The following is a 53,504-nucleotide window of genomic DNA, read 5'->3' as shown; positions in this document are numbered from 1 at the left end:
CTAAACCGTGGCAAGACCAAAGGGCATTTCGCGTCCTGATTGTCCGCTTTCGCGATCCCGATGCTAGAACCGTGCAGCTGCAGCAAACTTCCGCTTCCCGCCCATAATGATTACACCACATCGCCAGAGCATTGCAGCTCCATGCGACCATACCCTGCTTTACTTCGACTTAGTCGATAGTCGCATATCCTCAAAGGCGCGCTGATAGGCCGGCGTTAGTGCGTATGCGCTCACCTGTTTGCGGATTAAGCGCATGACGCGCCGCGCTCTTAGCTTTCTTACTGCTTTTAGCAAGCTGGGGTTGTACTCGGGTATAATGCGCCCGTGGTGTGTAAGGCCATCTAAGATATGGGCAGCTATATTGGGATCGTCGGTTGCGCCATTGATCTCGCGCAAAAGGTCATCTGGCAGGATATGACTGTGGCTAATGTCGCGCGTGCTTTTTATATACCCAAACAATTCGGTTAATCGGGTGGATGCCTCTAAAACCAAGCGATCCACTTTTGTAGTAATATCAGCTTCTGACGTGCATGTCCGTTTCCCGACTAGTTTTTCAATTGCCTTCTTGCCGAAAGATACCTCTACGCGAATGCGCTTGGTGGTTTTGGCGTACGCACGAACAATCATATCTTGTTCGAGTTCAAGTTGGATGGATTTGCTTTGACGCGAGATTTCGGTGTCAATGATGGCAACGCTACGAGTCCGGCTTTTATCCACGGCTGATACAAGTTGGGGTGTTAGTAACTCAACGGCAGAGAGTGGGCTTTTGCAAGCAAACTCCCAATAGACTTCTATACCGCGCATGCCAAATTGGAATGACGGTTCAACATTGACGCCGCTCCAGCGAACAGATTTGTTGAAGCCAGCGTGTATCGCTTCATAAACGGCCTTTACGTTGTCTATGAGGTGCATAGATGGGGGTTTTGATGCGGCATATGCATACCTGAAGTTGCTGCCCATTAGAATGTTTGTGGCAGGGATATACGCACTTTCATCGTTGCTTGCGTTTTCACTGGGGCAAATGGTTAAGCGATAGGGCCCTTTAATTTTAGGTTGCGGAGGCCTCACGCGTCCAATGAGTTGTTGAGCTTGAATGCCGCGAGTTACGTTTAGCTTGGCTACTAGCGTTAAGGTCTGTTTTGGCGCTGTTGGATTGGTCCCTGTGAGGGCTCCAGCAAAGATCAAATGTTGCTCGTCCGGCGAGCGTGGGTTTCCACGTGTTTCGATTATCACTCGTCTGGTTAGGCTAGACGGTGCTGCATCTCTAAAAATTTTTTGCTCTTCATCGGATTGGCAAGCCAGCATATCCTCTGCAGAATGTGCGATATAACTTCGGATGGCTTCAGGCTCACCGCGAATAACCCATTTACCAATCGTGCAGTCAACTTTATCAATGCAGGCCCTTTCTAGTGGAAATGACAAATCATTGCTAAACTCGTCTAAATAATTTTCTCGGGACATATGTACATCTTTTGGGGTTGATTAGTGGTGTATGAGGCATGTGTTATAGAGGTCTATATAGTTTATAGAGAAATAGCTGACAGTGATCTGTATCTTGAGGTAAGCCGATAGACTGAAGTGGGATGCCACCGAGCACCATTTGCAGTTAGAGATTGTGTGGTGTTGAGGTAATCCGAGATAGCGCGATAGCTCATGCCTTCGATTTCGTTGAGGTGTATAAGCCTTGGCCCAAATTCTAACGCAACTTTATCTGCAGTAGAGCGATTGCGACGAGCGAGGACTGAACCGTTAGCGCCAAGGCGGACCCCACGGGCTTTAGCTGCTGCAAGGGCAGCTTTCGTTCTTTCACTAATTCTGCGCCCTTCTTCTTCAGCCATCGCAGCGTAAACGTGCAACATGAACTTGTCGGCGTTCGGCATATCAACAGCAGTAAAGCGGACCCCACTTTCGAGGAGGCCAGATATGAAATGGACATTACGAGCCAGCCTGTCGAGTTTGGCAATGAGCAAAATTGCACCTTCTTTACGGCATGCCGCAATGGCTGCGGCTAGCTTTGGGCGCTTAGCACGCTTTCCGCTTTCTACCTCAGTAAATTCAGAAATGAGATCAGAAGGTGAGGTCGAAAGGAATGCGTTGGTTGCTGCGCGCTGGGCATCAAGACCCAAGCCGCTCTGGCCTTGTTGCTGTGTGGAAACGCGGTAGTAGGCGATGTAACGTGAACTCATTGTTATGGCTTTCTGCACAAGTTAATGTTCGTTTGCCTGTGAACACCTGATCAACGACCATCTTCCAGTAAAGCCAAGTATGGTATTGTGTTTCATCCGCTCTAAGCCGTTCTAATTAAGTCTCAGTTCGCCTGATATACTCGGGTACTAGGTCAAATACGGTTGGCGTGTTGGTAGGTTGAGGTGTGCCGCTTGTCTGTATGGGCTACTAAAACAGGTTTCCCTTTTTATATTCATCGAGTTAGCCGAAAGTTGGTGACAGAGAAAAGGCCTATAGGGATCAGGTGTGTGTAGGGGCGCACGAAAGGCATTCGACATTCTGCACATTTCGAAAAAACTGCCAAAATTTTTCACATCTAGGGATAGGAGGGGGGCTCTTTATTTTATTTTGTTGAAAGTTTTGTGCGGCGAAGGCGGCGCTTTTTCGAGGGCGCTTTAGGTTGTGTATTTTTTGAGGTCTCTTGATTGGGTTTGTCGATGAAGTTGAGCACGTCACTGGCCTTCCAGCGGGTGCATCCTCCAATCTTGGTTGGCGCTGGAAATTTTCCGTCAGAAACCCACCGCCAAATCGTTGATACGCCACAGTTGAGAATTTTACTTACATCGGACACGTTAAGTAGTTGTATATCATTATACATTCTTCATTCCTTAAGTTGATCTATAGGGCCATTGTAAGGTGATTCGCAGGAAGTGAAGAGTCTTTAATTTTTCGAGTATTTTACAAGTCAATTGTATTGTTTGGTTTGAGCGATAAAAAGCGCATAAAGTTTGCGCGAACTCTAGCGTGCAGCCGTCAAATACGCCGCAATTTGATCTTTTTCTTAGGTGGCGAAACAAACTGCGCCCAACTGTCCAATAGTGTTCGTCGCTGTTCCAAAAAATCTGTGCGGCGATATGCTTTAACCACCTTGCTACCCGTTGAGTGTGCCAGCAACGTTTCAGCCACCTCGTGTGGTGCGTCGGTTGTTTCGGCAACCCAAACGCGTAGGCTGGTGCGGAAGCCGTGAGGGCGTGCCTCCATCCCCCTACGCTCCATCAACCGCGCCATTGTTGCATCCGAAATTACACCTTTCTTAACGCTGGGGAATAAGTGGCCATCCCTAGAAAACTGCCGCGCTGCTTGAATGATCTGCAATGCTTGCGGTGAAAGCGGCACGCGAAAATCTTCAGCAACATCTTTGGCCCCCTTCATGTTTTCGCTAGGAATGGTCCATAGGTCTCCCTCAACTTGGTCCTCGTGTAAGAACCTCACGGAACCAGTGCGCATACCAGTCAAAATCAAAAAGCGCAGAGCAAGATGTGTTATACTGCCATCATTTAAGCTGGCGTAGAATTCGGGTACCTCCTGCCAAAGTAATGCTGGGATGTGTTGAGCTTTGTGGCGTGGTTTTCCGAGTAGTGCCTTAGCCTTTTCACAGGCCTGTATATCAACAGGTAAGCCTAGCGCTGCGGCATGCTTGATGCAGATCGCGAGGCGGCCAAGAGCTTTGCGTGCCGTTTCTGACTTCGTGTGCCAGATTGGGGATAGTGTGTCTCTAATATCAACTTGGTCGATTTCTGTGACGGGCATTTTTCCGAGCTTAGGGAGGACATGAAGTTCAAGCGGGCTAAACCACCTGCCAGACACTCCATCGCCCTTTAGTTGAGCCTTTCGTGTTTCGAAGGTATCATGTGCAATTTCAGAAAGTAGGTGGAGGTTACGAGCTGCGTTACGTTTTGATTTTTCGCGCTCTTTAATAGGGTCGATACCATTCCTAACTTGTTCGCGGGCATCGACTGCCTTGCGGCGCACTTCGGCCAAAGAGACAGCCGGATAAGCGCCAAAACCCATTTCTTTGCGCCCGCCATGAATAGTGTACCTAAAAAACCACTGTGCCCCGCCATCCTTGCGCTTATAAAACCATAGTCCCGCGCCATCATTGTATTTTCCTACCTTAGCCGCAGCAATCCCTTTTGCAGTCAATTTGTTCGTTGCACCCATAATACAGCTTCTCTCTATCCCCCCTTCAGTCCACCTAAAAGTGTAAGATAGACCGAGATTCGATGATAGGGGATAATACTCAGTGAGATACTTAGTTACTGTTTTTGTTTATTTAATAGACGTAATGAGATAATAAGATAGCAGGAAATAGTTCGGTTCCTTGCGCCCCGCCCGCACCACCTTCCATTGATTGGAATTGACCCAAAGCCCTCGTCGTTTACGTGAACATCCTGTCACTTTACCCAACTCTTTGTGTCAGGTGCGCATAAAAAAAGGGGAACCCAAAGGTTCCCCAAATGCTTGTATATTTGCGCGTAGTTTAGCCGATGATGGCGTTGAGCGTGGTTGACGGGCGCATGATCGCGGATGTTTTGGTGGCGTCTGCTTTATAGTAGCCATCCATGTCCGCAGGTGCGCCTTCGTCTTTTTTGAGCTCGCTCAAAATTGCCGCTTCGCCTGTTTCGAGCTTTTCAGCCACTTGTGCAAAGTGTGCTTTGAGCTCTGCATCGGTGTCTTGTGCTGCCAAGGCTTCGGCCCAGAAACGTGCAAACCAGTAGTGCGAAGAACGGTTGTCGTTTTGGCCGACTTTGCGCTCTGGCGATTTGTTTTCCAGCAAAAGTTTTACTGTGGCGTCTTCTACGGCTTGACCCAAAACGGCTGCTTTGGTTTTGCCTTTGGCTGTCGCCAAGAAGTTGAAGCTTTCGCCTAGCGCACAGAATTCGCCGAGGCTGTCCCAACGCAAGTGGTTTTCTTCGACCAGCTGTTCCACGTGTTTCGGCGCAGAACCACCAGCACCTGTTTCAAACAACCCGCCACCGTTCATCAGTTTCACGATGGAGAGCATTTTTGCAGATGTGCCAAGTTCCAAGATTGGGAACAGGTCGGTTAGGTAATCACGCAAAACGTTGCCAGAAATGGTCACAACGTCTTTGCCTTTGGTCATTTCAACCCATGAGAAACGCGTGGCTTCGCGAGGCGCCATGATCGGGATATCTTTGCCAGCAGCTTTAAGTGCTGCGTCGACGTATTTGATCAGCTCTGCGTCATGCGCGCGGTTGGCGTCTAGCCAGAAAGCGGCTGTGCCAACAGCGTCGAAACGTTCGATACCTGTTTTGATCCAGTCAAGGATAGGCGCTTTTTTCGCAGTGGAAGACCGCCAGATATCACCAGCCTCAACAGCGTGTGAATGCAGCACGCCGCCATTGTCGAGAACGATTTCAACTGTACCAGCAGAAGGCAGCTCAAACGTTGTTGGGTGCGAGCCGTATTCTTCGGCTTTTTGTGCCATCAAGCCAACGTTGGACACGGCACCACAAGAGGTGACGTCCAATGCGCCGTTTTCTTTGAAGAAATTGATGGTCTCGTCATAGATGCCAGCGTAGCAATTGTCTGGGATGCAGCATTTGGTGTCAGCGGCTTTGCCGTCTGGACCCCAACCGATGCCGCCCGCTTTGATGACAGCAGGCATGGACGCATCGATGATAACGTCTGAGGACACGTGCAGGTTGGTGATGCCCTTGTCAGAGTTCACCATGTACATGTCAGGTTTTCCCGCGAGAGCCGCTTTTAGGTCGGCTTCGAGTTCGGCATTGCCTTTGATACGATCTTCGAGATCGCCAAGACCAGCATTCGGGTTAAAGCCGAGCGCTTTGACTGTCTCACCATGTTTGGCCAAGAAGTCTTCGATGTATACAGACACGAAGTGACCAAAGAGGATCGGGTCAGAGACCTTCATCATGGTCGCTTTGAGGTGCACAGAAAACAGCACGCCGTCTTCCATGGAGGCGATTTCGGCTTTGATGAAGTCACGCAATGCGGCAACGGACATGAATGTCGCGTCAACGATTTCGCCCTCAAGGTATGTCAGACCGTCTTTAAGAACGGTTTCGGTGCCATCAGTTGCGGTGAAAACGATTTTCGCACCACCTGCTTGCGCGGCTGAGATGGTCGCGGATTTTTCATTGGCAAAAAAGTCATTGCCGGACATTGACGCAACATGTGTTTTGCTGTCGGCAGTCCATTCACCCATGCGGTGCGGGTTGGCCATCGCATAGGATTTCACAGCCTTTGCAGAACGGCGGTCAGAGTTGCCCTCGCGCAAAACAGGGTTCACGGCAGAGCCTTTGACCGTGTCGTATTTTGCACGGATCGCTTTTTCTGCGTCTGTTTCTGGCGCGGCTGGATAGTCAGGGATCGCATAGCCTTTGGATTGCAATTCTGTGATCGCGTCTGTCAGCTGTGGAACAGAGGCAGAAACGTTTGGCAATTTGATCACGTTGGCATCTGGTGTTTTCACCAATTTGCCAAGTTCTGCCAGATCGTCGGATACGCGTTGCTCGTCGGTCAATAGATCAGGGAAAAGCGCCAAGATACGGCCAGCCAATGAGATGTCGCGGGTTTCTACACTGATGTCGGCCGCTTTCGCAAAGTAGCGAATGATCGGCAACAGTGAGTGGCGCGCAAGCTCGGGGGCTTCGTCAACGATTGTGTAGATAATGTCTGGGGTTTGATTGGCCATGTTGTGGTCTCTTTCACGATATGATCGGACAAATACCTGCGTGGCAGAGGCTCGCAGGGCATCCACGTCCCCCAGTCCACGCTGTTGACTTCGAGGTAAATGAGACCGCCGTTTAAGTCAATGTGTGCAATGGTATACAAAGCGTAAATCTTTGCCAAAACACCAGTGAATCCTGCGTAAGTCACGAAGGGGGCGGATTTCTTGAACTTATCCGATGCCAATGGGCGTTTTCTGGCAAATCAAAGAATCGCCTCATGCCGTCGATATGGTGACGTAAGGGCATGGAATTTGAGGAAGATTATTTGTTGATTAAAACTTAGTCACATCTTGTTTTGGGGGGCTTTGGCGATCAGATCCTGTTGCAAGCCAAGATTTTCAGACCTAGCCTCACTCCATGAGTGAAAAAAATATCTTTGACGAAATGTTGGGCACTGAGGGGCAGCTTCGCGCACCTTATGCAGAATTTAACCACTGGTTTGAAGGCGAAGACCCCGCACGATTGCGAGCCAAGCAGCGCGAGGCCGAAGAAGTGTTTCGCCTGATGGGCATCACCTTTAACGTCTACGGGCGTACCGAGGCCGAAGAGCGGTTGATCCCATTTGATATCATTCCGCGTATTATTGCAGCCCGCGAATGGAAAAAGCTGTCCAAAGGTATTGAGCAACGGGTGCGGGCTATTAATGCCTTTTTGCATGATGTGTATAACAGGCAAGAGATCATCAAAGCAGGTCGTGTGCCGCGTGAAATGATCGCCAACAACGAAGCCTTTTTGCCGCAGATGTTGGGCATGACGCCCCCCGGTGGTATTTATACTCATATCGTGGGGGTCGACTTGGTCCGCACGGGGGACGATGATTTTTACGTGTTAGAAGACAACGCGCGCACCCCGTCAGGTGTGTCGTATATGTTGGAAAACCGCGAAACGATGCTGCAAATGTTCCCTGAACTCTTTGCGAAAAACAAAGTGCAGTCGATTCAAAACTATCCCACAGATTTGCGCCGTTCTTTGGCGGCTTGCGCACCGGCTGCCTGTGAGGGCACGCCGACGGTGGCTGTCTTGACGCCCGGTGTGTATAATTCCGCTTATTATGAACACGCGTTTTTGGCGGATCAGATGGGTGTGGAATTGGTCGAAGGTCATGATTTGCGTGTCGTGAATGGACGCGTCTGCATGCGCACGACCCGTGGTTATAAACCGATTGATGTGCTGTATCGCCGCATTGATGACGAATATTTAGATCCGCTTAGTTTCAACCCTGACAGTGCATTGGGCGTGCCGGGCATTATGGATGTTTACCGTGCGGGGGGCATTACCATCGCCAACGCGCCGGGCACTGGGATTGCGGACGATAAAGCGATCTATAGTTATATGCCGGATATCGTTGAATTCTATACGGGCGAAAAAGCGATCTTGAAAAACGTGCCGACATGGCGCTGCTCGGAAGCAGAACCTTTGGCCTATGTTCTTGATAACCTGTCGGATTTGGTCGTCAAAGAGGTGCACGGATCTGGCGGATATGGCATGTTAATTGGCCCTACAGCCAGTAAACGCGAAATCGAAGCCTTCCGTCGCAAACTCAAAGCGCGTCCCGGAAATTACATCGCGCAACCAACGCTTAGCCTGTCGACAGTGCCGATTTTCAATAAAGCCGGTTTGACCCCACGCCATGTGGATCTGCGACCTTATGTGCAATGCTCGCCAAAGGGCATCAACATCACGCCGGGTGGTTTGACCCGCGTGGCACTGAAAAAGGGATCGCTTGTGGTCAACTCCTCTCAAGGGGGCGGGACCAAAGACACATGGGTGCTGGAGGACTGATATGCTTGGAAAAACTGCAAATGGCCTCTACTGGATGTATCGTTATCTGGAACGGGCTGAGAACACATCGCGTTTGATCGAAACTGGTCAACGTATTGGTTTGACACGCACCGGCGCGGATGATGATGAATGGCGCTCTGTGATGAAAACTGCGGGCGTTGATCAAGGGTATCTTGCCACGCATGATGACATAAGCAAAGACGATGTGATTGACTGGATGCTGCGCTCGAAAGACAATCCGTCGTCAGTGCAGTCGGGCATCTCGACCGCACGCCAAAATGCGCGTTTGGTGCGCACGGCTTTGACCCATGAAGTGTGGGAGGCGATGAACGGCTGTTTCATGGCCGCACAAAAGACGTTGGCCCGTAAAGTGTCAGAGCGCGATTTGCCCACAGCTTTGGGGTTGGTACGCCAACGCACCGCGCTGGTGCGTGGGGCAACTCATGGCACGATGCTGCGCAATGACATGTATAACTTTGCCCGTATCGGAACGTTTTTAGAGCGTGCCAATGCAACAGCGCGCATTTTGGATGTGAAATACTACGTCTTGTTGCCTTCGGTCTTTTCCGTCGGATCATCGATTGATAACGTGCAATGGGAAACCATTTTACGGTCTGTATCGGGGCGTGGCGGCTATCGCATGGTGCATGGTAACAACACCAATCCACGTGATATTGCGCAGTTTTTGATCCTCGATAAACGTATGCCGCGCAGTTTGAATTTTTGTGCGCGCAAAGTGCTTGATAACCTTGAGCACCTTTCTTCGGATTACGGTATTGAACCAAAATCTTTGGAGCTGGCCAAAACCTTGGTCTCTCGGTTTGCGCATAATGACATTGATGTGATTTTCGAAGAAGGCTTACACGAATACATTCAATCGGTGTTACAAGCCTTCTCAGACTTGGGGCGTCAGGTCGAAATTGACTTTAGGTTCTATGAGTAACTCATGAAATTGAAAATCCGCCACACAACGCGATATGTCTTTGAGACGCCCGTATCTTATGGGCTTCAACAAGTGCGACTGACCCCTAAGGAAAGCCCGTTTCAACGAATTGCCAATTGGCAAACAACAGTGATTGGTGGGGCAAAAGAAGTGGCCTACAATGATCACAACAACAATCATGTGGACCTTATTTCCTTTGATCGTGATGCCACCGAAGTGACCTTGGTCAGCGAAGGTGAGGTCGAAATGATAGAATCGCAGGGCATGATGGGCAAGCACCGTGGCCCTGCGCCTTTGTGGCTCTATGATACATCTACAGATTTGACCAAAGCAGGACAGGGCGCGCGGGCCTTGATCAAACAGGTTGAAGGCGACACTGATTTGGACCGGTTGCACAGCTTGTCAAAGGTTATCCACGCCTCCGTGGTCTATGAGGTTGGAAGCTCTTTGCCCACTGGCACCGCCGAGGATGCTTTGAGTGCTGGCAAAGGTGTTTGCCAAGATCACAGTCATATCTTTTTGGCCTGCGCACGCGCGATGGGATTTCCTGCGCGCTATGTTTCAGGCTATTTGATGATGGATGATCGGATAGATCAAGAGGCCACACATGCATGGGCCGAGGCACATATAACGGGTCTTGGCTGGGTGGGATTTGATGTATCTAATGGCATTTCCCCTGATGTGCGTTATGTGCGCGTTGCGACAGGGCTGGACTATGCGGGGGCAGCTCCTGTAACTGGTACGCGATATGGCGGCTCTGGCGAACGCTTGAGCGTTCAAATCGAAGTCGCTCAACAGTAAGGCAAACACGATACTATGACATATTGCGTTGGAATGATGCTCGATTGCGGGCTTGTTATGATGTCAGACACGCGCACAAACGCAGGCGTTGATAACATCTCTATGTTTCGCAAAATGGCCACTTGGGAAGAGCCTGGCGAACGTGTGCTCACCGTGATGACCGCTGGCAACTTGGCCACCACACAAGCCTTGATCAGTCTACTGGATGAACGCAGCAAAGCGCCTGAGGATCGTGAACCCTCTATCTTTGCCGTGCCATCGATGTTTCAAGCCGCACAGCTTATTGCAGACACATTGAAAAACGTCATTTCCGATCATGCGGATGAGGGCCAAAAAGCCGATAGCGGTTTCAACGCGACTGTGATTTTGGCAGGCCAAATCAAAGGCGCGCCACCACGATTGTTTTTGATCTATCCCCAAGGTAATTTTATCGAGGCCAGCACCGACACGCCGTTCTTTCAAATCGGCGAAACCAAATACGGCAAGCCTATTTTGGTGCGCGCTTATGATCCGAAAATGTCTTTTGAAGAGGCGATCAAACTGCTGCTTGTGTCTTTTGACAGCACGATCAAGGCCAACCTTTCAGTCGGGCTCCCCTTTGATGTGCATACCTATGAGACCGACAGCTTTAAGATCGGGGCGCAAACGCGTATCGAAGCAGATAATAAGTATTTTCAAACCATTTCAAATGGTTGGGGCGAGGCTTTGAAAACAGCTTTGGACAGTCTGCCGAATTACAGTCTCGACGTCTAAGGCGTCTCAAGGCTTAGATTCGGTTTGGGGACCAAGTCAGGCTTGATGCCTTTTTCTATGTAATCCCATGTGGCCAAGCCAATCATTGCCCCATTGTCCGTCGCCCATTTGATCGGAGGCAAGCACAAGGATAGGTCGTGGACCTGTGCCAGTTTTGCCATCCCGTCACGTATTTGCGGCGACGCGGCGACCCCGCCAACAATGATCAGCGATTTTGGCGCACACTCAATGACAGCTCGCTCGGCCTTGGCGATGAGCACATCCATACAGGCGGCCACAAAAGACGCGGACATGTCGTCAACGCTGACTTCTGGATGTTTTTCAATGTGGCGCGCAACGGATGATTTCAGGCCTGAGAATGAAAACTCATAGCCTTCGTTTTTCATTGGGCGGGGCAGGCGCAATACAGGCGTGCCGCGTTTGGCCGCCGCATCTATGGCAGGCCCTCCTGGCATGCCAAGCCCCAGCATCCTCGCCACTTTATCATAGCTTTCCCCAACAGAATCGTCGCGGGTTGTGCCGAGCAAACGGTAACTCCACGGGTCTTTAAGTTCGGCCACCAAAGTGTGCCCGCCAGAGACAAGCAACACAACAGCGGGGTAGGTGGTGCGAACCTCTTCCAGATCGACAGACCGCATATGGCCGCGCAAGTGATTGACGCCGTAAACCGGCACCCCCCAGCCCATCGACAGCGCTTCTGCTGTTGCCAGACCGATTAAAAGCGACCCGATTAAACCGGGGCCACGGGTGACGCCGATGGCTTTAAGGTCTTTTGGTGTGACGTGCCCCTCATCCATAACAGATTGAATCGTTGGCAAAATAGCTTCCAAATGCGCACGAGATGCCAGTTCAGGGTAGACCCCGCCATGGGCTTGATGAATCTCGTATTGCGACACGGTTTTGATCGCTTTGACAGAGCCATCCTTTGCGACCAGCGCCACAGAGGTATCATCACAAGAACTCTCGATTCCCAATACATAGTCAGTCATCGGCACACTCCAAAATGGCTGTGATCTCTTCCTCAGGTACGGCCCCGATGCGCTCAATTCTGGGCGGCGTCACACGGCAATTGACCAATGTTGATGGCGCTTGCGATTTGGCATGTCCTGCAACGACGTAATCCGGTGTGCCGTTCAGTTGATCTGCGGCCTCTTGCGTGGTCTGCGGCGTGTCCTGACCCGATAGATTTGCGGAGGTGGCCATCAAAGGTCCCAAGTTTGTGAGCAATGCCAACAAAAGCGCATCATCGGGGATGCGAACGGCACATTCTGCGCGGCCCGAAAGCCAGTTCGGTGTCGTCTTTGCTTGCAATCCAATCGCAATGGTCAACGGCCCCGGCATATATGGACTGTCCAAACAGGCGCGCGCGCTACGGGTGATTTGACCACCAAAAGCTGTGATCTGGTCGGCAGAGGCCACGATGATCGGCAGGTTTTTGTCTGTTGGGCGTTGTTTGAGCGCATAGACCTTATCGACAGCGCGACTGTCACTTGGCAATGCCACAAGCCCCAAGACCGTGTCCGTGGCCAAAAGCACCACGCCGCCAGCTGTAAGCGTTTCTTGCGCCTCGCCTAAAATGCGCTGGTCGACAGACATCACAGGACCTCTACGATTGGGTAAGCACGGGTGTCTGATGCTGGCAATGCTTTGCTGCGCGCCACTTTTAGCATGGTTTCCATCGATGCAACATTGGTCTCGGGTGATTTCAGCCCGTCATCCACGACATTGCCAGCGATGCGGCATTTATCTAATTTTGCAATCATATCTAAAGCAATATCACGTTCACAATGTTCGTAATGTGCTAGCGCGCCGTTTTCAAATATCCCGAAATGCACGAAAGGCTTCGCCGCTTTTCGTAAGATCACAACAGGCACACCATCAAGGGACATTTCATTGCCGAGCAGTTCAAACGCGGGCAGTCCGGTGGTGGGCAGGCCAAGGGAAAAGCCCAAAGCATTGGCAAAGGCAACGCCCGTGCGCGTCACGCCAAGGCCACCGGGGCCGATGTCGACAAAAATCTGTTTGATATCGCCAAGTGTCGCGCCCAACCGGTCCAATCCCGTTTCCAGTACCATTCGGTAATTGCGCGATCCGATCAGAGACTCGTCGGTGGCGCTGTCGAACACGATCTCATCACCGCGTGCCAGCCCCAAAACAGGCACACCGTTTGATGTTTGCAGCAGAAAACTCAGGTCAGTCATTGAGTGTCGCCTCAAGATCGGCAAAGACAGATGCCCAACGTATATCAGTGGACGAGAGAGTGAAAATACGGTCCGTATCCGTCGGGCCAAATGCGATCTCAATTTGCAATGGCGCGTCAAAGAACCCGTCAATCCGCGTGCCCCATTCGATCAAACATATGGCAGTATCGAAATAGTCATCCAAGCCTAAATTATAAAACTCTTTTGCTGTTTCAAGGCGATATGCATCGACATGCAAAACGGGCGCTTTGGGCGTCTCGTAGATGTTGGCAATTGTATAGGTGGGGCTGGTGACGTCTTCCGAGCTGCCCAAAGCCCCCACAAGCGCACGAATGAAAAAGGTTTTGCCTGCTGCCAAAGACCCATCCAGCAGCGCAACATCGCCCGCGCACATTTGCTTGCCAAGCTGGCTTGCGACACGGGTGGTTTGCGCCTCATCAGAGGCATGAAGCGTAATGGAGTGAAGCTTATGCGCGGCCACGCTGTTGATCCTTAAACATGAATTCCCAAGGCGGATTTAGGTCAAAAATGCCCAAAGGTCCATGGGATCCGCGTTTGATGTGTGATTAAAACAATGTGTTGAACAACGCGCGTGGCAAATAACGCCCCCATTTGAATACCCAAGCGAATGGTCGAGGAAAGGCGGTTTCAAACCGTCCGCTATCAATGGCGGCAATAACATGTTGCGCGGCGACGTCAGTGGTCATGATTTGCGGCATGGCAAAATCGTTTTTGGCGGTCAGACGGGTCTTGATAAAACCAGGGTTGGCCATCTGGATTTTTACACCCGATCCCTTCAGATCAATCAGCAGGTTTTCAGCCAAATGCATCAGCGCGGCTTTCGATGCAGAATACCCAACAGCGCTAGGCAAGCCGCGATAGCCCGACAGCGATCCGATCAGCATAATGTGACCAAACCCACGGGTGACGTAGTGCGGCACAACATCAGCCAGCACCCGTGTCGCACCGGTGAAATTGGTATCGATCATCCGCTCCACGGTCTCTGCATCCCACTCGCGCGCATTCATCGGCTCGTAGGTGCCAACACAATAGAGCATCGCATCGACGTGGGCAGCTTTTGGGGTGGCCTCGCGTACACTTTTCGCATCGGTGACATCCATGGGCAAAACTGTTGCGTTGGGCAAGGTGGCGGCGAGGGCCGTCAATTTGTCCAATGATCGTGCAGACAAAATAACATGCGCACCGCGTGCCGCGATCTGTTTGCTCAAAGCCGCGCCAAGCCCGTCTGAGGCACCCACGATCCACCATGTTTTGCCGATAAAAGCGTCTGTCATTTCGGATCTCCAGATTTTGTAAGATCATGTGAGGGTGGGGCTGGTCGCTTGCGATATGTCGCGCCTTTCAGTTTCAAAGCCAATGCTTGCCAGTGGATCAAAGCCATGGTGCGCAAAGGGCCAAATGGGCGGCGTAAATAAGCCTTTAACAGCGATACATTGGTCACAGGCTGGCGTGGTCCAGAAAGTGTGGCGATCACGCCCTCATCCCCATTGCCGTGGAAAATACGGATCGCGACGCGGTTCGGCGTGATGTCGAATTGGAACGCGTAATGCCCATCAACCTGTTGAAATGGCGAAACATGCAGCGCTTTGGGTGCTGTGACCTGATCGGCTTTGGTGATAGGGCCAAGATCATCTTGCACGCAAAGATAAGAATGGCGATCGTTAAAGGGTGTCGACACTTCCGCGATCACCCCCACCAAATCCTGGCCGCGCCAGCCCAGCCAAAAACTGACGGGGTTAAAGCCATAGCCCAAAAAACGCGGCTGGGTCAGCAGATCGATACGAATATCCTTTAGGCCTGCATGGGTAAAATGCTGTCTCGCCCAATCGGCACCGATACCCTGTTTCAATTTTCCGCCGTGGTCGCGATCATGAATGGAGGCGAGATTGAGCCGATTGCGGGAAAACAACGCGGGCAGCTCGGATGTGGGTGCATCAAGATTGATCAATACGAAATCCACGCCATAGCGAAAGGCGTTTTTTATCGATCCGCGCCGCGCATGGCTGGTGTGGCCTGCGATGTGCTCGGGTCGATGACAAGTCATGCCAAAATCACATCCAGTTTCGCAGGCGACCGTTCTGCCATTTTGTCAGCCACTTGCACGGCGGAATGAAACCCGTCTTCGTGGAATCCGTTGCGAAGGTAAGCCCCAGCAAACCACGTGCGGTTGTCGCCATTGATGGATTGAATGGTCTTTTGCGCCGACAAAGCCGCATTATCAAACACGGGGTGATAAAGCGTCGTCTCGTCATAGATTTTTGCTTCATCAATCGGGGTGGCTGCATTGAGGGTTACAAACAAAGGATCATGTTCGTCAATCGCTTGCAATTTGTTCATCCAATAGGTGACCCCAAGTGATTGCTCTTGTCCGACAGTGTCAGATTTATAAACCCAAGATGACCATGCTGCGCGGCGTTTTGGCATTTGGTTCGGGTCTGAATGCAGCGTCACGCGATTGGCTTGATAGCGTAGATCAGACAGGGCCTTTTGCTCAATCGGGGTAGGCTTGGCGATCAGCTTGAGGGCCTGATCTGAATGGCAGGCAAAGATGACTTGGTCGAAACGTTCAGACATTCCGTTTTCGGCTTTGACCGTAACGCCAAGTGGTGAGCGCGTCACGGCAGCAACGGGTGTGTTAAGGCGCAAGGTGCAGCCCATCATTTTCAGATGTGTCTCGAGACGGTTCACGTATTCAATCGATCCACCTTTGACGGTGTACCATTGGTGCTGACCTGTGGCTGATAGCAGCGCGTGATTGCGAAAGAACCGCAGCAGGCTTGCGGCGGGATAGTTGCGCACTTCGGATGGGGGCGTCGACCAGATCGCGCCACATATTGGCATCAGGTAATAGTGCACGAACCAATCGCCAAGGCGCAATTGTTTCGTCAGCTCGCCGATGGTCGTCGTCTCGTCTTGCACTGTGCTTTCTGCGTGGGCGTTGAACTTGAAAATATCGCGCACCATGCGCAAAAAAGCAGGTCGTGCCATATTGGATTTTTGCGCAAACAGCGCGCCCAACCCTTGCAATCCGTATTCTATGGCACCGCTGTTGATGGTCGCGCCAAAGCTCATGTCCGATTTGATCACAGGTACATTGAGTGCATCAAACATCGCGGTCAAATTGGGATAATTGGCATAATTGAACACGATAAACCCTGTATCCACCGGTTGATCGCCGTTTTTGCCTGCGATCCGCGTGCGTGCATGTCCACCCAAGCGCGGCTCGGCTTCGAAAATCGTCACATCGTGTTGTGGCGATAGTAAGTAAGCGCTGGCGAGGCCGGAAATGCCCGAACCGACAATGGCAATGCGTGAGCGGGCTTGGGTGGGAATATCAAATGACATCGGAAATCCTATGTTGCTTACACAGGTTACGCGATCTCACTCCATTTGGATCATTTATTTACAGGGCGCAAAATAATTCGCAAAGAATGTGATCCATCTATCGACGGGCTGCGTAAGCTTGGTATGATAGTTGATGAACATAAAATTTTGGATGGCGCTAAGATTGTGCCCACTCCGCGACACGCGCGACTGTCGGGACAAGCGCCACAGACGCGCAAGGTTTCTCGGGAGAGGATGCCCGTGACTTGTGATATGTCGACAACGTTTACAGAGCAGACAGAATGGATGCTCAAAGTGCGCGACGCCCGTGATCGTGCGGCCTTTGCAAAGCTATTTGATCATTTCGCGCCACGGTTGCGTGGGATGTTGATGAAAAACGGTTTTGGCGCCGCCCAAGCCGATGATGTCATTCAAGACGTGATGCTATCTGTCTGGCGCAAGGCCCATTCATTCAACCCTGAGCGAGCCAATGTGTCGGGTTGGATTTTCCAAATCGCCCGTAATCGCCAAATTGATGTCATCCGCAAAGATCGCCGCCCCATGCCAGAAGAACTCGCCATGCCCGAAAGCACGGATATCGACGGCGAACAGGTTTTGGGCATCGAACAAGAAGCAGCCAGTCTGCGCGCAGCCATTTCGCGGCTCAACCCAGAGCAACGCGATTTGGTGCAAAAGGCATATCTGGGTGAGCTGTCACACAGCGAAATCCAAGCCGAAACGGGTCTTCCGCTTGGCACAATCAAATCCCGCATTCGCCTCGGGCTCGAGCGTTTGCGCCATGAATTGAAAGGAGAGCGGTAAGTCATGACTGATATTGCTCACCATATCCCAGAGGCACTTTTGGCCTCTTATGTCTCCGGTACTTTGGCGCAGCCTTTTGCTTTGGTTGTGGCGGCTCATGTGTCGATTTGTGAAGAGTGTCGCGCCAATTTGGCGGCTCATGAGGCCGTTGGCGGTGCGTTATTGGATGCTTTCGATCCTATTTCAATCACGGATGATCTGCGCAACCGCGTGATGGCAGGGCTGGACGATGATATCGTGCCTGAGCCTGTGCGCCCGCGTGGCGATAACACCTATCCAACACCTGTGTTGGAAGCGTTGGGCAGCAAACCACCCAAATGGCGCTCGCTTGGGCCTGGGGCCAAACAGTGCATTTTGAATGCGGGCAAAGATGGATCTGTGCGTTTGTTGTACATCGCACCGGGTTTTGCAGTGCCTGATCACACCCATGGCGGGCTTGAGCTGACTTTGGTGCTGCAAGGCGCGTTCAAGGACGAAACAGGTCGGTTCGCACGTGGTGATTTGGAAGTGGCTGACGATACGTTAGAGCATACGCCAGTTGCCGAAGAAGGCTTGCCCTGCATCTGCTTGGCCGCGACCGATGCACCATTGAAGTTCAGCGCCTTTGTGCCGCGTCTTTTGCAGCCTTTGTTTCGTATTTAAACGTTATGAACTTGTTGGATTATGTTTAAAGGTCCCGTTGGGGGCCTTTTCTATGTGTCGTCTGTATCCATCCAAATGGTCACAGGGCCATCATTGATCAGGCTCACTTTCATATCCGCGCCAAATTCACCGGTTTGAACTGGCACACCTGTGGCGGACAGAAACCCCGTGAAAGCATCATAGAGCACCTTGCCGGTGTGCGGGTCAGCAGCGTTGGAAAAACCGGGGCGATTGCCTTTGGTATTGGCAGCCAAAGTGAATTGGCTCACGACCAAAGCGGACCCATTGATGTCGCGCAGCGATAGGTTCATTTTTCCGGTATCGTCTTGAAAAATTCGCAGCTTGGACAGCTTGGTCGCCAGTTTCTGCGCCTCGGCTTCGGTGTCATTACGCATCGCGCAAACAAAGACCAATAGCCCCTGCGGGCATTCGCCGACGGTTTTGCCATCAACCTTAACGCTGGCCTCGAGCACCCGTTGAACCAGAACCCGCATGATTACATCTCATGGGTCCAAGGAGGATTTGCGCCTGCGCGTGACACCGTGATTGCTGCCGCTTTTGATCCCATTGCCAAGGCCGCGCGGATGGTCTCGTCATCCAGATCGGCCACACCTGCTTTGGTCAGCTTGCCGCTTTGTTGCAATGAGGCCAAAAGACCTGCATTAAATGTATCGCCCGCGCCAACTGTATCGGCCACCTCAACCTTGGTCGCCGTGACTTGTACAACCCCGTTTTTGGTAAACCCGCGTACGCCCTCAGAACCTTCGGTCAAGCAGACCAGCTTGGGGCCTTTGGTCAAAAGCGTTTGAATATGTTCTTCAATATCGCCGTCACCCATGATCCACAAAAGGTCTTCGTCAGATACTTTAACGATGTCGCACAGGCTCAGCATGTGTTCCATTCGTGCGCGATACCGCGCCTCATCTTTGATAAACGAGGGGCGAATATTCGGGTCCATCATGATCACACGGGTGGCTGCCTCGCGGGCGCACAGGGCCTCGTATGCTTCACCGCAGGGCTCAACTGGCAGGGAAATACCGCCAAAGAACAGCGCGTCCACAGTGTCAGGAATATTGGGCAAATCCGCAGGTGTCAGCATGCGGCCCGCTGTGTTTTCATCATAAAACGCATAGGTCGCATGGCCATCGACCAATTTCACAAAGGCCACGGTGCAAGGCCGATCCGCTGTCACGGCCAATGACGCATCCACACCACTCTCCGCCAATTTTGATTTGAGTAAATCGCCAAAGAAATCATTCGACAACCCATGGAAAAACGCAGGACCAGCCCCAAGACGCCCCAACGCGATGGCGGTGTTGAACACAGCACCACCAGCATGCGGAGCATATGCATCCTCATTCAAAGTGGACGTGCGGGGCAACATATCGATCAGAGCTTCACCAGCGCAGAGGATCATGAGACAATTCCTTATTGAGTTGCTGTCGTTTTAAGTTCGTTAGCGCTATCAGGGCAAGCGTTATTTGATCAATCACGCATTCAAAGTCATTGGTATTGTGATGCGATAAACCCGATGGCGCCTGCAACGATTGCGCCTAAAATGACGGCAAAAGCGATTTTCCAAGCGGACCAAGGGCGTTCGCCTTGTACCCGACCAGTACGGCCATTGACGACAAAGCGATAGGTTTTCCCGCGGTATTTATAGGCGGCCATCCAAACCGGCAGCAGCACATGTTTGAATGTCACGTTTGAGACTTGTGTGTTTACACTGGCCACTTGTTGACGATCACCGCCGATGTCAAATTTAACGTCACGCAAAATCACACGATCCATATAGCTGCGCGCAGACCGATAGCCGTCTTCCAAATCAACAGAGTAACTTTCGGCGCGAAACCCAGCAATGTAGTCAGGAACATAGGGTTCCATCGCTTGCAAATCCCACGGCTCTAGCCCTTCAGTGTATTTCTTGGGTAAAGACGTTGAGGCCAGCACCAAAACATCATCAAAAAACCGTGCGACACGCCCTGATTTGTTGCGCCATTTGGTACGCCGCTCGCGCACTTGTTTACGTTTGCCATCGCGCATAACGGTTTTGGTGACATAATAATCATCCCCGCGCATACCAGAATATTGCGACTTTGTATCGGCATCAAAGGTCCAATAGGGGACGTAAATACCAGACAGCTTGCGTCCTTTGCGGGCGTAGTTTTGCAACCCGTTTGGAGCAAACCACAATCCGCCTAGCCAGTCATTCATCGCGTCGCGTGCTGTCGCTTCTGATAGCGCAAAGGGTAGCAGCCCACGCGGTTTGATTTGGCGATGTAGCCCCGTGTCTGTAACCACTGGCGTTGCACAAAACGGACATTCTGTGGCATGGATCTCGGCGCTAAATTCGACCTGTGCGCCACAATTTGGACATTCAGAGACACGGGTGTCTTCCATATCTTGTTGCGGCAATAGGTCTTTGATTGCGCGGCTGTAATCCAACTCATAGGGGCCTGTTGCGCCGCCGATGTCCAAAGTCTCAGTTGCCCCGCAATGATCACAGGCCAGTGCGCCTGTGTCGGGTGAAAACCGCATGTCTGCCCCGCAGGTGGTGCAGGGAAAGCGGTGATCTTGTAAAACGTCTTGTGCTGGTAATCCGTCGTTACCGGTCATGACGACCCTCCGGCATGTTCAAAGCTGACGATCTGCGCGATTTGCGTTGCTGCCTCACTGGTATGCCGAATCACGTGGCAAAAGATGCGCTCTTGCGCGCCGCGTGTCAGTCGCCCCGATACCGACGCGGCTTTGCCGTGCGTTACAACTTGATCCACAGTGATGGTGTCGGGGGCGGTCAGGGCGTCAAATACTTTTGCAATGGCCGTGCGACCGGCGGCTGGGGCGTCTTGTCCGCATTCCCAAGTGGCATCATCTGCGATCATGTCAACGGGCAAAGGGCCAACGCCCATCAACGCCAGCGCGATGTCTTCGGCGCGAGCATCTTTGCGGGCATGGCCCTCGGCTTTGCGGGTCACTTTGGGCGGCTTGTTTTTGGGCTGCATGGTCAAGTCTGTCCAATCGCCGCTTTAGGCGCCGGGCGGTGGTGGGGGCGGGGCGACGGAAAACAGTTGTGACAGCTCGACCACATCATCGGCTTCCAACCAGCCATCTTGGCCTTGGGTCCAAACATAAGAGGCACGGGTAAGGGTGCCTTTGGCGGCCATCTGCCCCATTTCGGCTTTTGAAAACGGGCCTTTGGTTTCGCCATTCACAGCGATGTGCCAAACATGTTCAACAGGCGGCGGCGGAGGGGCTTGGACGGCGGCTGTTGGGCGTGCGCCCCATGGGCCTGCTGCCTGTTGCGCCATGCCCATGCCAAGACCCGCGCCGATACCTGCGCCCATCGAGGCAGCCATGGCAGAGTTCTCCGCGCCCATGCCTTCGGCTGCGTTGAATTTCATGTAGTTGTCCAGATTGCCGACAATGCCCATCGAGGTGCGTTTATCAAGGGCTGCTTCAACAGCTTCAGGCAAGCTGATGTTCTCGATGTAATATTCAGGAATAACAAGGCCGTATTCGGCGACGACTTTGGAAATTTCTGTCGCAACCAATTTGCCAAGACCGTCAGTGTTCGCGGCCATATCCAAGACAGGAATGCCGCTTGAGGCGACGATGCGTGAAAAGGCCTGCACGATGATATTGCGGATTTGGAACGAGATTTCGTCCATGGTGAATTCGCCGTCGGTGCCAACGATTTCCGTCAAAAACAGCGCAGGGTCTGAGACCTTGACCGTATAGGTGCCGTAGGCGCGAATGCGGACTGGGCCAAACTCTGGGTCGCGACACATGATCGGATTCTTTGTGCCCCATTTGAGGTCTGAGAACCGTGTGGTGTTGACGTAATAAATTTCAGATTTGAACGGTGATTTGAAACCGTGATCCCAGTGGTTCAAGGTCGTCAAAATCGGCATATTGTTGGTCTCAAGCATGTAAAGACCCGGTGTGAAGACGTCCGCCAATTGACCTTCATGCACGAAAACAGCTGCTTGACCTTCGCGTACAGTCAGCTTCGCGCCGTATTTAATTTCGTGCGCTTCACGCTCAAAACGCCACACCATTGTATCGCGGGTGTCATCGGTCCAGTGGATGACATCAATAAATTCACCAGATAGAAAATCGAAAATTCCCATGGGAGGCTCCTGTGGCGGTTAAGTGGCGTCGCGCATCAGCTCGTTGGCGATTTGCGCAGAAATAGGACGGGCGATTTCGGGCTGCATACCGGGGTAAAGGCGCGGATCATACAAAATGCGCAGCAGCAATTCATCATGCCCCGTCAGCAGCGCGAATTCTTCGTCGTCGTTGAAAATTGACGGACGGGCGCGCGGCGTGTCATTGGCAAGGCCAAGCCCCTGCGCAATTTCTTCATGAAAACATGACTTTCGCATCAACTCAGGGTGTTCGCCGCGAATGATCGCCACGGCCGTTTGATAAACGCCATTGTCTGAAGGGTCAGACGCCACCACCAAACAATAGTTGGATCGCGGCATGTTTTCGATGGAATTGATGGCAGCTTGGCCGATGCCAGGAATAAGCTGTTCAAGGCGCGGGCCGATCACTTGGCGCTCGTCTTCGTTCAACACCAAAACATGAAAGTTGGGGCGTGCGGACATCGAAATCGAATGGTTTGTTGCCCGTGCAAGTCGCCCTGTCAAAGCGGCAACTGTTGCGCGGTCTGTGGCGCGTTGTGCATCGGGAATACTGGCGCCAAATTCCAAACCGATGCGTACAGGACCAGCCCATTTATGCAGTGATGACGGCGTGGTGCGGGCCACATAAGTGCCGCCGACACTGGTGTATTCGTCGTTCAGCGCGATGGCGTCGAAATTATTGGCCAGCTGGTGGGTTGTGAACGGCGTATCACTGCCGCCGCCATCTGTGCGCAGCAAATCATTGAGCAGCAGGTTATTTTGAACTTTTGCGTAATAATCACGCATGGCGTTACTTTGCGCTGAGGGCCCTTGAGGCGTCGTGTCGGCCTCTACTGCTGTGGGTACAGTGGTAGGGCGTGATTGAGGGATCGGCGACACAGTTGTGGATTGGACGCAGCCGGACAGCGTCATCGCGGCTGCGAGGACAAACCCCGCAGCGCGTTGAGTTTTATATGTGCCGCCTTGTGTCACCTTAGCTCGGAACAGCTGTGCCAGCATTGTCGCCGGTGCCTGTGCGTTTGGCTTTAGCAGAAGCCAATGTATCACGCAGTTCTGCTTCCATTTGCTTCAGGTCTGCTTCTGCTGCTGCGCGTTTGGTTTTGCCATCGTCGGCGATCTGCAGGCTTTCTTGGATAGTCGCGATCAATTCAGCGTTGGCGGTTTTCACGGCCTCAATGTCAAACACGCCACGTTCCATTTCTTCGCGCACAACTTTGTTGGCTTGGCGCAGGTTCTTGGCGTTGGATGTCAGCAATTCGTTGGTCAGATCATTGGCTTCGCGCACGGCATGTGCCGCCTCTGAAGAGCGTTGAATGGTCACGGCTTGGGCCAATTGGGTTTCCCACAACGGGACTGTGTTGACCAAGGTCGAATTGATTTTTGTGACCAAGGATTTGTCGTTTTCTTGCACCAAACGGATGGATGGCAAGGACTGCATGGTGACTTGGCGCGTCAGTTTTAGGTCATGCACACGGCGTTCCAAATCATCGCGCGCGGCACGTAGATCGCGCAGCTCTTGCGCGACCATGACTTGATCGTTCTCTGCCGCAGCTGCCACCTCTGCTTCTTTCGCGGGAATGGTCACGCCATCAAGCTCTTTGAGCTTTTCTTCGCCAGCGGCGATGTAAATGCCCAATTCGTCGTAGAAGGTCAGCGTGCGATCGTACAAAAGATCCAAGGATTTAATGTCTTTCAAAAGCGTGTGCTCATGCGATAAAAGATTGTCTGTGATGTCATCAATCTGGCCTTGGACAGTCTCAAAGCGGGCAACGAATTTCGCCATAGGGGCAGCGCGCCCCAGAAGTTTTTCCCACCAAGACCGATCTCGGCGCACATCGAGTTCAGAGATTGAAAAGCCGCGAATGGTGGTTACGATGGATCGTAGGCTGTCGCCCGCTGGCCCGACGTCTTTGTTACGCACATCTGCGAGCATGGCTTGGGAAATCTCTTGCAATTCAGCTTGCGCACCAGAGCCGAAACGCACGATGGAATTTGTATCGCTCATATCGATTTCAGTCATAGCGCTGCGGATCGCGTCAGCCTGTGCAGGTTCTGCTGCGTCAAATACGACCAGATCGCCCGCGGGCTCAGGCAGAACAACGGCGGTGACTGCTTCGACGTCTTTCAACGTGGCTTCGGCTTTTTGGCGAGTGGTATCTGACATGAAGTCCCCCAGAGATAACGATTTGATTTACTTGATACCTTCGCGGGCCAACCGGTCGCGAAGCACGTCGATCTCGATGTCAAGATCGACCTTATTGTCTAAAAGTAACGCTTTGTTGCGTGCTGTGAAATTGCTTTCAAGGTCGTCTAAAAGCGCAAGGTAGGATGTGCGGGCGTCCATGTTACGGCTGCGGCCCCAGATGTCGGCGAATTTTGTCGTCGCGTCACGCGCACCTTGCAAATAGACGCTCAAATATTTGCGCGCTGCGGTCAAATCGCGCGGGTCTTCTTCGACAGTACGAAACATGGCGCGGGCGGTTTTGGCGAATTGATCTAGGCGGGTTTGCGTCTCGCGGTCGCCCGCGCGCTCTAGGGATTCACGCATAGAGGCCAAATGGCGTTCTGCCTCGGTGACAGCTTTGGCCACGCGATCTTGTTGAAAGGTGTCGATGCCTTCTATGCCTTTGTGTTTCAAAGGATCAATGCCAAAGGCAAAACTGTGTAAAGCTGTGCCGAGAACCGCGAAAATGGCAGCCTCAAGTGGGCCCCAACCCGCGATACCAACAAGGCTAAGTCCAAGGCCTGTTAAAGCAGACCCGAAAATTTTGCGTGGAATCGCAGGGCGGCGAGCGACTTTGCGCGCTTCATAGGCTTCTTGCGCTTTCAGGCCTTCGCGGGTCAGCCAAGCGGCCCCCAACAACAATCCCAGAGCGACAATGTATTGCGCCATGACAATGGGTTCAGCGCCAAAAGCTTTCCACGCCAAGGGCAGGGCAGCATAAAACAAGATGTTTGAGCGCGCGCCCACACGGGATGGTTCTTTGCCATCAAAAGGACGTGCTTTTGGGGCGTCCATCGATGTGTTCGCGTCATTGTTACTGTCAGGTGAGTATTTTGAGCCGTATTTTTGCGCCATGATCAGATGCCCTATGCGCCCAAAGTGGCGTAAAAGGTCAATGCAACCAGCAGATAATACGCAAGTTTTTGGGCCTTATTGGCGCTCATGTCGCTCTCACTCCATCCTATTGCGGGCTTATGCCCCTTTGCCCGTGCGGGTCTTGCCATAAGATATAGGTAACAAATGCGGTTCATGAAAGGGTTAAGCGTGGGGAAGCTTCATAAGTTGCTCCCCCTTGCTCAGAACTAAGGTTGCTTAGCTGCGTTTTTTGCCGCCGCCAAAACCGTTACCGCCGCGTGGTCCGCCGGACGGCTTGCCATCGCGGCCGCCTGTGGGTTTGTCGCCGTGAGATTTGAACCCTTTGGCGCGACCGCCATCAGGGCCACCGCGTGATTTGTAGCCTGCCGATTTGAAATCAGGTTTGCCGTCACGATCAACAGATTTGCCTTTGTAGCCGCTGCCTTTTGGGCCGCGATCATCACGCTCGCCGCGCGATTTGAACTCTGCGCCCTTTGGGCCACGATCATCGCGATCACGGGAATCTGTGCGGCCAAAGCTTTCCTTGCGCGGACCAGCAGGTTTGCCGCCACGGCTGACTTGACGGCGTGGCTCGCTTGGGTGTTCGATATCTGACGCGAAGGGATCAACGCCCAGCTGATCACGCAACACGCGGGCCTTAACCTCTTCGGCTTGACCGGGGCGAATGGTGCCCAAACGGAATGGGCCGTATGAGATGCGCATCAATCGATTCACGATAACGCCGATGTGTTCCATCGCGCGGCGAACCTCGCGGTTGCGCCCTTCGCGGATGCCTACAGTTAGCCAAGCGTTGGCCCCTTGTTGACGGTCGAACACAACTTCCATTGGTTGGAAATCTTCGCCATCAATCGTCACGCCTTTGCGCAGCTGATCTAGCAACGCCTCAGACGGAGAACCTTTGACGCGCACACGGTACTTGCGCAGCCAACCTGTGTCTGGCAGCTCAAGCTTGCGTTTCAATTCACCATCATTGGTGAGCAGCAAAAGCCCCTCAGAGTTTAAATCGAGACGCCCAACAGACAAAACCCGTGGAAGGCCTGCGGGCAGGTTTTCAAAGACGGTCTTGCGGCCAAGCTCGTCTTTTTCTGTGGTCACGAGGCCCAGAGGTTTGTGGTACAGCCACAAACGGGGCGGTTCCGCTTCGCCGATTTGTTGCCCGTCCACGGTGATGCGATCACCGGGCAATACGTTCAGCGCCGGTGAGACAACCTTGCGGCCATTCACGGTCACGCGACCCTCATCGATGATCACTTCGCAATCGCGGCGCGAGGCAACGCCCGCGCGGGCCAGAACTTTGGCGATCCGATCACCGGGGCGTGTGCCATCCGCGCCAGCCTCGGGGCCTTTGGCTGGCGCGATTTTAGGTGCGCCTTTCTTGGCATAGGGATTCGCGGGGGGCTTTTTGTAAGACTTGCCTTCCGTGTCACCATGGCTGCGGGAGCCTTTGCTTTTTGAAACAAAGGAGGGTGCGCCAGATTTTGCGCCGCGGGCGGGTTTTTTATCGGAATCTCGTGTCATACGATTGCCATAGCTGGGGTTTGCGCAGTTGGGAAGGGGGTGCTGTGCATTGGGCCTGCATTGAGCCTAGATTGAGCGGGTTTGGGCGCGCATTTGCTTGTCATAGGCCGATTTTGGGGGCAGATACAGGTCATGAGCTTTAGATCTTACATGGATATAGCATTGCGCGAGGCGCATGCGGCTGCGGCCCGTGGCGAGGTGCCTGTGGGGGCTGTGATTGTGTCGCCTACAGGAGATGTCGTGGCACAGGGGGGCAATCGCACCCGTGAATGGAATGATCCGACGGCTCATGCCGAAGTGGTCGCGATCCGTGCAGCTTGCACCGCTTTGGGGCAAGAACGCCTGTCGGGATATGATTTATACGTGACGCTTGAACCTTGCCCGATGTGTGCGGCGGCGATTTCGAATGCACGTATTGCGCGTCTGTATTATGGGGCAGAGGATGTGAAATCAGGCGGTGTGGCCCAGGGGGCGCGCGTTTTTTCCCACGCGCAATGCCATCACGCGCCTGAGGTTTATGATGGCATTTCTGCTCAAGATTCCGAAGACTTACTTAAAGATTTCTTTGCAAGTCGGCGCCGCTGAGCCGTCGTTTTATGTGCTGTCGTTGGGTGGTCTTGGCGTTTGTTGTGCCTATTCGCGCCTGCGTCTGCCCCAATTAATTTTCGACCAGACGATTTCATGCGCAAAATAGCAGATGAAGCCCACGACTGCGCCAGAAATAGCAATGCCGCCGCCTGCTGCAAATGACCCCGTGAATACAAAGCCAATGAGCGTCATGGTGAAAAGTCCAGCCAGTTGCCACGTAATAGATTTGGCGATGAGTCTGATCTTGCTGTCCATGGGGGCCCTCTGCGTAAAGTTGCGTAAAGTGTTGTGTTGTGATTGGGCTATCGTGAATATCGCGCTATGGACATTAGGGAAATTAGCTGCCTAAACTACACTTTGCAGATTTAATCCTACAAAGTTGATCTTAATGGACAAGCGTAAGCGAGCAGCCTTATTTCGAGAACGCCTATCGGACGCGATGGTGCTTAAGGGCGTTACAAAGAGCGCGCTCTCGCGCGCAACGCAGGTCGATCGATCTACGATTGGCCAGTTGTTAAATGTTGATCAACCGCGTTTGCCGAATGCACAATTGGCTGCTGAGGCTGCAAATGTATTGGGCGTTAGCACGGATTGGCTGCTCGGTCTCACCAACAGGCCAGAAACCCCAGGTAATATTGTGGCGGCAGCCTTGTCGCTCAGTCCAGCTGAACGGTCGTCTGCGGATGCGCAACTTCTTGAATGGCATCACGAATCTGCGGGCTATAAAGTGCGACACGTGCCAGCAACTTTGCCCGATATGTTGAAAACCAAGCAGATGTTGGAATGGGAATATGCGTCAGTGCGCGCGCGCCAGCTGCCACAGGCCTATGATGCCCTGCAAGATCAAATGGAGTGGGTGTCTTCTGGAGTGTCTGATTATGAAATTGCGCTGCCAATTCACGAGATCGAAGCCTGCGCTGCTGGAACCGCCTATTATGAGGGTGTGGGAAAAGACGTGCGCCATGCCCAGTTGAATTTTATTGCAGATCAATGTGATGAACTGTTCCCGAGGTTGCGTATATTTTTATTTGACGCGCATCGGGTTTTTAGCTCTCCCGTCACCGTTTTTGGTCCAAATTTGGCCGTTATATATGTGGGGCAATTCTATCTGGCTTTTCGCGAAATCGAGCGAGTTAAATCTTTGTCTAGTCATTTCGATTGGCTTGTCAGAGAGGCCATCGTGGACGCACGAGGCGTTTCCGCGCATATTCGCAGCCTGATTAAAGCGCAAAACTGACGGGCAGGGCTTGCGGCTGGAATTGCACAAACAACAACCGCGTGCTGCTGCATTGCGTCACATCAAGTCCCATCTAATCAGATCAGAGCCAAACTTTGTCGCGCCATAAGCTTGAAGCGGGGCGCGCGGCGCGATAAAGCCAATGCAATTAGATTGAATTAAGCGCCCTCAAAGCGCTGTTGAGATAACGGAGTTGCCCCATGTCGATCGACATTGATACCGCACGCCGCGTTGCATCGCTTGCACGCATTCGGGTTGAGGAAGATGCCCTCCCTGAGTTGGCCCAAGAATTCAACGCCGTTTTGGGCTTCATCGAGCAACTGTCTGAAGTGGACGTAGAAGGTATCGAACCGATGACCTCTGTGACCCCGCAGCGCCTCAAGCGTCGCACCGATGTGATCACCGATGGCGATCAACAAGCAAAAATTTTGAAAAACGCACCAGACGCGCGCGAAGGCTTTTTCGCTGTGCCCAAAGTGGTGGAGTGAGCGCTATGACTGATCTGAACACACTGACATTGGCCGCTGCGCGTGATGGTTTGCGCAAGGGCGATTTTACCTCATCCGATCTGACCGAAGCCTGCCTGACATCGATTGCGGCTGCTGGCAAACTCAACGCCTTTGTGCATGACACATCCGAGCAAGCGCGCGAACAGGCCAAAGCGGCGGACGTTCGTATTGCTGCTGGCGACGCGCCGAGCATGTGCGGTTTACCGATTGGCGTGAAAGATGTGTTCGCGACCAAAGGCCAGCCGACACAGGCGGCTTCGCATATTTTGGACGGGTTCAAGCCCGAATATGAAAGCACGATCACATCCAAATTGTTCGACGCTGGCACTGTTATGTTGGGCAAATTGAACATGGATGAGTTCGCGATGGGCTCGTCGAATGAAAATTCGGTCTACGGCCCTGCGATCAACCCATGGAAAATCGACGACCGCAACCTGACACCGGGTGGGTCCTCTGGTGGCTCTGCGGCTGCTGTGGCCGCGGATCTGTGTTTGGCTGCGACCGGTACTGACACGGGCGGGTCTATTCGTCAGCCTGCTGCCTTTACAGGCACAGTGGGCATCAAGCCAACCTATGGCCGCTGTTCGCGCTGGGGTGTCATCGCATACGCATCCTCATTGGATCAAGCGGGTCCGATGACCAAAACCGTGCGCGACGCGGCGATCATGTTGGAAGCCATGGCAGGTCACGACGCGAAAGATTCCACATCGATGGAACTGGCTGTGCCTGACTTCGAAGCGATGATCACGGGTGACATTAAAGGCAAAAAGATTGGTATTCCTAAAGAATACCGTCTCGATGGTATGTCCGCTGAAATTGCGAAGCTTTGGGATGATGGCGCTGCGATGCTGAAAGATGCGGGGGCTGAGATCGTTGATGTGTCCTTGCCGCACACCAAATACGCGTTGCCAGCTTATTACGTGATTGCACCTGCGGAAGCTTCGTCAAACTTGGCGCGTTATGATGGTGTGCGTTACGGTCATCGCGCGAAAATCGGCGAAGGCGATGGCATCGATGATATGTACGAGAAAACCCGCGCCGAAGGGTTTGGTCGCGAAGTGCAGCGCCGTATCATGGTCGGCACCTATGTGTTGTCGGCTGGTTTCTACGATGCCTATTACAACCGCGCCCGCAAAGTCCGCACCTTGATCAAACGCGATTTCGAACAGGTGTTTGCCGCTGGCGTTGACGCGATTTTGGCGCCGACCACGCCTTCCGCTGCATTCGGTATTGGCGAAGTGTCCAAAGCCGACCCTGTCGAGATGTATCTTAACGATGTGTTCACCGTGACGCTCAACTTGGCAGGCTTGCCGGGTGTGTCTGTGCCGACTGGATTGTCGTCCAAAGGCTTGCCGTTGGGATTGCAACTGATCGGGCGTCCTTGGGAAGAAGGCGATTTGCTGAATATTGCTCATAGTCTTGAACAGTCTGCGGGCTTTGTTTCCAAGCCGAGCAAATGGTGGTAACTCTGCTAACAACGTTCATTTTTTCGGGAGATGCATGATGCGTCGTGCCGCTTTTGCTGTGATGTCTTTGGCCGTTTTGGCTGCTTGTGATCCTGCCGTGCCCGACAGTGGTGCCGGCGTGGGGTTTGGAACCTATTCTGAATATCAAGCCCGCCGCGAGGCTGAACTGATTGCCAATGGCGAAGGGCGATCCGCGACTTCTGCGACGACCTCATCTGTGGCGGTTTCAGACATTTCGGACGAAGCCTTGGCAGCAATCGGTCAAAGCCAGTCTTCTGTGGGTGTACCGGCTGATCCGACGGGCCAATTTGCATCAACGCCGATTTCTGCCGGCGTTGAAAATGGCGCAGGCATTTCAGCGGAAAATGACTTTGATGCAGTGGCATCTGAGCGTTCAATCGCAGAAGATGCGGCGCGTGTGGCCGCAAATCGCGAAATATATCAAACGGTTGCGCCGACAACGATCCCAAGTCGCCCCTCGGGTTCGGGCACGTCTTTGGTTCAATTTGCGCTGTCTACGACCAACTCGGTTGGCCAGCCGATCTATTCACGTTTGACACTAGGCGCCGAAGCGCGCGCCTTGCGCAATTGTGCCAAATACCCGTCGCCTGATTTGGCGCAAGATGCCTTTTTGGCTGGTGGTGGGCCTGAGCGCAATGTCAAAGGTCTTGATCCAGATGGTGATGGTTTTGCCTGTTCATGGGATCCTAGACCCTTTCGCTTGGCCGCTGGTCGCAATTAATCTTGCATGACTGCACTATCCTGCCATAGCCAAGCCTCGCCCAATTTTGGCGAACGTAAGGGCGGTGCGGTGCCTGATATGATCGTCATTCATTATACGGCGATGGCAACGGGGGACGCGGCTGTCTCGCGGTTGTGCGATCCTGAATTTGAAGTCTCTGCTCATTATTTGATCGATATCGACGGACGTATCGTACGTATGGTCGATGAGACCAATCGGGCATGGCACGCGGGCGCGGGGCAATGGGGCGATGTGACGGACATAAATTCGCGCTCTATTGGGATTGAATTGGCCAATTGCGGTTTGGTACCTTTTGCCGCCGCGCAAATGGACGCGCTTGAGGCACTGCTACATGACATCACTGCCCGCCATTCCATCACGCCTGAGCGCATCATCGGTCATTCTGATATGGCTCCTAAACGTAAAATCGATCCAGGCCCAAGATTTGATTGGCGGCGCTTGGCTGTGCAGGGTTTGAGTATTTGGCCTGAAACATCTGCGCCTCGTAAAGTCGATAATGAAGCGTTTTTCGCTGACCTTGCTGTGTTTGGGTATTCCTGCGAAACATCTGCAGAGGCGCGCCTGTCTGCCTTTCGTGATCGATTTCGCCCGCGTCATTCCGGTCCCCTTGATGGCACAGACATGGCACTGGCGCGTGATCTTGCCATGCGCTTTCCCGTTGACCGCACAGCCGTGACAGCCTAAGTCCCAAATCGCACGGATGGCTGGGTGACCGCGGGTTTTGGGTGCGTAAGCATACTGGAACGCGAGGAAAGTCCGGACTCCATTGAACAACAGTGCCGGGTAACGCCCGGCGGGGGTAACCCTAGGGATAGCGCCACAGAGAACAGACCGCCTTCTAAATCGGAGGTAAGGGTGAAACGGTGAGGTAAGAGCTCACCGCGCGCGCGGCAACGCAAGCGGCACGGCAAGCCCCACTGGGAGCAATGCCAAATAGGGGTTTCGTGTGAGATTCTGCGTTCGCGCAGAGTGATCATAGGGAGGTTCAAGCCCGAGAGACCCGGGTTGGCAGCTTGAGCGTATTGGTAACACTGCGCCTAGAGGAATGGTCATCGAGGGGGCAACCCCAGACAAAATCCGGCTTATAGGCCATCCGTGCAATTTTAGGTTACCATGTCCGTGTTGGCCAATAGAGGCTTGGTTTTAAATAAGGATAGATAGAATGGCATTTTTTGATCTTGCTGTATTGACGAACGAAAATGGTTTGCTTGAAAGTGCTCAAGTTGGTGTGCTTGTTTTGACAACTCTCGTCTTTTGGTATCGCCTTTTTGGGCTATTCAGCGTCAAAAACCTACACTTGTTGGCATTTGGTCTATTCATTTCAAACATATCTTTTGTCGGTGCGGGGCGTGAATTGAGCTTTGGGGCAACTCTTGGTGCTGGGCCTGATTTGGTCGTGACTATTCAAACCGTAATGGCCACAATCTGGGCGAGCTTAACCCTGTGCGCGCTGGGACTTTTCATTACACGAGTCTCGCCAAAACTGACGGCTATAAAGCACTACCTGACACACCCAACAAGCCAGAATATATATGTTGCCATTTTGCTCTTCGGGGTGTCGAGTGCGTTTGAGCAAGGTGGACTTAATTTGCCGAAAAGTATGTTTATGGAAGAGCTGATTGAAGTCGGCGCTTTCGCCATACTTATGCGTGCCGCTTGGGTTTTGCGCTAGTTTGCCCAAATCGCAGCGGACCTTTTCGATCAGCAACCAGCATGCGTTGTTGCTTGCGCAGCCCAAATATACTTTCTTGAGCGATGCGAGATGTGCGCTTGCAGCAGGGGGCCGAATTGCTAATCGTTCCCCCTAAAAGCCCCTAGTACTAGGAAAAACCGTCTCTTGACCTCATATTCAGAACAGACAGTGATTTTAAATGAGGGATATCCACATGAGCTTTGTAAAAACATTGGCCACTTTGGCCGTAGGATTCGCGGCCGCTAAGGGCGTCACCAAAGTCAAACAAATGGGCGGCATGGATGGCGTGCGTGACGCGCTGCGCAAGGCTGGCGATGAAGGCGGCTTGGCAGATCAAGCGGGGCAGATGGCTGAAAAATTCGGTGTCCCCGGTGGCGCAGACGCCATTCGCAAAATGATGGGCACTTTTGGCGGTCAGGCGGCTGATGCCTCTGAGGCGACAGAAGCGGGCCTTGGGTCGCTGTTTGCGGCCATGGGCGGTGCGGCTGCCGCCGGTGCTGGTGGCTTGTCAGATATGTTTGGGGCTGTGACGCAAGGCACGCCTATGGGGGATGCCGCAGAAGAACACGCTAAGCTTATGATTCGTGCGATGATCATGGCCGCCAAATCAGATGGCGAGATCGATGCTGAAGAGCGGACCAAGATTTTGGATCACCTTACGGATGCCTCGAAAGACGAGATAGATTTCGTGCAGCAAGAATTGGATGCCCCAGTTGATCCTGTGGCTTTGGCCAAGGACGCGACCGAGGGCACAAAAGCAAAAGTCTACTCCGCCGCCTTGATGGCAATTTCTGTCGATACAGACGCGGAAAAAACATTCTTGAACGCTTTGGCCGCAGCCTTGCAAATCGACGCAGTCAAGCAAACCGAGATTCATCAAGCGATGGGCAAACCTGCGCTGTAACGCAGTGATCAATGTGGCATTGGCAAAGCCACTCGGCTGAAATGCTGGGGGCCTCAACAGAAATGTTGGGGTCTTCGTGTATCTTTTACATTCAGTCGTTATCTCTCTGGTCCACCCCGCGAATCTATGGCATAGGAAGCGCAAGAGCGGTGATTTAAGTGATTGTCTTACTTAAATTGCCATTATTTGGGGCCATGGTGGCTCCGCTTGTTTTTTTAGTGCCAACCCCATTGACTCGTGGGTGCAACACTTTAAAAGGCGGGCTTCAAGGATTTCACGGGGTGTCACGCGTAAGTGCCCGACTGACCCGTTGTACGTAAGACTGGAGACTTTAAAATGGCTAAGCCAACCACAATCAAAATCCGTCTGAACTCAACTGCGGACACGGGCCACTTTTATGTGACCAAGAAAAACGCGCGTACCATGACCGAAAAGATGGTCATGAAAAAGTACGACCCGGTTGTGCGCAAGCATGTTGAGTACAAAGAAGGCAAAATCAAGTAAGCCTGACTTGAACGACAAAATGCAAAAGCCGCGCAAACCACCAAGGTTCGCGCGGCTTTTCTTTATTTAAGATTGCTCTCGCGGACCTCCCCCAAATCACGACGCACAAGCGTGACACAGGAGACCCCGATATGTGTTTACTACAAGAGAGCCCTTTGAGCGAAAACGACAGTCTCAGCCTAGCCGAAGAACCGAAAAATGTTCTACCTTCTTTTGTCGTGCGTACGGCCACACCGGCTGATGCCTTGGCCATCGATGGCTTGATTGCGGCCAGTTATGGCGCGTTGATGCGGCCCGTTTATCACGATGACATTCTATCACGTGCTCTGCCGCGTTTGATGCGCACCGCGCCAAGTTTACTGTCTGGCGGCAGCTATTTTGTGGCTGATGCTGGCGGTGCGCTTTTGGGGGCAGGGGGCTGGTCGCAGGCCACCCCATTTGGCGGTGTTGGTCCGGCAACCAATGGACATATGCGCCGTGTTGCGGTCTTGCCGCATGTGATCCGGTCTGGTGTGGGGTCGCTGATCGTGGATCACGCATTGGCACATGCTCGCACACAGGGCGTGGAAAGTATGTTTTGCCTGTCCACATTGGCGGCGGAAGATTTTTACAAAGCCAAAGGGTTCGATGCGACAGGCGAAGTGGAATTGACGCTTGAGCCTGGCCTGTACTTGCCCGCCATTCAAATGCGCCGCACATTAAATTGATATGCTGCAGGGCAATCACTGCCGAGTAGGCACAAAAAAGGCCGGTCCTAAGACCGGCCTTTATCAAATCTATTGCATCAGCCTTAGTTACGATTGCCCAGAAGGTTCAGCAAGAACATGAACATGTTGATAAAGTCGAGGTAGAGGTTCAACGCACCCATGATCGCTGATTTTGCAAGCCATGTTGAGTCCATCGCATGTGCATGTGCAATGTAGTCGTTTTTGATTTTTTGCGTGTCAAAAGCTGTGAGGCCCGCAAAGATCAAAACGCCGATGACCGAAATCGCAAAGCTCAAAACGCCTGAGCCTAAGAAAATGTTGACGATGGACGCCACGATCAAACCTATCACACCCATCATCAAGAATGTGCCCATGCCAGACAGATCTTTTTTGGTGGTGTAGCCAAAGATAGACAGACCGGCGAAGGAAATGGATGTCACAAGGAAGGTCTGCGTGATGGACATGCCGGTGTAGACCAAAAAGATCGAGCTGATAGAGACGCCCATCAAGGCTGCGAATGCGTAAAAGAATGTTTGCGCGCCAGCGGCGGACAAGCGGTTCACGGCTGCGCCGAAAGCAAAGACCATTCCGAGGGGCGCAAGCATCACAACCCATTTAAGGGGGGATGTGTAAAGAGCCTGACCAAGACCGGTCAGATACTGACCTTCGCGGAACATGAGTTCTGTTGGCGTTGACGTCACAGCCAGATTGGCAATGGCCCAAGCGGCCAAGGCCGTGATCAAAAGACCTACAGACATCGTGCCGTAAACTTTGTTCATGTGGGTGCGAAGCCCTGCATCGATTTGGGCGGATGAGCGGGCGCCAACGCCTGCATCAATCGTTCTGTAGTCAGCCATTAACTGTCTCCTGTGGGAATTAAACGTTACTCCAAGCGGATTGCTTGGTTTCCATATCCATATTGGCGCGCTGACAGAGCTTTTCAAGGCTTAAGCGGTGTCAGTGGGGGGATAAAACGTAAAAAGACCACGCCTTTGTGTGGGGCGCGGTCTGGATCGCTGATGGTTCGGGGACAATGATTCCAATCAGGCGATATTGATGAGAAGTAACGTGGCTTATTTCATCCAGTGTTGCGGAACATCCCAAGCTGGGCGTTCAGATTCGTATTCGGCTTGTGCGCGTGTGATACCGATGTCTGACAGGATGCTATCATCAAGCTCTGCCAATGCTTTGCGTTGACGTGCCACTGCGCGCGCTTGGATCACGCGGGACAACAGGGATTTGGCGGGGCGGGCGCGAGAGGCGCGCTGAAGCGTCAATGTTAGCATGGCTTTACTTTCCTATTTGTGATGTTTCACTATCTACGTATCATTCATGTTGATATGTTTCGTCGATTTGTTATGATAAGTAAAATGAATGATTGTTGACTGATGTATCACGGAGATTGATATGGCGCGAAATTTGGATCTGACGGCTTTGCGGTCTTTTGTGGCCGTGGCTGATTGCGGCGGTGTCACGCGTGCGGCAGGGTTTTTGAACCTCACGCAGTCTGCCGTTTCGATGCAACTTAAACGCCTTGAGGAAAGTCTTGATCTTAAATTGCTGGATCGCACGGCGCGTACCATCGCCTTAACCGCCAACGGCGAACAGTTGTTGTCCTATGCGCGCCGAATGCTGGATTTGAACGACGAAGTGTTCGGGCGTTTGACTGCGCAAGAATTTGAAGGCGAAATCACTTTGGGTGTGCCTCATGATATCGTTTATCCCTCGATTCCGCAGGTGCTGCAACAATTCAACCATGCCTATCCTCGGATGCGGGTGCATCTTGTGTCTTCCTTCACTCTGAAATTGAAAGAGATGTTGGCCAAAGGCGAAGTGGATTTGATTCTCACCACCGAAGACACTTTGGATGCAGGGGGCGAGACTTTGGTCGAATTGCCGTTGGTGTGGGTTGGCGCGGTCAATGGTGTTGCTTGGCGTCAACGACCTTTGCGACTGGCGTTTGAGCACAAGTGTTTGTTCCGCAAAGGCGTGCAAAAAGCGTTGGATGATGCCGGCATTCCGTGGCACATGGCTATTGAAAGCGATCAATCGCGCACAATCGAGGCGTCAGTGTCTGCAGATTTAGCGGTTCATGCGATGCTGGTCGGTTCAACGCCACCGCAATCAGAGACCGTTCAGCATGGCGGAGCCTTGCCTGAATTGCAAAGCAAGCAGGTTAATCTATACAGTTCAGACATGGCACGCGGCCAAGCCTTTAACGCGCTCAGGGATTTACTGCGCGCCTCTTATGATATGCGTCTCACGGCGCGCGGTCTGGCGGCTCAGTAAAGATTTGGGTGATGACGGCACAGAGGCTAGGGGGTGATGATGACCTTGCCAGCCGCTTGGCGGTTTTTCAGTAAGGCAAGACCTTCGGCGGCGCGGTCCAAAGGCAAACGGTGCGAAATATGCGGGGTGATTTTGCCCGCCGCCGCCCAGTCAAACAGTTGGCCCAGAGACGTTGTGATGATTTCGGGCGCAAAGCCAAAATAAGCGCCCCAGTAGAATCCGATCACTGTGATGTTTTTGACCAGCATGTGATTGGGCTTTATTGTCGGCAGGTTGCCTCCCGCAAAGCCGATCAATAGGATACGCCCATTGGGGTTGGTTGCACGAAAGCAGGCCTCGAACAGATCGCCACCAACTGCGTCATAGACAACATCGGCGCCCCCCAGTGCTTTGATCTTGTCGCGTAAGTCTGGATCATCGGCATCGATCACGTGGTCTGCACCAGCTTTGCGCGCGATCTCACGTTTTGCACCGCCACGCGCAACGGCAATCACCTCGGCTCCAAGTTGTTTTCCCAGTTCGACTGCCGTCAAACCCACGCCCCCTGCAGCCCCCGTGACAACAAGGCGTTCGCCAGGTTGCAGGTGTGCTTTATACGTCAACGCCATATGCGAGGTGCCGTAAGCAATCTGCAAAGCTGCTGCATCGTCATAGGACAGCGCGTCGGGCAATGGGATGCAGCGCTGTGCTGGTGCTATCGCCACATTCGCAAGGCCGCCTTGTCCTGTATAGGCCGCCACACGTGAGCCAATTTCAAGATGGCTTGGTGCGCCGATGCCCAAGGCGATGATCTCGCCCGCGAATTCCATTCCCAAAGTAAATGGTAGCTCTGGCGTGTCCTGATATTTGCCTGAGCACATCAACAGGTCGGCAAAATTTAAGCCGCAAGCGTGTACTTTTATAAGAACGTCCTGCGCTTGAAGGATCGGAAGGCGGTGCGTCACTAATTTTGGGGGCGTGTTGGCTGCGATTACTTGATATGCGGGTGTGTGTTTTGACATGGCGCAACAATACTCGAATGCCACTGAAAATGAATAAGTTGAATTGACGCATTTTAAGTTTTGCACTCTGCATTGATAAGTTGCTTATTGCTAAATATATTCGCAAAATGCGAAAAATATGAGATGCTCGCGCTGCGGTTTAGTCAAAAAATCGATTTTAGCAGCGATGATAATTATTAAACTTTGCGAAAAATGTGATAAATGTTATTAGTTATCATGTGGTTATATGTTTGTTCTTCTGGCCTGTCCAAAAAGACAGGTTGAGGAATACCACGAGTCAGATGAACTCTGTTACACACGCATAGGTTATTTTGTGTACCTCAGTAAGGAGCGGTTAGAATGAAACATCCTGTGGATGTACATGTAGGAAAGCGCGTTCGCCATCGGCGTTGGATGGTCGGGATGACGCAACAGCAGCTCGCCGAAAAGGTGGGTATTAAGTTTCAACAGATTCAGAAATATGAAACTGGAATGAATCGTGTATCGGCATCCCGCCTGTGGGATATCTCAGAAGCCTTGGGTGTGCCTGTCGCATTTTTCTTTGAAGGTGTAGATGTCACTGCAAACACGGATGTCGCCGTATCAGGATCAGTTCCTGCGGACATCCTTGCGGATAAAGAAGCACTTGAGTTGGTGCGGTCTTACTATTCTATTCCAGAGAACCAACGCCGTCGTTTGTTCGAATTGGCTCGAGTTTTATCCGACGTCGCATGATATAAGTGGCGCCTTACAAGTGTAACTGTTGATCAATACGATGTCTTTCAATGGTCCCGATGCCACTTATGGCACGGGACCTTTGCATATTTTAGTTCAGGTTTTTTACATTTTCAGTACGAGGTCTTGCGTCTTGACGCATCGCGTATGAGTCTTTACCGCAAAGGTCTAGGCTGGCGCGTGATGGCCTTTGAGGTTTTTCACCGCATCAGACAGCCCGCGCCGCGCAGATCAAAACACAAAAGGATGTGTTCTCGGTATGACGCAGTTAAAAATTGGCACAGAGCAACAAGCAAGCCTCATCGCAACCGCACATGCCGCAGCCGACGCTGCGCGCGAGGTGACGTTGCAATATTTTCGCGGTACATCGCTGGGCACAGAATCAAAATTAGCGGCTGGCTTTGATCCTGTCACCGTTGCGGATCGCGGCGCTGAAGAAATCATGCGCAAAGTTATCAGCGAGATGCGCCCCGATGATGCCATTCACGGCGAAGAGTTCGGCCCCAAAGAGGGGACATCTGGCCTGACATGGGTTTTGGACCCTATCGACGGGACGCGGGGTTTTATTTCTGGCACACCCACTTGGGGTGTTTTGATTGCCTGTCGCGATGACGCAAGCGTGCATCTGGGGGTGATTGATCAACCCTATATTGGGGAACGCTTCTTTGGCGGCTTTGGTCTTGCTGAAGTGACAGGGCCGCATGGCGTAAGGCCGCTTGCGGCGCGCAAAGACGTGAGCTTAAGCGATGCTATCATTTTCACCACTTTCCCTGAAGTTGGCACAGCCGCAGACCGCAGGGGCTTTGAAAACGTGGCAAATCAGTGCAAGCTGACACGGTACGGCATGGATTGTTACGCCTATGCGCTTTTAGCGGCAGGGCAGATTGATCTTGTAATCGAAGCGGGTTTGCAACCCTATGATATTTTGGGGCCGATCGGTGTGATCGAGGCCGCAGGGGGCGTGGTAACGGACTGGCAAGGAAAATCTGCGCAAAACGGTGGGCGTATTTTGGCTGCGGGATCTCAGGCTTTGTTGGCCGAGGCTTTAGAATTGTTGAAAGACGTGTAACCACAAATATTGGTTATATGTGGCGTTAAAAACAGGCGAGGTGAAAAGCAGTAGATGCACTCATGTTTTATCATCCGTGGTGCAGACGTTCTTGTCACAATGGACGACAGGCGCCGAGAGATTAAAGGCGGTGATGTCTTGGTGCGCGATGGCGTGATCGAAGCTGTCGGCGCATTGCTCTATGATGATGACGCTCAGATCATTGATGCGCGCGGCTGCGTTGTCACGCCGGGCCTCGTGAATACGCACCACCATCTGTTTCAAACTCTGACTCGTGCCGTACCTGAGGCACAAAACGCGTTACTGTTCGGCTGGCTGCAAAAACTCTATCCGATCTGGGCGAAGTTTACTCCGGATCACATACGTGTCTCAGCTATGGTTGGCTTGGCTGAATTGGCTTTTTCTGGCTGTTCTCTCACATCCGATCATCTGTATCTCTACCCCAACGGATCGCGTCTTGAGGATACGATAGATGCGGCCAATCAAGTCGGTCTACGCTTGCACGCAATGCGCGGCGCGATGAGCATCGGCGAAAGTGACGGCGGTTTGCCCCCCGACAGTTTGGTCGAGCGCGAAGGCGATATCTTGAACGACAGTTTACGCGTGATAGATGCTTTTCACGATCCAAATCCAGGCGCGATGATCCGTGTCGGCGTGGCGCCCTGTTCGCCATTTTCCGTCAGTCAAGATTTGATGCGCGATGCCGCGATTTTGGCGCGTGATAAGGGCGTGATGATGCACACGCATTTGGCGGAAAACGATGAAGATATCGCCTATTCTCTGAAAGCGTTTGGATGTCGGCCGGGTCAATACGCACAAGATTTGGGGTGGGTTGGACCTGACGTTTGGCACGCCCATTGCGTCAAATTGGATGTTTCAGAAATCGAGCTGTTTGCTAAAACAGGCACAGGCGTGGCTCATTGCCCCTGTTCCAATTGCAGGCTTGGATCAGGCATCGCCCCTGTGCGTGCGATGCGTGATGCGGGCGTGCCTGTGGGCCTTGGGGTCGATGGGTCGGCCTCAAATGACGCCAGCAATCTTGTGTCCGAGGCACGCCAAGCCATGCTGTTGCAGCGGGTGATGAATGGCGCAGATAAAATGAGCCCCCGTGAGGCGCTGGAAATTGCGACACGCGGTGGTGCGCAAGTGTTAGGTCGCGACGATCTGGGGCAAATCGCTGTGGGAATGCGCGCAGATATTGCGGTTTGGGATGTGTCAGATATCGAATCTTCCGGCAGTTGGGACCCCGCCGCTTTGTTGTTGGCGGGGCCAACACAGGTCAAACACCTGTTCGTTGAAGGCAAGCCTGTTGTAAAAGACGGTTGGCTCACGACGATGGACATGGCGCGCGTGTTGCAAGAGCAATCCAGATTGGTGCGTGGCCTGATGGACTTTTAAAGCGTCTATGGCGCAGTTGATAATTTTATGAGGAACCAAATCGATGTTGAAAATACCACTTTTCGGCTTGTGCGCCGCATTGGCGTTGACCGCCTGCCAAAGCCAAACAGGTGCGGGATTTACGCAAACAGTGCCCGTGCAGGTCAGTGGTGTGAATACCGCTATTGCGGCCGAGGGAGAAGTCTTATCCGCCATCAACGCTGAACGTGCGAACTACGGCTTGCAGCCTTTGGAGTACAATGGCCTGCTGACTCGCGCCGCACGCGGGCATGTGGACGATATGGTCAGCAATAACATTTTCTCGCACATTGGCTCTGGTGGTGGCACCGCAGCTGATCGTGCGCGGCAAGTGGGATATCAATATTGCATCGTAGGCGAAAACATCTCGATGGGGCACGCTTCGATCCAAGCCGCTGTGCAAGGCTGGATGGCCTCAAAAGGTCATCGTGATAACATCTTGAACCGCCGATTTAACGAGATCGGCATCGGGATTGGCGAAGGGGCGCGTTACGTGACGGTGTTTGGCAGTCGCTGCTAGATAGACATGTCAGGTGGGGCGCATCGCCCGTCCCATCACATAAGTCTCCACAATAGCCCGATCGTCGCCCATCATGATGGTCGGGAAAATCGCTTCCCAGACGTCTGTAGACTGCCGTGCGCGTTGCGCTATGGCGGGGGTGGAGGCCAAATCGATCACCGTCAAATCAGCCTCAATCCCGACAGCGATGCTGCCGATCTGGTGTTCTTGATGCAGCGCTTCGGATGATCCGCGTGTCGCGAGCCACAAGAGTTGAGCAGGGTGCAAGGCCGTGCCGCGCAATTGGCCGATTTCATAACTTGCCGCCATGGTGCGCAACATTGAAAAACTCGACCCGCCACCTGTATCCGTCGCTAGGCCCACACGCAGCCCGTCAGCTTTGCGCGCGGCCATGTCAAATAGACCTGAGCCGATAAACGTGTTGGAGGTCGGGCAATGAACCAGCGAGCTGCCAGTCTCTTGCAGCCGTGCGATTTCGCGCGGTTCCAAATAGATAGCATGGCCGAACAAAGCGCCTTTGCCGATCAGGCCGAACTGTTCATAGGTGTCCAAATAATCACGAGATTCGGGATAAAGTGATTTGACCCAAGCGACTTCGTCAGTTTGTTCGCTCAAATGAGTTTGCATCAAACAACTGGGGTTTTCGGCCCATAGTGCGCCAAGCGCCTCAAGCTGTTCAAGCGTCGAAGTCGGCGAAAACCGTGGTGTGATCGCATAGGTGGCGCGTGATTTTAGGTGCCAACGTTCAATCAGAGCTTTCGATTGATCATAAGCTGTCTGCGCCGTATCGCGCAGGCCTTCGGGTGCTGTGTCACGGTCCATGCAGGTTTTACCCGCGATAATGCGCATCCCGCGTGTCTCACCCGCTTCAAACAGGGCCTCTACAGATTCGGGGTGAATGGTGCAAAAGGATGTGACAGATGTCGTGCCATTGGCGAGCAGAAAATCCAAGTAAAGTGCTGCGATCTCGCGGGCGTAAGCGGCATCGTGAAACCGCTGCTCTTCGGGGAATGTATAGGTGTTGAGCCAGTCAATCAGCCGCTTGCCCCATGAGGCGATGATCCCTGTTTGCGGGTAATGCGCATGGGCATCGACAAACCCAGGCGTGATCAGGGCGTCACCATGGTCAATCACGGGTAAATCGGGGTGCTTGGTGCGCAAAACCGCCAGATCCGCGATGTCTTTGATGCGCCCATCCGCGATCTGCAGCGCACCGGCGCGCACTGTGACGGCCTCGGTTGGGGGCATCACAAACGGATCGCCGTGAAACGACAGGATTTGGCCTGCGATGATGCAGTCTTTTTGGGCATGAGGGATCATAGAAGGCTCCGATATGTGTTGCTGCAGTTTAGGGGGATGATTTTCGAAGGTAAATCGATCTTGCCTCTGTTTCTCAGGGCCGTCGTGACGTAAAGTCTGTAAAACAGGCACCTTAAAAGACCGCGAGCACATTATGGTCGAAGAGACAACACCCGAGACAGAAAACGACCCCCATGACGAGGATGCCTATGTACTAGCGCCGCGCCTGTTGTCGTCGATTATTTTTGCGCTGGAAACTCAGGACCAAGCGCAACTTGTCGCGCTGATGGAGCCGCTGCACGCGGCCGATATCGCCGATATTCTGGAGCAGGTGAACGCCTTTGATCGCCGGCGGATCATCGAATTGTACGGACGCGAGCTTGATGGTGAGATTCTGTCAGAAGTCGATGATGGTATTCGCGAAGAAGTCATAGCGCTCATGCGGCCAGAAGTCTTGGCCGATGCTGTGCGTGATTTGGATTCGGATGATGTTGTCGATCTGATCGAAGATCTTGAAGAGGGGGCACAAGAAACCATTCTGGCCTCTCTTGAGGACGCAGATCGTGTCGCCGTCGAGCAATCCTTGTCCTACCCAGAGTTCTCAGCTGGTCGTTTGATGCAGCGCGAGGTGGTGATGGGGCCAGAACACTGGACCGTTGGCCAAGCCATTGACTACATGCGCGAAGCCGAAGGGTTGCCAGAAGATTTCTATCACATGGTGATCACTGACCCTTTGTTGCATCCTATTGGTCATGTGACCTTGGGCAAAATCTTGGGCGCGCCACGGGCGCAAAAGCTGAATGATATTCTAGAGCCGGGGTTTCGCACCTTTCGCGTTGATGAGAGCGAATCCGATGTGGCCTACGCGTTCAACCAATACCATATGATTTCAGCGCCTGTCGTGGATGAAGATGACCGTTTGATCGGCGTGATTACCATCGATGACGCGATGAACGTGCTCGATGAAGAGCACGAGGAAGACATTCTGCGTCTGGCGGGGGTCGGTGAAGGCACCTTGACTGACCGCGTTTTTGATACGGTCAAACAGCGCTTGCCTTGGCTGGGGGTGAACCTGTTGACGGCCATCATGGCCTCATTGGTCATTTCCCAATTCGAAGGAACGATCACGGCTCTGGTCGCCTTGGCTGTGTTGATGCCCATCGTGGCTTCCATGGGTGGCAACGCCGGTACTCAAGCCCTGACTGTGGCGGTGCGCGCCATCGCCACACGCGATTTGACTGGCGCTAACGTTTGGCGGGTTATCCGTCGTGAAATTTTAGTCGGGTTGGTTAACGGGATTATATTCGCTGTTATCATGGGCTTGGTCGGCCTTGTATGGTTCGGATCACTGGCGCTGGGCGGTGTTATTGCCGTGGCCATGGTGATCAATTTGGTGGTTGCGGGACTTGCTGGTATAGGTGTGCCTGTCGTGCTTGAGCGGATCGGGGTTGATCCTGCTTTGGCCTCTGGCGCGTTTGTGACCACAGTGACGGATATTGTCGGTTTCTTCGCGTTCCTTGGGCTGGCCGCAACATTTTTGCTGTAAGCTGCGAAATTGTTGTCATCTGCGAAAGGGGCTGAGTTTTGAGTGATGTGAGCGTTGATCTGAAAGCGATAGCACGCAAACGGGCGTTGGCGCAGCGTGGCGCTGTTCATACGCGCGACCGCTGTCATACAGGGGTCGCCTCACAGCTTTTGGCGACATTTTTGGTGCCGCATTATGGTAAAGTGATCGCAGGCTATATGCCGATCAAATCAGAGATCGATCCATTGCCTGCAATGCGAGTTTTGTCTGAGCATGGCCCCATCGCAGTGCCTATTGTCGAAGTCAAAGCGGCACCGTTGCGGTTTGACCTGTGGACACCCAACACAGAGATGATTCCCGGTGCATTTGGGGCATCGGTGCCCAAGCGTTCTGTACCTGTCGTGCCGGATGTGCTGATCGTACCACTTGTGGCGTTCAATCGCGCGGGGCACCGATTGGGCTATGGTGGCGGGTTTTATGATCGCACCTTGGCCAAATTGCGTGCCGAGCGCGATATTCTTGCCGTTGGATTTGCCTATAGCGGGCAAGAAATGGCAGATTTCCCGACCTCGCGCTATGATGTGCCGTTGAACGCTATTGTCACCGAGAACGAAGTTTTCACCCTTTGACGCGCGGCTGTGCCTCTGTGTCCGTCACGCAGGGCTTGCGTTTTGGGGGCAAGGACGGGTAAGTCGTGACCATGAAAATCCTATTTCTCGGCGATATCGTCGGTCGCGCAGGGCGCGATGCGGTGATCCAGCGGCTTCCCACTTTGCGCAAAGAGTGGAAGCTCGATTTTATTGTGGTCAATGGTGAAAACTGCACCAATGGCATGGGGCTGTCTGCGGATCACGCCCGATTGTTGTTGGACGCGGGTGTCGATTGTTTGACCCTTGGCGATCACTCATTTGATCAACGCGATATGATGCAATTTTGTGAAACGGAAACGCGGATCATTCGCCCGATAAATTTTGCCAAGACCGCTCCTGGGCGTGGCATGCGCATCTTTGAAGATGCTCGCGGGCGTCGTATTTTGGTCGCGCAGATTTTGGGACAAGTGTTCATGAAGCGCGCCTTTGATGATCCGTTTTCAGCGCTTGACGAGGTGTTCATGCGTCATAAATTGGGCGGTCAAATTCAAGCCGCTTTGATCGATGTGCATTGCGAAGCCACGTCAGAAAAGATGGCTATGGGGCATTTTTGCGACGGCAAAGCCTCGGTCGTTGTTGGCACGCACACCCATGTGTGCACTGGCGATGCGCAGATATTGCCGGGTGGCACGGCTTATCTGACCGATGCCGGCATGTGTGGCGATTACAATTCGGTCATTGGCATGGATAAAGCTGAGCCCTTGCGCCGTTTTATCACCGGCATGTCCAAAGGGCGTTTTGAACCGGCAAAAGGCGAGGCAACCCTATCAGGTGTTTATGTCGAAACCGATGATCGCACAGGCTTGGCCACGCGAGTGAAACAAATTCGTCATGGCGGACGGTTGGAACAAAGCCATCCGTAGCGGTGATCTTTCGACCTGACTTTGTGACATTTCTCACCGTTTTGCTGGCTCGGGCCTCATAGGGGCATTTTGCCGCTTGTAGTGTCTTTGCATCCGCGTCCATTATGGACAATATGTGCAATTGGATATTGAGGCGGCATGGAGATTTTTCATTTTGATCCGATGACACAAGCCATTGTGTCCTTGGTGGTGGTCGGTTTCATGTTCGTGCTGTTTGTGCGCGAGGTTTTTCCGACTGAGGTGGTGGCCTTGGCTGGCGCTGCTTTGATGATTGTCTTTGGCATCTTGCCTTATGACGCAGGTCTGGCCGTGTTGTCTAACCCAGCGCCTTGGACCATCGCGGCGATGTTTGTTGTCATGGGCGCTTTGGTGCGCACCGGCGGGTTAGAATGGTTCACGCGTCTTGCTGGGCTGCATGCAGAAAAACGCCCCTCTTTATCTATCGCGATGCTTTTGGGCGTAGTTGTGATTTTATCGGCCTTTGTAGCCAACACGCCTGTTGTCGTTGTGATGATCCCAGTCTTTGTTCAACTGAGTTCCAAGTTGGGGGTGTCTGCCTCTAAGCTTTTGATTCCATTGTCTTACTCCGCTATTATGGGGGGCACAATGACGTTGATCGGTACATCGACAAACTTGCTTGTTGATGGTGTCGCGCGCGCCGAGGGGCTTGAGCCGTTTTCCATTTTCGAGGTCTCTATCTTAGGGGTGATCATCGTCGTTTGGGGCATGATCTATCTGTATTTCATTGGACGGCACCTGCTGCCGGAACGCGACAGCTTGGCCAATATGCTCAGTGGCTCGCGCGCCAAGATGAAGTTTTTCACCGAAGCCATCGTGCCCCCCGATAGCAACTTGATCGGGCGCGAGGTTTTGGATGTTCAGTTGTTTAAGCGCGAAGGTGTGCGGTTGATTGATGTTGTGCGCGGGGACAATTCGCTGCGCCACGCGTTGAATGGTGTCGTTTTAGAGGTCGGAGATCGCATCATTTTGCGTTCAAAAATTTCGGAACTTTTGAGCCTGCAACGCGATAAATCGCTTAAGCGGGTTGATCAGGTTTCTGCCGTTGAAACCACCACCGTTGAAACCTTGATCACGCCGGGCTGTAAAATGGTCGGACGCTCGCTGACCTCTATGCGATTGCGTCGTCGTTACGGGATTTACGTTTTAGCTGTGCATCGGCGCAATCAAAATGTCGGCCAAAAGATCAATGATCTTGTCGTGCGAGTCGGGGACACTTTGCTGATTGAGGGCGCGCCTGCGGATATTCAAAGGCTCGCGTCTGATATGGATTTAGGCGATGTGTCCAAACCGACGGAACGTGCTTATCATCGATCCCATGCGCCGATTGCGCTGATTGCAATGTTTTCGATCGTGATTTTGGCCGCGCTTGGTGTGGCTCCGATTTTGATGCTGTCTGTGGTCTCAGTTGCTGTTGTCTTGGTGACGCGCTGTATCGACGCCGAAGAAGCGTTTTCGTTTGTCGACATTCGCCTGCTGACACTGATCTTTTCGATGTTGGCGGTAGGGGCTTCGCTTCAGGCCTCAGGTGCTGTGACTATGATCGTCGGATGGGTTGCACCTTTGCTTGAAGGCTTGCCGATTTTCTTTGTGATTTGGGCCGTCTATTTGATGACCTCTGTGTTGACCGAACTGGTGTCTAACAACGCGGTGGCGGTGGTCGTCACGCCGATTGCCATCGCTTTGGGACATCAAATGGGGCTTGATCCACGCGGTCTTGTCGTGGCTGTCATGGTGGCCGCCTCTGCCAGTTTTGCTACGCCAATTGGCTATCAAACCAACACGATGGTTTACGGCCCAGGTGGGTACAAGTTCACCGATTACATGAAAGTGGGCATACCGCTAAACATATCAATCGGTTTGCTTGCCTCAGCCGTGATCCCGTTTTTATGGCCGCTTTAAACATAATTACAGCCCATTTGCATATTTAGACGCCCCCCGTGGCCTTGCAGGTCAGGGGGTGCATCGCCTATACGGGTGCAAAGCTGAAATTCTAGTGCGGAGGCTCCTCATGGCAGGCCATTCAAAATGGGCAAACATCCAACACCGTAAAGGTCGTCAGGACAAAATACGCTCGAAACTCTTTTCTAAGCTGGCCAAGGAAATCACCGTGGCAGCCAAAATGGGTGACCCTGATCCCGACAAAAACCCGCGTTTGCGTATGGCTGTGAAAGAGGCGAAATCTGTTTCTGTGCCCAAGGACGTGATTGATCGCGCGATCAAAAAAGCCATCGGCGGCGATGCAGAAAACTACGATGAAATCCGTTATGAGGGCTACGGTCCAAATGGCGTGGCCGTGATTGTGGAAACCATGACGGACAACCGCAATCGCACTGCCTCGACTGTGCGCTCCACGTTTTCTAAAAACGGTGGCAACCTTGGTGAAACCGGTTCTGTTGGCTTTATGTTCGACCGCAAAGGTTCGATCACTTACCCCGCATCCGTTGGCGATGCCGACACCGTGATGATGGCGGCGATTGAGGCGGGCGCGGAAGATGTCGAAAGCACAGAAGAGGGTCACGTGATCACCTGTGAAGGCACAGACCTGCACGAAGTTTCAACAGCGCTTGAGGCTGAGTTGGGCGAATCTGAAAGCACCAAGTTGATCTGGCAGCCAAATATTCAAACCGAACTTGATCTTGAAGGCATGGAAAAGTTGATGAAGCTTGTCGATGCTTTGGAAGATGATGACGACGTGCAAACAGTCACCACGAATTTTGAGGCCTCTGACGAGGTTATGGAACAGCTCGGCTAAGCCTTGTTTTCTATTTTTTTCAAAGCCCTGCCGGTTTTCCGTGCGGGGCTTTTTTATGGCTGGACCAGTGCAGCACGCGCGGCTTTGCGTACTGAGGCCGTTAATCCGCGCAAAGGTGCTTTAACCGCGCGCGAGACATGCCAGAATAAATCGATGTCCAATGGCGTGTCCGGGATCAGTTCGCACAGTTGCCCTTTGGCCTGTGCCGTTTGAAAAGAGTGCTCAGGGTTTAAGCCCCAGCCCAGCCCAGCAATTGCGCCATCTAAAAATGCTTGTGTCGAAGGTAGGCGGTGATGGGGCAGGGCGAGTTTGTGCCCTATGTGGTGTTCCACCCAAGTGTCTTGTAGTTGATCTTTGGAACTGTAAATCATCGCGGGTGCGGCGCTTAGACTGTGCGCCGAGATCCCCTGTTGGAAGTGTTTGGCCACAAACTTGGGCGACGCGGTGGCGCGGTAACGTTGCGCGCCCAAAGCAAAGCTGTCGCAGCCCGCAATCGGTCCCGCATGTGAAGACACTGCAGCGGCCACGTCACCACGTTTGAGCCAATCCCCAGCTGTATCTTGATCATCGATTTCCAAATCAAACATCAAGCCGTCAACAGGGGCGAGCGCATCGACGAACCATGTGGCAAGACTGTCGGCGTTCACGGCAATACGCACGGTTTTCGGTGTCGCCGCGTTTGGAAAGATATCTTGCGATAGCTCGGCTTCCAACAGTCCGACATCTTCGGCATGCCGCGCCAACCGTTTACCGATGTCTGTGCCTGTGCACGGCGTGCCACGTATTACCAAGGCGCATCCGTGACGCTCTTCTAATGCTTTGATGCGCTGCGAAATGGCTGATGGTGTCACCCCCAGCATTTTGGCTGCATGATCAAAAGACCCGCCGCGTAGTACGGCCGCGAGAGCATCGAGGCTTGCATAATCAAGCATTAGATTTCCTTCATTTGACTTAGTAATATTTACTATCACTAAGCTTTGTGTCGCGCTAGACAGTTGGCGAAACGAAAGGATAAACCATGTACGCAGCCATCACCGGATTTATCACAGGCCTGTCTTTGATCGTGGCAATTGGCAGTCAAAATGCTTTTGTTCTGCGCCAAGGTCTGCGATGTGCGCATGTTTTGCCTATCGTCATCGTCTGTGCGTTGTCTGATGCGATTCTTATTTGCATCGGCGTCTTTGCATCATCTTGGATCGCCACAGCGATGCCTTTGGCCTTGCCGGTGATGCGCTGGGGTGGTGTGGTGTTTTTGACGGTCTATGGCGGGCTTGCGTTGCGTTCTGCGTGGCGCGGCGGACAACATTTGATGCCTGCTGGGGGCGCCACCCAATCCTTGGTGGCTGCGCTCTCCACCTGTTTGATGCTGACATGGCTCAATCCGCATGTATACTTGGACACTGTGGTGCTTTTGGGCGCGATTTCGACTGAATTTGGCACATCGTCTGGCCTGTTTGCTTTGGGGGCTGTGACGGGATCGACAGTGTTCTTTTTTGCGCTTGGTTTTGGCGCTCGTTTACTCGCGCCGCTCTTTGCCAAAGAGATGTCGTGGCGGGTTTTGGACGGGTCCATCTGCCTAATCATGTGGTCAATCGCATTAAATTTGAGTGTTAGCGCCTAAGGTCACTTGTGCTTTTCGGGGCAAAGGCAGATGTTCGCCGAATGACACAATCTGCACAATCCAGACCCCTCGCAGGCATCCTTTGGATGTCGATCACCACCATCAGTTTCGTCACGATGAATGTTTTGGTCAAATACGTGGGCACAGGGTTGCCTGTGGTTCAAACTGCATTTTTACGCTTCGTCTTGGGATTGGTGTTTTTGATACCAATGCTTAAAATGGTCCGCTCTGTGGTCTACACGCGCGAAATCGTCGGCTTGATGGTGGGGCGCGGAGTCATCCATACGATCGCTGTGTTGTTGTGGTTTTATGCTATGACGCGCATTCCGATCGCCGAAGTCACCGCGATGAACTTTATGAACCCGATTTATGTCACAATTGGAGCGGTGTTTTTCTTTCGTGAAAAAATCGCAGCGCCGCGCATCATCGCGTTGATTGTTGCTGTTATTGGCGGGCTTGTCGTGTTGCGCCCTGGGTTTCGTGAACTTGATCCCGGCCATATCGCGATGATGTTTACACCGATCGCGGGCGCGGGAAGTTATTTGTTTGCCAATGCCTTGTCGCGTCGTGTGCCGGCCACTGTGGTGGTCTTTATGCTATCGACCATTGTGCCTTTGCTGCTGTTGCCGTTGGTTATACCTGTTTGGCAAACGCCAACCATGCTTGAGCTGCTGTTGCTGTTCTGTACGTCTTTTTTCGCCACGCTGGCACATTACTGTATGACACGTGCGTTTGCCTGTGCGCCGCAATCCGTCATTCAGCCGGTTTCGTTTTTACAGTTGCTTTGGGCCACAGTGTTTGGTGCGGCTCTATTTGGTGAAGGCTTTGATAGCTTTGTGATCTTTGGCGGTCTTATGATCATGGCTTCGGTCACATTCATTACGATTCGCGAAGCCCGCACCAAAAGTCGGACGGAATCAGCAAAAGCGCTTCATTAAACGTTTCACGAGTTGATCCCAATCAAGGTCTGACGGTCTGAAATGCTGGACAGTTGAATCAAGAAATGGATCAAAGGAGACGCACTATGTCCAATACACCACACGAATTGTCAGCTGATTTTCCCGAGCTTGCAGATAAAATCTCTGCGTTGAAAGCCGCTGATGCGCATTTCGCGCGCCGGATGGAAGAGTACCATGAGCTTAACCGCGAAGTGCATCGCGCTGAGACGGATGTAGAACCCATGGAAGATTTGGCGCAGGCGGAATTGCGTAAAAAACGCATGGCGCTGAAAGACGAGTTGTATCAGATGCTTTCCGCTGCGGCTTAAGTCGCGCCTGAAGGCAGATTTGAGTTTATAAAGCTGAGGACATGTTAACCGTAAGGTAACATGTCCTCTTGCTTTTGTTCCTGTTTTACCCCAAATGCTGAGGTGTGAGATGGGGTATTATACAATATGTTGCGGTCTTTTCGGCCGTTGTGGGGCTAGGAGTGGCTTTTCCCTCTGTGAAAACAGGTCGGGTAGAGGCTGCACAATCCCCAAGTGTCGCGGCCTCTGGGCCTCAAGACAGCTCGCCTCAGTATACTGGCGCAGCACGCATTATTGATGGCGATACATTGGCCTTGGGTGAGGTAAAGATTCGCCTTCACGGGATTGACGCTCCCGAAATTGCGCAAACCTGTAGTGACATGCATGGTGCCATCTGGACCTGCGGGCAGTGGTCGAAAGCGGCGCTTGAGCGGCTTGCGACTGGCACGATCACATGTGTGCAAAAAGACATCGATCGCTATGGGCGCATTGTTGGGACGTGCTTTGCCCAAGGCGTCGATATGAACGCCGCGATGGTCGCCAAGGGCGCTGCCTTTGCCTATGTGCAATATTCTCGTGATTACGTCAGCCATGAAGCCCAAGCGCGCCGTGTGGCTGCTGGTATGTGGCGTTCTGGGGTTCAGGCTCCATCTGATTATCGTAGCGACAAACGGGCCGCCACACAGGCCCGACAGGCGGCCGCAGAGGTTCCAAGCCCAGAGGGATGCGCCATCAAGGGTAATATTTCAAAATCGGGACGTCTGTACCACCTACCAGGATCACGTTGGTATGATGGCACGCGTATCAATGAGGGGCAGGGGGAGCGGTGGTTCTGCTCGGAAAACGATGCAAAGGCCGCAGGCTGGCGTGCGGCGCGTGGCTAATGCTTGTTGTGTGGTGATGTTGTTATCGTGTTGTTTTGTAATAATATTTTTGAACATTTTTCGCCGAACGGGCGCTGATGTGCACCAAGACATGAGCGGGACGTGAAAAGAAGTTTACATTAATTGCACAAAGCCTCTTGTGTCCGCCCGATGCATTCGGTAAATCGCCCTCACCGGGTCGTTAGCTCAGTTGGTAGAGCGCTTCGTTTACACCGAAGATGTCGGGAGTTCGAGCCTCTCACGACCCACCATTTCTCCTTTGTTTCAGAATGTATCCACATTACATCAGGCGCTCTGCTTGTCTTTAACCTATGTTGTGGCCCGTGCATTTGAGGCGAAGCATTTTTTTTACAAACCAACTCACATTTCGTGCATATGGCGCTTGACGCGCAGCCCGCCGAGCCATAGAACGCCACAACGTTCAGACGGTAACGTCGGAATGGTAGCGAGCGGTTGTAGCTCAGTTGGTTAGAGTACCGGCCTGTC

At 52.8% G+C, this 53,504-nt stretch carries 57 protein-coding genes, 1 tRNA gene and 1 other RNA gene; 32 read left to right on the top strand and 27 right to left on the bottom strand.

The window, feature by feature from the left end; genetic code table 11:
- Nucleotides 1-159: 159 nt before the first annotated feature.
- From KO503_RS15730 to KO503_RS15710, 5 genes are all read right to left on the bottom strand, one after another.
- Complete coding sequence (locus tag KO503_RS15730) at nucleotides 160-1,461, bottom strand: hypothetical protein (protein ID WP_215992499.1); 1,302 nt, start codon at nucleotides 1,459-1,461, stop codon at nucleotides 160-162.
- A gap of 62 nt (nucleotides 1,462-1,523) precedes the next feature.
- Nucleotides 1,524-2,186, bottom strand: coding sequence for a recombinase family protein (locus KO503_RS15725; protein WP_215992498.1), 663 nt, complete (start codon nucleotides 2,184-2,186; stop codon nucleotides 1,524-1,526).
- Between the two features lie 383 nt (nucleotides 2,187-2,569).
- A complete protein-coding gene (locus tag KO503_RS15720) occupies nucleotides 2,570-2,824 on the bottom strand; it encodes a helix-turn-helix transcriptional regulator (protein WP_215992497.1) in 255 nt (84 codons plus the stop codon).
- A 155-nt stretch (nucleotides 2,825-2,979) separates the two neighbouring features.
- Nucleotides 2,980-4,167 (bottom strand): tyrosine-type recombinase/integrase, encoded by a 1,188-nt coding sequence (locus KO503_RS15715; protein ID WP_215992496.1) that lies wholly within the window; start codon nucleotides 4,165-4,167, stop codon nucleotides 2,980-2,982.
- 319 nt (nucleotides 4,168-4,486) lie between these two features.
- Nucleotides 4,487-6,685: an NADP-dependent isocitrate dehydrogenase gene (locus tag KO503_RS15710; RefSeq protein WP_215992495.1), complete on the bottom strand. Its 2,199-nt coding sequence runs from the start codon at nucleotides 6,683-6,685 to the stop codon at nucleotides 4,487-4,489.
- 394 nt (nucleotides 6,686-7,079) lie between these two features.
- Between KO503_RS15710 and KO503_RS15705 the strand changes: the two genes are divergently transcribed.
- From KO503_RS15705 to KO503_RS15690, 4 genes are read left to right on the top strand one after another with little or no spacing between them, the layout of a single operon-like run.
- A complete protein-coding gene (locus tag KO503_RS15705; RefSeq protein WP_215992494.1) occupies nucleotides 7,080-8,504 on the top strand; it encodes a circularly permuted type 2 ATP-grasp protein in 1,425 nt (474 codons plus the stop codon).
- 1 nt (nucleotide 8,505) lies between these two features.
- Nucleotides 8,506-9,447: an alpha-E domain-containing protein gene (locus KO503_RS15700; RefSeq protein WP_215992493.1), complete on the top strand. Its 942-nt coding sequence runs from the start codon at nucleotides 8,506-8,508 to the stop codon at nucleotides 9,445-9,447.
- A gap of 3 nt (nucleotides 9,448-9,450) precedes the next feature.
- Nucleotides 9,451-10,248, top strand: coding sequence for a transglutaminase family protein (locus KO503_RS15695; RefSeq protein ID WP_215992492.1), 798 nt, complete (start codon nucleotides 9,451-9,453; stop codon nucleotides 10,246-10,248).
- A 15-nt stretch (nucleotides 10,249-10,263) separates the two neighbouring features.
- Complete coding sequence (locus tag KO503_RS15690; protein WP_215992491.1) at nucleotides 10,264-11,001, top strand: proteasome-type protease; 738 nt, start codon at nucleotides 10,264-10,266, stop codon at nucleotides 10,999-11,001.
- Here KO503_RS15690 and tsaD read toward each other — a convergent pair.
- The 7 genes from tsaD to KO503_RS15655 all read right to left on the bottom strand — a co-directional run bounded on the left by tsaD (nucleotide 10,998) and on the right by KO503_RS15655 (nucleotide 16,568).
- On the bottom strand, nucleotides 10,998-11,990 hold the full coding sequence (gene tsaD, locus KO503_RS15685; RefSeq protein ID WP_215992490.1) for a tRNA (adenosine(37)-N6)-threonylcarbamoyltransferase complex transferase subunit TsaD: 993 nt from the start codon (nucleotides 11,988-11,990) through the stop codon (nucleotides 10,998-11,000). The genes KO503_RS15690 and tsaD overlap by 4 nt on opposite strands.
- On the bottom strand, nucleotides 11,983-12,597 hold the full coding sequence (locus tag KO503_RS15680) for an L-threonylcarbamoyladenylate synthase (RefSeq protein ID WP_215992489.1): 615 nt from the start codon (nucleotides 12,595-12,597) through the stop codon (nucleotides 11,983-11,985). The genes tsaD and KO503_RS15680 overlap by 8 nt, the downstream gene beginning before the upstream one ends.
- Complete coding sequence (locus KO503_RS15675) at nucleotides 12,597-13,202, bottom strand: hypothetical protein (RefSeq protein ID WP_215992488.1); 606 nt, start codon at nucleotides 13,200-13,202, stop codon at nucleotides 12,597-12,599. Before KO503_RS15675 ends, KO503_RS15680 begins: the two co-directional genes overlap by 1 nt.
- On the bottom strand, nucleotides 13,195-13,683 hold the full coding sequence (tsaE, locus tag KO503_RS15670) for a tRNA (adenosine(37)-N6)-threonylcarbamoyltransferase complex ATPase subunit type 1 TsaE (RefSeq protein WP_215992487.1): 489 nt from the start codon (nucleotides 13,681-13,683) through the stop codon (nucleotides 13,195-13,197). Before tsaE ends, KO503_RS15675 begins: the two co-directional genes overlap by 8 nt.
- Before the next feature lie 85 nt (nucleotides 13,684-13,768).
- Entirely contained in the window at nucleotides 13,769-14,497 is a 729-nt protein-coding gene (locus KO503_RS15665) for an SDR family NAD(P)-dependent oxidoreductase (protein WP_215992486.1), read from the bottom strand.
- Entirely contained in the window at nucleotides 14,494-15,267 is a 774-nt protein-coding gene (locus KO503_RS15660) for a DUF1365 domain-containing protein (protein ID WP_215992485.1), read from the bottom strand. The genes KO503_RS15665 and KO503_RS15660 overlap by 4 nt, the downstream gene beginning before the upstream one ends.
- Nucleotides 15,264-16,568 (bottom strand): NAD(P)/FAD-dependent oxidoreductase, encoded by a 1,305-nt coding sequence (locus KO503_RS15655; RefSeq protein ID WP_215992484.1) that lies wholly within the window; start codon nucleotides 16,566-16,568, stop codon nucleotides 15,264-15,266. The genes KO503_RS15660 and KO503_RS15655 overlap by 4 nt, the downstream gene beginning before the upstream one ends.
- 252 nt (nucleotides 16,569-16,820) lie before the next feature.
- On the opposite strand from KO503_RS15655, the gene KO503_RS15650 reads away from it, so the two are divergent.
- Both KO503_RS15650 and KO503_RS15645 read left to right on the top strand, forming a co-directional pair.
- Entirely contained in the window at nucleotides 16,821-17,369 is a 549-nt protein-coding gene (locus tag KO503_RS15650) for a sigma-70 family RNA polymerase sigma factor (protein WP_252731130.1), read from the top strand.
- Nucleotides 17,370-17,372: 3 nt separating this feature from the next.
- Nucleotides 17,373-18,011, top strand: a complete 639-nt coding sequence (locus KO503_RS15645; RefSeq protein ID WP_215992483.1) for a ChrR family anti-sigma-E factor — start codon at nucleotides 17,373-17,375, stop codon at nucleotides 18,009-18,011.
- A gap of 50 nt (nucleotides 18,012-18,061) precedes the next feature.
- On the opposite strand, the gene dtd is transcribed toward KO503_RS15645, so the two are convergent.
- The 9 genes from dtd to KO503_RS15600 all read right to left on the bottom strand — a co-directional run bounded on the left by dtd (nucleotide 18,062) and on the right by KO503_RS15600 (nucleotide 26,777).
- Nucleotides 18,062-18,505 carry a D-aminoacyl-tRNA deacylase gene (gene dtd, locus KO503_RS15640; RefSeq protein WP_215992482.1) on the bottom strand — a complete coding sequence of 148 codons (444 nt, stop codon included), beginning with the start codon at nucleotides 18,503-18,505 and terminating at the stop codon, nucleotides 18,062-18,064.
- A gap of 2 nt (nucleotides 18,506-18,507) precedes the next feature.
- Nucleotides 18,508-19,428: a carbohydrate kinase family protein gene (locus tag KO503_RS15635; protein ID WP_215992481.1), complete on the bottom strand. Its 921-nt coding sequence runs from the start codon at nucleotides 19,426-19,428 to the stop codon at nucleotides 18,508-18,510.
- Between the two features lie 86 nt (nucleotides 19,429-19,514).
- Nucleotides 19,515-20,627 carry a primosomal protein N' (replication factor Y) - superfamily II helicase gene (locus KO503_RS15630; protein ID WP_215992480.1) on the bottom strand — a complete coding sequence of 371 codons (1,113 nt, stop codon included), beginning with the start codon at nucleotides 20,625-20,627 and terminating at the stop codon, nucleotides 19,515-19,517.
- Nucleotides 20,624-21,013: a hypothetical protein gene (locus KO503_RS15625; protein ID WP_215992479.1), complete on the bottom strand. Its 390-nt coding sequence runs from the start codon at nucleotides 21,011-21,013 to the stop codon at nucleotides 20,624-20,626. Before KO503_RS15625 ends, KO503_RS15630 begins: the two co-directional genes overlap by 4 nt.
- 24 nt (nucleotides 21,014-21,037) lie before the next feature.
- Complete coding sequence (locus KO503_RS15620; RefSeq protein ID WP_215992478.1) at nucleotides 21,038-22,141, bottom strand: SPFH domain-containing protein; 1,104 nt, start codon at nucleotides 22,139-22,141, stop codon at nucleotides 21,038-21,040.
- 18 nt (nucleotides 22,142-22,159) lie between these two features.
- The gene (locus KO503_RS15615) at nucleotides 22,160-23,071 is read right to left on the bottom strand and encodes a DUF2927 domain-containing protein (RefSeq protein ID WP_215992506.1); all 912 of its coding nucleotides are present in this window, start codon (nucleotides 23,069-23,071) and stop codon (nucleotides 22,160-22,162) included.
- A gap of 61 nt (nucleotides 23,072-23,132) precedes the next feature.
- On the bottom strand, nucleotides 23,133-24,323 hold the full coding sequence (locus tag KO503_RS15610; protein ID WP_215992477.1) for a toxic anion resistance protein: 1,191 nt from the start codon (nucleotides 24,321-24,323) through the stop codon (nucleotides 23,133-23,135).
- 27 nt (nucleotides 24,324-24,350) lie between these two features.
- Nucleotides 24,351-25,238, bottom strand: a complete 888-nt coding sequence (locus KO503_RS15605; protein WP_215992476.1) for a 5-bromo-4-chloroindolyl phosphate hydrolysis family protein — start codon at nucleotides 25,236-25,238, stop codon at nucleotides 24,351-24,353.
- 237 nt (nucleotides 25,239-25,475) lie between these two features.
- The gene (locus tag KO503_RS15600) at nucleotides 25,476-26,777 is read right to left on the bottom strand and encodes a pseudouridine synthase (protein WP_215992475.1); all 1,302 of its coding nucleotides are present in this window, start codon (nucleotides 26,775-26,777) and stop codon (nucleotides 25,476-25,478) included.
- A gap of 132 nt (nucleotides 26,778-26,909) precedes the next feature.
- Between KO503_RS15600 and KO503_RS15595 the strand changes: the two genes are divergently transcribed.
- Nucleotides 26,910-27,362: a nucleoside deaminase gene (locus KO503_RS15595; protein ID WP_215992474.1), complete on the top strand. Its 453-nt coding sequence runs from the start codon at nucleotides 26,910-26,912 to the stop codon at nucleotides 27,360-27,362.
- A gap of 48 nt (nucleotides 27,363-27,410) precedes the next feature.
- Here the strand turns inward: KO503_RS15595 and KO503_RS15590 are convergent, their stop codons facing one another.
- Nucleotides 27,411-27,620, bottom strand: coding sequence for a DUF2061 domain-containing protein (locus KO503_RS15590; protein ID WP_215992473.1), 210 nt, complete (start codon nucleotides 27,618-27,620; stop codon nucleotides 27,411-27,413).
- Nucleotides 27,621-27,753: 133 nt separating this feature from the next.
- Between KO503_RS15590 and KO503_RS15585 the strand changes: the two genes are divergently transcribed.
- The 10 genes from KO503_RS15585 (at nucleotide 27,754) to KO503_RS15540 (ending at nucleotide 35,148) form a co-directional block, all read left to right on the top strand.
- A complete protein-coding gene (locus KO503_RS15585; RefSeq protein ID WP_215992472.1) occupies nucleotides 27,754-28,602 on the top strand; it encodes a helix-turn-helix domain-containing protein in 849 nt (282 codons plus the stop codon).
- A gap of 200 nt (nucleotides 28,603-28,802) precedes the next feature.
- Nucleotides 28,803-29,090 carry an Asp-tRNA(Asn)/Glu-tRNA(Gln) amidotransferase subunit GatC gene (gene gatC / locus KO503_RS15580; RefSeq protein WP_215945371.1) on the top strand — a complete coding sequence of 96 codons (288 nt, stop codon included), beginning with the start codon at nucleotides 28,803-28,805 and terminating at the stop codon, nucleotides 29,088-29,090.
- Nucleotides 29,091-29,095: 5 nt separating this feature from the next.
- Nucleotides 29,096-30,577 (top strand): Asp-tRNA(Asn)/Glu-tRNA(Gln) amidotransferase subunit GatA, encoded by a 1,482-nt coding sequence (gatA, locus tag KO503_RS15575; RefSeq protein WP_215992471.1) that lies wholly within the window; start codon nucleotides 29,096-29,098, stop codon nucleotides 30,575-30,577.
- A gap of 34 nt (nucleotides 30,578-30,611) precedes the next feature.
- On the top strand, nucleotides 30,612-31,319 hold the full coding sequence (locus KO503_RS15570) for a hypothetical protein (RefSeq protein WP_252731129.1): 708 nt from the start codon (nucleotides 30,612-30,614) through the stop codon (nucleotides 31,317-31,319).
- 78 nt (nucleotides 31,320-31,397) lie between these two features.
- Complete coding sequence (locus tag KO503_RS15565; protein WP_215992504.1) at nucleotides 31,398-32,024, top strand: N-acetylmuramoyl-L-alanine amidase; 627 nt, start codon at nucleotides 31,398-31,400, stop codon at nucleotides 32,022-32,024.
- A 12-nt stretch (nucleotides 32,025-32,036) separates the two neighbouring features.
- An RNA gene (gene rnpB, locus KO503_RS15560) (RNase P RNA component class A) lies at nucleotides 32,037-32,441 on the top strand.
- Nucleotides 32,442-32,502: 61 nt separating this feature from the next.
- Nucleotides 32,503-33,012, top strand: coding sequence for a hypothetical protein (locus KO503_RS15555; protein WP_215992470.1), 510 nt, complete (start codon nucleotides 32,503-32,505; stop codon nucleotides 33,010-33,012).
- A gap of 214 nt (nucleotides 33,013-33,226) precedes the next feature.
- Entirely contained in the window at nucleotides 33,227-33,937 is a 711-nt protein-coding gene (locus KO503_RS15550; protein ID WP_215992469.1) for a DUF533 domain-containing protein, read from the top strand.
- A 336-nt stretch (nucleotides 33,938-34,273) separates the two neighbouring features.
- Nucleotides 34,274-34,441: a 50S ribosomal protein L33 gene (gene rpmG / locus KO503_RS15545; RefSeq protein WP_085849169.1), complete on the top strand. Its 168-nt coding sequence runs from the start codon at nucleotides 34,274-34,276 to the stop codon at nucleotides 34,439-34,441.
- A 131-nt stretch (nucleotides 34,442-34,572) separates the two neighbouring features.
- A complete protein-coding gene (locus KO503_RS15540; protein WP_215992468.1) occupies nucleotides 34,573-35,148 on the top strand; it encodes a GNAT family N-acetyltransferase in 576 nt (191 codons plus the stop codon).
- A gap of 83 nt (nucleotides 35,149-35,231) precedes the next feature.
- Here KO503_RS15540 and KO503_RS15535 read toward each other — a convergent pair whose 3' ends face one another.
- Together KO503_RS15535 and KO503_RS15530 are read right to left on the bottom strand one after the other, a co-directional pair.
- Nucleotides 35,232-36,005 (bottom strand): Bax inhibitor-1/YccA family protein, encoded by a 774-nt coding sequence (locus tag KO503_RS15535; protein WP_215992467.1) that lies wholly within the window; start codon nucleotides 36,003-36,005, stop codon nucleotides 35,232-35,234.
- Nucleotides 36,006-36,221: 216 nt separating this feature from the next.
- Nucleotides 36,222-36,434: a DUF1127 domain-containing protein gene (locus tag KO503_RS15530; RefSeq protein ID WP_215992466.1), complete on the bottom strand. Its 213-nt coding sequence runs from the start codon at nucleotides 36,432-36,434 to the stop codon at nucleotides 36,222-36,224.
- Nucleotides 36,435-36,555: 121 nt separating this feature from the next.
- Here KO503_RS15530 and KO503_RS15525 point away from each other — a divergent pair, with 121 nt between their 5' ends.
- On the top strand, nucleotides 36,556-37,437 hold the full coding sequence (locus KO503_RS15525) for a LysR family transcriptional regulator (protein ID WP_215992465.1): 882 nt from the start codon (nucleotides 36,556-36,558) through the stop codon (nucleotides 37,435-37,437).
- Between the two features lie 26 nt (nucleotides 37,438-37,463).
- On the opposite strand, the gene KO503_RS15520 is transcribed toward KO503_RS15525, so the two are convergent.
- A complete protein-coding gene (locus KO503_RS15520) occupies nucleotides 37,464-38,438 on the bottom strand; it encodes an NADPH:quinone oxidoreductase family protein (RefSeq protein WP_215992464.1) in 975 nt (324 codons plus the stop codon).
- Nucleotides 38,439-38,777: 339 nt separating this feature from the next.
- Between KO503_RS15520 and KO503_RS15515 the strand changes: the two genes are divergently transcribed.
- From KO503_RS15515 to KO503_RS15500, 4 genes are all read left to right on the top strand, one after another.
- Nucleotides 38,778-39,152 (top strand): helix-turn-helix domain-containing protein, encoded by a 375-nt coding sequence (locus KO503_RS15515; RefSeq protein WP_215992463.1) that lies wholly within the window; start codon nucleotides 38,778-38,780, stop codon nucleotides 39,150-39,152.
- 259 nt (nucleotides 39,153-39,411) lie between these two features.
- Complete coding sequence (locus KO503_RS15510; protein WP_215992462.1) at nucleotides 39,412-40,221, top strand: inositol monophosphatase family protein; 810 nt, start codon at nucleotides 39,412-39,414, stop codon at nucleotides 40,219-40,221.
- A gap of 54 nt (nucleotides 40,222-40,275) precedes the next feature.
- Entirely contained in the window at nucleotides 40,276-41,619 is a 1,344-nt protein-coding gene (locus KO503_RS15505; RefSeq protein ID WP_215992461.1) for an 8-oxoguanine deaminase, read from the top strand.
- Nucleotides 41,620-41,662: 43 nt separating this feature from the next.
- A complete protein-coding gene (locus KO503_RS15500; protein WP_215992460.1) occupies nucleotides 41,663-42,157 on the top strand; it encodes a CAP domain-containing protein in 495 nt (164 codons plus the stop codon).
- 9 nt (nucleotides 42,158-42,166) lie between these two features.
- Here KO503_RS15500 and guaD read toward each other — a convergent pair whose 3' ends face one another.
- Complete coding sequence (gene guaD, locus KO503_RS15495) at nucleotides 42,167-43,477, bottom strand: guanine deaminase (RefSeq protein ID WP_215992459.1); 1,311 nt, start codon at nucleotides 43,475-43,477, stop codon at nucleotides 42,167-42,169.
- Nucleotides 43,478-43,610: 133 nt separating this feature from the next.
- On the opposite strand from guaD, the gene mgtE reads away from it, so the two are divergent.
- The 5 genes from mgtE (at nucleotide 43,611) to KO503_RS15470 (ending at nucleotide 49,267) form a co-directional block, all read left to right on the top strand.
- Nucleotides 43,611-45,002 carry a magnesium transporter gene (gene mgtE, locus KO503_RS15490; protein ID WP_215992458.1) on the top strand — a complete coding sequence of 464 codons (1,392 nt, stop codon included), beginning with the start codon at nucleotides 43,611-43,613 and terminating at the stop codon, nucleotides 45,000-45,002.
- Between the two features lie 38 nt (nucleotides 45,003-45,040).
- A complete protein-coding gene (locus KO503_RS15485) occupies nucleotides 45,041-45,610 on the top strand; it encodes a 5-formyltetrahydrofolate cyclo-ligase (RefSeq protein WP_215992457.1) in 570 nt (189 codons plus the stop codon).
- A 71-nt stretch (nucleotides 45,611-45,681) separates the two neighbouring features.
- The gene (locus KO503_RS15480; protein ID WP_215945354.1) at nucleotides 45,682-46,494 is read left to right on the top strand and encodes a TIGR00282 family metallophosphoesterase; all 813 of its coding nucleotides are present in this window, start codon (nucleotides 45,682-45,684) and stop codon (nucleotides 46,492-46,494) included.
- Between the two features lie 138 nt (nucleotides 46,495-46,632).
- Complete coding sequence (locus tag KO503_RS15475; RefSeq protein ID WP_215992456.1) at nucleotides 46,633-48,414, top strand: SLC13 family permease; 1,782 nt, start codon at nucleotides 46,633-46,635, stop codon at nucleotides 48,412-48,414.
- Between the two features lie 109 nt (nucleotides 48,415-48,523).
- Entirely contained in the window at nucleotides 48,524-49,267 is a 744-nt protein-coding gene (locus KO503_RS15470) for a YebC/PmpR family DNA-binding transcriptional regulator (RefSeq protein WP_215992455.1), read from the top strand.
- A 53-nt stretch (nucleotides 49,268-49,320) separates the two neighbouring features.
- Here KO503_RS15470 and KO503_RS15465 read toward each other — a convergent pair whose 3' ends face one another.
- Nucleotides 49,321-50,199 (bottom strand): LysR family transcriptional regulator ArgP, encoded by an 879-nt coding sequence (locus KO503_RS15465; protein ID WP_215992454.1) that lies wholly within the window; start codon nucleotides 50,197-50,199, stop codon nucleotides 49,321-49,323.
- A gap of 86 nt (nucleotides 50,200-50,285) precedes the next feature.
- On the opposite strand from KO503_RS15465, the gene KO503_RS15460 reads away from it, so the two are divergent.
- The 5 genes from KO503_RS15460 (at nucleotide 50,286) to KO503_RS15440 (ending at nucleotide 53,269) form a co-directional block, all read left to right on the top strand.
- On the top strand, nucleotides 50,286-50,888 hold the full coding sequence (locus KO503_RS15460; protein ID WP_215992453.1) for a LysE/ArgO family amino acid transporter: 603 nt from the start codon (nucleotides 50,286-50,288) through the stop codon (nucleotides 50,886-50,888).
- Nucleotides 50,889-50,929: 41 nt separating this feature from the next.
- Complete coding sequence (locus KO503_RS15455) at nucleotides 50,930-51,826, top strand: DMT family transporter (RefSeq protein WP_215992452.1); 897 nt, start codon at nucleotides 50,930-50,932, stop codon at nucleotides 51,824-51,826.
- A gap of 86 nt (nucleotides 51,827-51,912) precedes the next feature.
- Complete coding sequence (locus tag KO503_RS15450) at nucleotides 51,913-52,155, top strand: YdcH family protein (protein WP_215992451.1); 243 nt, start codon at nucleotides 51,913-51,915, stop codon at nucleotides 52,153-52,155.
- Between the two features lie 161 nt (nucleotides 52,156-52,316).
- Nucleotides 52,317-53,018, top strand: coding sequence for a thermonuclease family protein (locus KO503_RS15445; protein ID WP_303505700.1), 702 nt, complete (start codon nucleotides 52,317-52,319; stop codon nucleotides 53,016-53,018).
- A 175-nt stretch (nucleotides 53,019-53,193) separates the two neighbouring features.
- Nucleotides 53,194-53,269 (top strand) — tRNA-Val (locus tag KO503_RS15440).
- Nucleotides 53,270-53,504: the final 235 nt, after the last annotated feature.

This window comes from Pacificibacter marinus, from assembly GCF_018860505.1.
Classification (GTDB): Bacteria; Pseudomonadota; Alphaproteobacteria; order Rhodobacterales; family Rhodobacteraceae; genus Celeribacter; species Celeribacter marinus_B.
The sequence above is the reverse complement of the archived record's forward strand: the minus strand, read 5'-3'. Positions and strand labels throughout refer to the sequence as shown.

Bases quoted from the DNA above. Each gene is read 5' to 3' on its own strand.
- KO503_RS15730 (WP_215992499.1), bottom strand. From the start codon at position 1,461: ATGTCCCGAGAAAATTATTTAGACGAGTTTAGCAATGATTTGTCATTT.
- KO503_RS15725 (WP_215992498.1), bottom strand. From the start codon at position 2,186: ATGAGTTCACGTTACATCGCCTACTACCGCGTTTCCACACAGCAACAA.
- KO503_RS15720 (WP_215992497.1), bottom strand. From the start codon at position 2,824: ATGTATAATGATATACAACTACTTAACGTGTCCGATGTAAGTAAAATT.
- KO503_RS15715 (WP_215992496.1), bottom strand. From the start codon at position 4,167: ATGGGTGCAACGAACAAATTGACTGCAAAAGGGATTGCTGCGGCTAAG.
- KO503_RS15710 (WP_215992495.1), bottom strand. From the start codon at position 6,685: ATGGCCAATCAAACCCCAGACATTATCTACACAATCGTTGACGAAGCC.
- KO503_RS15705 (WP_215992494.1), top strand. From the start codon at position 7,080: ATGAGTGAAAAAAATATCTTTGACGAAATGTTGGGCACTGAGGGGCAG.
- KO503_RS15700 (WP_215992493.1), top strand. From the start codon at position 8,506: ATGCTTGGAAAAACTGCAAATGGCCTCTACTGGATGTATCGTTATCTG.
- KO503_RS15695 (WP_215992492.1), top strand. From the start codon at position 9,451: ATGAAATTGAAAATCCGCCACACAACGCGATATGTCTTTGAGACGCCC.
- KO503_RS15690 (WP_215992491.1), top strand. From the start codon at position 10,264: ATGACATATTGCGTTGGAATGATGCTCGATTGCGGGCTTGTTATGATG.
- tsaD (WP_215992490.1), bottom strand. From the start codon at position 11,990: ATGACTGACTATGTATTGGGAATCGAGAGTTCTTGTGATGATACCTCT.
- KO503_RS15680 (WP_215992489.1), bottom strand. From the start codon at position 12,597: ATGTCTGTCGACCAGCGCATTTTAGGCGAGGCGCAAGAAACGCTTACA.
- KO503_RS15675 (WP_215992488.1), bottom strand. From the start codon at position 13,202: ATGACTGACCTGAGTTTTCTGCTGCAAACATCAAACGGTGTGCCTGTT.
- KO503_RS15665 (WP_215992486.1), bottom strand. From the start codon at position 14,497: ATGACAGACGCTTTTATCGGCAAAACATGGTGGATCGTGGGTGCCTCA.
- KO503_RS15660 (WP_215992485.1), bottom strand. From the start codon at position 15,267: ATGACTTGTCATCGACCCGAGCACATCGCAGGCCACACCAGCCATGCG.
- KO503_RS15655 (WP_215992484.1), bottom strand. From the start codon at position 16,568: ATGTCATTTGATATTCCCACCCAAGCCCGCTCACGCATTGCCATTGTC.
- KO503_RS15650 (WP_252731130.1), top strand. From the start codon at position 16,821: ATGTCGACAACGTTTACAGAGCAGACAGAATGGATGCTCAAAGTGCGC.
- KO503_RS15645 (WP_215992483.1), top strand. From the start codon at position 17,373: ATGACTGATATTGCTCACCATATCCCAGAGGCACTTTTGGCCTCTTAT.
- dtd (WP_215992482.1), bottom strand. From the start codon at position 18,505: ATGCGGGTTCTGGTTCAACGGGTGCTCGAGGCCAGCGTTAAGGTTGAT.
- KO503_RS15635 (WP_215992481.1), bottom strand. From the start codon at position 19,428: ATGATCCTCTGCGCTGGTGAAGCTCTGATCGATATGTTGCCCCGCACG.
- KO503_RS15630 (WP_215992480.1), bottom strand. From the start codon at position 20,627: ATGACCGGTAACGACGGATTACCAGCACAAGACGTTTTACAAGATCAC.
- KO503_RS15625 (WP_215992479.1), bottom strand. From the start codon at position 21,013: ATGCAGCCCAAAAACAAGCCGCCCAAAGTGACCCGCAAAGCCGAGGGC.
- KO503_RS15620 (WP_215992478.1), bottom strand. From the start codon at position 22,141: ATGGGAATTTTCGATTTTCTATCTGGTGAATTTATTGATGTCATCCAC.
- KO503_RS15615 (WP_215992506.1), bottom strand. From the start codon at position 23,071: ATGACGCTGTCCGGCTGCGTCCAATCCACAACTGTGTCGCCGATCCCT.
- KO503_RS15610 (WP_215992477.1), bottom strand. From the start codon at position 24,323: ATGTCAGATACCACTCGCCAAAAAGCCGAAGCCACGTTGAAAGACGTC.
- KO503_RS15605 (WP_215992476.1), bottom strand. From the start codon at position 25,238: ATGGCGCAAAAATACGGCTCAAAATACTCACCTGACAGTAACAATGAC.
- KO503_RS15600 (WP_215992475.1), bottom strand. From the start codon at position 26,777: ATGACACGAGATTCCGATAAAAAACCCGCCCGCGGCGCAAAATCTGGC.
- KO503_RS15595 (WP_215992474.1), top strand. From the start codon at position 26,910: ATGAGCTTTAGATCTTACATGGATATAGCATTGCGCGAGGCGCATGCG.
- KO503_RS15590 (WP_215992473.1), bottom strand. From the start codon at position 27,620: ATGGACAGCAAGATCAGACTCATCGCCAAATCTATTACGTGGCAACTG.
- KO503_RS15585 (WP_215992472.1), top strand. From the start codon at position 27,754: ATGGACAAGCGTAAGCGAGCAGCCTTATTTCGAGAACGCCTATCGGAC.
- gatC (WP_215945371.1), top strand. From the start codon at position 28,803: ATGTCGATCGACATTGATACCGCACGCCGCGTTGCATCGCTTGCACGC.
- gatA (WP_215992471.1), top strand. From the start codon at position 29,096: ATGACTGATCTGAACACACTGACATTGGCCGCTGCGCGTGATGGTTTG.
- KO503_RS15570 (WP_252731129.1), top strand. From the start codon at position 30,612: ATGATGCGTCGTGCCGCTTTTGCTGTGATGTCTTTGGCCGTTTTGGCT.
- KO503_RS15565 (WP_215992504.1), top strand. From the start codon at position 31,398: ATGATCGTCATTCATTATACGGCGATGGCAACGGGGGACGCGGCTGTC.
- KO503_RS15555 (WP_215992470.1), top strand. From the start codon at position 32,503: ATGGCATTTTTTGATCTTGCTGTATTGACGAACGAAAATGGTTTGCTT.
- KO503_RS15550 (WP_215992469.1), top strand. From the start codon at position 33,227: ATGAGCTTTGTAAAAACATTGGCCACTTTGGCCGTAGGATTCGCGGCC.
- rpmG (WP_085849169.1), top strand. From the start codon at position 34,274: ATGGCTAAGCCAACCACAATCAAAATCCGTCTGAACTCAACTGCGGAC.
- KO503_RS15540 (WP_215992468.1), top strand. From the start codon at position 34,573: ATGTGTTTACTACAAGAGAGCCCTTTGAGCGAAAACGACAGTCTCAGC.
- KO503_RS15535 (WP_215992467.1), bottom strand. From the start codon at position 36,005: ATGGCTGACTACAGAACGATTGATGCAGGCGTTGGCGCCCGCTCATCC.
- KO503_RS15530 (WP_215992466.1), bottom strand. From the start codon at position 36,434: ATGCTAACATTGACGCTTCAGCGCGCCTCTCGCGCCCGCCCCGCCAAA.
- KO503_RS15525 (WP_215992465.1), top strand. From the start codon at position 36,556: ATGGCGCGAAATTTGGATCTGACGGCTTTGCGGTCTTTTGTGGCCGTG.
- KO503_RS15520 (WP_215992464.1), bottom strand. From the start codon at position 38,438: ATGTCAAAACACACACCCGCATATCAAGTAATCGCAGCCAACACGCCC.
- KO503_RS15515 (WP_215992463.1), top strand. From the start codon at position 38,778: ATGAAACATCCTGTGGATGTACATGTAGGAAAGCGCGTTCGCCATCGG.
- KO503_RS15510 (WP_215992462.1), top strand. From the start codon at position 39,412: ATGACGCAGTTAAAAATTGGCACAGAGCAACAAGCAAGCCTCATCGCA.
- KO503_RS15505 (WP_215992461.1), top strand. From the start codon at position 40,276: ATGCACTCATGTTTTATCATCCGTGGTGCAGACGTTCTTGTCACAATG.
- KO503_RS15500 (WP_215992460.1), top strand. From the start codon at position 41,663: ATGTTGAAAATACCACTTTTCGGCTTGTGCGCCGCATTGGCGTTGACC.
- guaD (WP_215992459.1), bottom strand. From the start codon at position 43,477: ATGATCCCTCATGCCCAAAAAGACTGCATCATCGCAGGCCAAATCCTG.
- mgtE (WP_215992458.1), top strand. From the start codon at position 43,611: ATGGTCGAAGAGACAACACCCGAGACAGAAAACGACCCCCATGACGAG.
- KO503_RS15480 (WP_215945354.1), top strand. From the start codon at position 45,682: ATGAAAATCCTATTTCTCGGCGATATCGTCGGTCGCGCAGGGCGCGAT.
- KO503_RS15475 (WP_215992456.1), top strand. From the start codon at position 46,633: ATGGAGATTTTTCATTTTGATCCGATGACACAAGCCATTGTGTCCTTG.
- KO503_RS15470 (WP_215992455.1), top strand. From the start codon at position 48,524: ATGGCAGGCCATTCAAAATGGGCAAACATCCAACACCGTAAAGGTCGT.
- KO503_RS15465 (WP_215992454.1), bottom strand. From the start codon at position 50,199: ATGCTTGATTATGCAAGCCTCGATGCTCTCGCGGCCGTACTACGCGGC.
- KO503_RS15460 (WP_215992453.1), top strand. From the start codon at position 50,286: ATGTACGCAGCCATCACCGGATTTATCACAGGCCTGTCTTTGATCGTG.
- KO503_RS15455 (WP_215992452.1), top strand. From the start codon at position 50,930: ATGACACAATCTGCACAATCCAGACCCCTCGCAGGCATCCTTTGGATG.
- KO503_RS15450 (WP_215992451.1), top strand. From the start codon at position 51,913: ATGTCCAATACACCACACGAATTGTCAGCTGATTTTCCCGAGCTTGCA.